Genomic DNA, 42,505 nt, shown 5'->3' on the forward strand with positions numbered 1-42,505 from the left:
TTAAATCGAAAAGTTTCTATCGAAAGACTGGTATTAGAAGATACTGAAGCGGGTAAAGGTAATGCTAAGATTTCTGGTTATCACATTGAGTTACAAGGTTACTACCCTTATTCAATAAACGATGATTTATTACTGACACCCTTTGCTGGGCTTACTTTTAATCAAATCTCACGTTCAGCTTATAGTGAAACTCAAAATGCACAATTTGCCGTACACTATGATGCGCTTAACGCACACTCATTGTTAGCCAAAATGGGATTAGGCATGGATCATTTATTGGGTTCATCTTTCATACTAAACACTAAAGCGGGTTTATTATGGAACCTATCACATCATCAAGGTGATTTTCGTAGCCATATTGATTATTTAGGTCAACAGGATATTGATTATTCAGAAAATAAAAAGCAGTTAAAACAACGCCCATTTGCTCATATTGGATTAACGTATCAAGTGGATAAACACTCATCTATTGGTACTAAAGCAAATTGGGAAATGACCACGTATCGCAATCACGATATGCAATTTGGTATTAACTACACCTATCGTTTCTAATTCCATATTGTTACGTTTAGCAGTAATATTTGGCTTCCTATAAAAATATAGGAAGCCATTTTTTTCACTAACGGATTAAGATAGTCCGTTATTTTTAATAGTAGAAATACTTTTTTCCGTATCAACCCACCACACTTTAGTCGAGACTTTTTCAAGTAACGCCTTATTGTGACTAAAGATAATCAAGCTTAAAGGTCTTTTTTGGCTTTCATCAATTAAAACTTTCCAAATTTCAGCTTGAATTTGGGCATCCAATTGTGCCGTTACTTCATCCGCAATCAATATTTGAGTGCGAGGATCTAACGCTCTTAATAAAGCAATACGCGCCAGCTCTCCACCCGATAATTCATTAGGCCTACGCGTTAACCACTCTTGCTTTATCCGTAATTTCTCAAACCAACTTTCATCAGGCGTCCAAGCATCTCGGAGGCTATCCCCTGTTGTTCGAAAAGGATTAAAACACTTATCAGGATGTTGAGGAACTAATTGAATGGGGCAATAACCCTTTTTAGGCAATGGGTTGCCATTAACAAGAATTGAACCTTGAGTGGGTGCTTGCCACTGTGCTAAAACACGACCTAAGGTTGTTTTTCCTGTGCCACTTGGCGCTGAAATACCAAGTCGGTCTCCCGCATTTAACGAAAAGGAGAGATCTTGCCATAACACCTTACCTGCTTGTTCCACAGATAATTGTTTTAACTCTAAAAGTGGCATAAAGATAACTCCAGAAATAACAGATGAAATGTATAAAAATAAGACTTAAGAACACAATATTATAATGGGTTAAGTGATGTTTCTTTTGTATTTATAAATTGTTGTTCAGGTAATGCACTCCAGAGTGTCTTCAACCACTCACTACCTTCATGACGATTAAGCACATTAGCGGGAATAATTTCGTTAACCTCTCCCTGATTAAGCACCGCTATCGTATCCGCAAACCGTGCAGCTAAAGCTAAATCATGTGTAACCCAAAGCACTGATTTACCTTGATTGCATAACGCTCTTAAATGCCCTAATAACAAACACGCATGTTCATCATCAAGCCACGAGGTGATTTCATCAGCCAAAATATATTGTGCATTAGAGAGTGTTGCATTACAGGCTAATACTCGTTTTGCCATTCCACCAGACAGTTTTGCTGGATAGGTTTTTACTAATGAGCTAGAAAGATGATAAAGACCGAGTTGCTCGACAATATCTTCGGTTGTGATATCAGCACCACTTAAACGCGCAGAACGGCTAAGCTGCTCACCGATACAGATCAATGGATTGAGAGCACTGACGCCTTGTGGAATATAACAAAAAGTATTGCCACGATAAGCAATAAGCTCTCGTTCACTTAATGTATGCCCATTCAGTTTAATCGCGCCACGAACTCGCATATTGGCAGGCAAAAGTCCTAGCGCACTTTGTAATAACAGACTTTTACCTTCACCACTGCCGCCCACTAATGCCAGCATCTTTCCGGGTTTAATATCCAATGAGATTGATTTTAGCAACGGCTGCCAATTTCGTTTTCCTAACCAACGAAACTGTGCGATATCAATGGAAAGCTGTTCAAAACTTAACATCCTGCCCCTCTTAGCCATAATTGCTGCATTGCTTTAGCAAATTGATCGAAAATCAATACTAAGCACATCAAAATTAACCCCGGAAACACCACCATCCACCAAGAGCCAGTACTTAAATAGCGTAGTGCATCTGCCAGTAATAAGCCGAGTGAAGGTTCATGCGCAGCCTGACCAAAACCGAGGAAACTTAACGCTGCGCTATGCAATACTGCATGAGGGAACATTAACAAGGTTCCCACGATCCACTGAGGTAATAGCATTGGAATATAGTGTTTTTTTACGCACTCAAAAGGTGAATTGCCAATACGACGCGATAACATCACATAATCCGCTTCACGGATACGCTGTATTTCACCTCGTAAAATCAATGCAAGTTTAGGCCAGTGAGTTAATGCCACTGCCCAAATCACCCCTTGTTGCCCACCACCTAACGTAAAACAGATCAAAATCAGCAGTAATAAATGAGGTAGAGCTAAGAGCGCATCAACAACACCTCTTACAAAAAAATCGCAATAGCGATTAATGGAAGAAATTCCCGCAAAAATCAACGCAATCGTGCCACTCACAACCGCACTTGTTACACCAATATTTAAGCTACTTAACATGCCTTGAAAACAACGTAGCCATAATGAACGACCTAAGTTATCCGTCCCAAACCAATATTGACCTGATGGGGCTTGATTCCTAGCCAGAAAATCCATTGCGATATCAGTATGAGAAACAGAAAAGCCATACGCCACTAACCCAATTAACGCGAGGGTAACTAACAAAAGTCGCAACAATGGCTTGTTCGGATCGTAAATCATGAGTCTCGCAAAATTCCTTTATTAATACGCCGTAATAGACCGTTAGAAATGCTATTACCGAAGAAAATCAAAATAGTGCTGAAAACCACAATACCCATTAATAGAGGAATATCACCTCGTAACCCCGCATCAACGGTTGCCTGTCCTAATCCCGGATAAGCAAATACTTTCTCTGCTAAGAGAGAGCCACCGAGCAGTTCACCAATGGATGCAAACTGTAAGCAAAGTGCAGGCGTAATGGCATGACGTAGAACATGAAATATCATCATAGCCCAACCTTTATCACCTTGCGCTTTAGCAAAATGGATAAACTCACTTCCCATTACTTCCGCAACTTTAGCCCGAGTATGCAGTGCGATATTCCCTGTTCCTAATAAACCAAGCGCAATCATAGGTAAGATAAGATGAGAAAAACGCTGGCTTAACGTTGCGGTCTCGGCACTACTTCCCATTGGCCACGCACAACAAATTGGCGCCCAATGTAAAGTGACAGAAAACAGAGATAACAACAGTAATCCTACCCAGAATGTCGGTAACGCGGCTAATAAATAAGATAAAGTAGAGATAATTCTATCTGGCCAGCGATTAAGGTATCGACCCGCGACTAATCCCATCGCAACACCAATAACACCGGAAAATACCCACGCTGAAAAAAGCAAAATAAACGAAGGCCCTGCACGTTCACGAATAACATCAATAACAGGCATGTTATACAACATAGAATAGCCAAAATCCCCTTGAAAGATTTGGCTAAACCAAAGCCAAAATCGCATCCATAAAGGTTGGTCAATTCCCCAACGCGCTGCAATTAAAGGATATTGTTCAGGAGGAACATTCAGTAGATCACTACCGATATAAGCCTTAATGGGATCGATTGGTGAAAAACTTAATAAAATAAAAACACCTGCTGTTGTCACCAACAGCAGGCAGAGTAATCGCAGGAAAAAACCTGCACTTTGACGTATTACTGACAAGTCCACTTCCAAGTATCTACGCTATTTAATAATGACCATGAACCATGGATTTCAGGTGTTCCTGTACCCAGATCAACACAAGGATTAGTTAAGTAAGTGTGTTGCACATTCATCAGCCAAGCCCAAGCAGCATCACCTTTTACACCCACACCGTTTTTACCATCCCACTCCACCGCTTTCCAATGAGGAACGGCTTCTTGCCATGTATGAGCATCAAGTGCGGCTTGTAGATGTTTTTCGACTTCAGGGTTTTTGTAATAACCTGGGTTATAATAACCAACACCCGCGGCATTAGCACTGTAGTGATGATATAACTCCATCGGATCAAGGCTACCCCAACCAAATAAAGTTGGATTTGAGTGCATATAGCGCTCTACGGTATCCCAACTTCCTGATTTAAGATCCATTTGAATACCAAGAGGTTGCACTAACGCACGAATTGACTCAGCTAAATCACGACGTGTTGCATCACCGCTGGTATACCATAAAGTGAGTTTTGCTTCTAAACCGTCTTTTTCACGAATACCGTTTTTATTCAGCTTCCAGCCTGCATCTTCAAGAATTTGTTTTGCTTTTACAATATCGCCATCTTTGAAGGCAGCTTCGGTTTGATCCCAAGGTAAGCCTTTTACGCCGGTATATGCAGGAACGGCATAACCATCAAGGACTTGTTCTGAAAGCAACTTACGATCTAGCGCGTAGTTAATGGCTTTACGAATAGCGATATCAGCGGTGATATCATTACCAATATCATAGCCTTGGGCGTTTTTCTCACCTGATTTTACCATTGGGAAAACAATACCGCGATTTTCAACACTTGGTCTTTCCCACAATTTAGTATTTGGTAAATTCTTAGCAATTGCAGCCGTTGCGGGTGGAATACGCACAATACCTAATTGCCCACTTTGCGCAGCAGCAAAAGCGGCATCTTCATCAAGAAAAACGAAAATCAATTTTTCAAAATCATTTTTCTGTCCCGCATAGTAAGGGTTTGCTTCAACAATTAATTGCTGACCTGGTTGGAAACTGACCATGCGATAAGGACCTGCACCAATTGGCTTTTGTGCGTAGGTTTTTTCATCATACTTATCGGCAGAAACAATACCTAAAGAGCCGAGCACGTTTACGAAAGTACTTTGTGGTGCTTTTAGCGTGATAGTGACATGCAAATCATCATCTGCTTTTGCAGAGAGGAAGTTACCCATATCAACTTTACCGCCACTGGCAGCCGCATTGTTATAAGTAAATACGATATCTTTTGCTGTAAGCGGTAAGCCATCAGAGAATTTTAAATCTCGCTTTAACGTTAATTTCCATGTTTTACCATCTTCACTTGGTTGATAGTCACTTAACATATTGCTATACCAAGAGAGATCCGCATTTTGCTTTAACAATGGACTATGGAGAAGTAAATAACTGCCATGACTCCAGCCCAGCATTGGGTCGAAGCCTTCTGTTGGCTCTTCACCAATAGCTAATTTTAACGTTTGAGCAGATGCAGCAAAAGGGACGCTTAACGCGGCTAAGCAAGTTAAGGTTGCTAATGATTGACGCCAACCAAACCGAATAGACATAAAACATTCTCCGATTTTTTAGATACGACTTATCATCAATCTCTATCTAAATAAGATGAAGAGGCTGAAGCAAGATAAATAACAATGGTAATTGTGATGCTCTGCAACTTGATGCAGATAAAGGCTAAACCTGTGGCATCATAATAAGTTTTTTTATTCAACTACTCGAATAATATTCGCCAGTTTATTGATTTTACATAAACTTTTATTAAGGAGTAATACTCATTATGGCAAAATTCTAGCAAGTGCACAGTATTTTTCTAATAAATAAGTTATATATTTATCATTGAATTTATTAGTGAGCGCAAAACGAAATAAAATGAATTTTTAACGAAATTAGATTATTTCCTTTTATTTAATATACATTGAAAATAAAAAAGGCACATTATTGTGCCCTCTTGTGATCATGAATTTAATATTCTTTTTAATTTAAAATAGCGTCGACCTAAACGCCAACGTAATCTTAGATCTTTCGCATTTTTCCAGATCAGCGCCCATATCCCTCTATCAAAAAATTCTTTAATGATTTGTTTTTTAATTTCAATAGATTGAATAGCAACAATTGAGTGAATAATTCCCAAACCCTCTTTTGCGATTTGCCAATAACACGCATTAATATTTTGAGCCACTTTCTTATGTTTTTGATTAATAGCATCAAGCATTTCTAATATTTTCATGTAATTATGAATTGTTCTAACATGAATACTGTCATTAGGTGTTGCATGAGAAACCGATCCGGAATGAATCAAGTAATCGTAATAGCGTTCATCGATATATTTAACCCGTCGCGCTGTTAATAACACTTCAGTTGTCCACGGAATATCTTGATGATGTAAACCTGGTTCAAAATAATAACCATGATCAAGTAAAAATTCACGACGATAAATATTTAGCCAAGTCGCATGTAAGAATTTTTTAGAGTTTAATGCAATTTCTAGCCATTGCGGCCCCGTTAAAACGCCCGTTGTCTGCAAGCGATTAGATGGAAATATAGGTCGTGAAGGACGCCCATCTGTATAAACATAATTACCATTACAGGTTAAAATATCCAAATTATCATCTTTAGCTACATTAAGCATTCTGTCATACATATTAGGATGAATTACATCATCAATATCAGGAAAAACAATATATTGACCTTTTGAAATATTAAATCCAACATTACGAGCAACAGATACACCTTGGTTTTCCTGATCAATAATAGTGACTTGAGGAAATCTTTCTTTCCATTCTTGCAATATTTTAAGTGAATTATCTCTAGAGCCATCATTAACTAAAATGAGTTCCCAATCATTTAATTTAATAGATTGTAATCCATTGAAAAATTGAGATAAAAATCTCTCACCATTATAAATGGCGACGACGATACTCAGTTGAGGTATAGAAGAAGACATAACCCACCTTTTATATTCTTAGCTAAGAAAAGAATTTCTCCTTAAATAGTTAGTATTGAAAACAAGCAAACAGAGTAATTCACAGAGTTAATTACCCTTAATTCATTCTTAATGAAAACTTAATTTTAACTAACTAAAGGTGAAAATGATATTTAATGAAGATAAGTATAATTAACTTCTTTTTATCTCTTATGAAGAAAGGGTTAAGGTGGTTTGTTTTTTAAAAGAGATAACTAAAGGGAAAATTAAGGTTAGCGTGGAGAATAAATGTTATTAGCAGGCATTCAATTTAACAATGCGTAATATAAGTTACAAAAAACTCATTTTTATGTTTTAATGAGTGAAATATCACTCATTGTATTTATAAGGCAATCAATATGGAAAAAGTAACATTACAAGCATTCCTTGATCAAGAATGGAGAGATATTGCTATTATTAACTTTCCTGATCATGATCGCACATTATATGCAAGCAAGTATGATATTACCTATCCAATCACTGAATTAGAGTATGAAACAAATTATTCAGTGGATTACCTGTATCAAGACGACAACCACTCTGTTTCTATTAATCATCCTGTTGCCCTTTATTTTGATGATAATGGCTCTCCAAGTTGGCTTAAATTTTTAGATGATATTGTACCTAGTGGAGCAAGTCGGAGATATTGGGTTCAATATCTTGATATTTCGAATTTGACTGTAGAACAACAAAACTATGAATTACTTTATCATGGTACTATTTCACCTATTGGTAACTTACGTGTAAAAGAATCACTGCCAGCCCCTTCTAACTTAAATGAACACCTTGTTTTTACTATTGATGATGTCAAAAATAGAGCCAGCGATTTTCTAGATTACGCACAACGTAAAGGCGCAGCCGCTGGTGGTGCAACAGGTGCCGGAGGCGAAGCTCCGAAATTGTTATTAAGATGCAGTGATAATGAAGAAGTTTGGATTGATACTTATCAAGATGATATATCTAACCATGATAAATATTACTTAGTTAAATTTCCGAGAGGAAAACGTTCAAGTATAGATTGTGATATTTTAAGAACAGAATATCATTTTTATCATGAACTTACTGCAATGGGTTTCAATACTATTTCTATTGAAGGTATGCGTCTAGAAGAAGGAAATAATTACCCTTCTTTATGGCTTCCTCGTTTTGATATCAAAAGAGAAAATCATAAAGTTATTCGTTTAGCTATAGAATCTGTCTATTCCATATTGAATAAAGCACCAGGCACAACTCTATATCATGAAACAGTGATCAGAGAATTAATTGATAAAATTAATCAAAGTAATATGGTCACCCAATTTGATTTTCAATTTGATACAAACGATTTTATTATTGAATGGGTAAGGCGAGATTTATTGAATATCATTTTTGGTAATAGTGATAACCATGGTCGAAATACTTCTTTTATAAGAAACAATAACTCAATCTATCTTGCCCCTATCTATGACTTTGCACCGATGAAGGCTGATCCTGAAGGTATTGCTAGAACAACAAAATGGCATTCACAAAGTGAAATGGGAGGAGAGTATAATTTTATTAATATCGCAAATTCTTTATCTGATTTAATACCACAAGAACAGTTAATTAACGCGCTAAAAGAAACCGCCTTACAACTCATTACGTTAAAAGAAAGATTAGAGGTAAGAGGTGTGCCAATACAAATCCTCACAATGCCTTCATTTGGTTTTGATTTTATACCTAATAAACTAGAACGCTGGGGATTACTATCATGAGTAATGTCAAAAATAAAATCCAAATAAGCAAATCTCCGGCTAGAGTATCTAAAACACGTCAATCTGTTGCAACCGTGGACAGAAAAGAAGTGATTAATCAGATCATGTCTCAGTTGTTATTTGGAGAAATAAGCCAAGGAGAGGCATTAAAAATATTAAGAATAAAAATATTAAGTTTAAACCAAGAACGCTATGCAAAACTTATTAATATTTCACGCAAGACACTATCAGAAATAGAAAATGACAAAGGTAATTATTCTGCTGACATTATTAATAAAGCATTTAAACCATTTGGATTAAAGATTGGACTGATCCCTTTTTCTCCTCATGTCTTATTTTCATTACTAAAAGAGCACAGCAATAACAATGCGTAATATAAGTTACAAAAAACACTTTTTTTATAACTAATGACACTTATATCACTCATTAATGAAAAACATCCGCAAAGCGGATGTTTTTCTTTTTTATTTATATCAAAAATCGGTGGATACTTGTTGTACTTTTATTCTTCAATATCTTCTTCATCGCAGACTTCAAGCGCTGGAAAGTAATCAACTCTCCAAGACTTGATCCCTTGATACACTTCATCAACGGCATTTTTTACCGCTTCGGTCATTGGATAATAAAAACCAACGAGATCGGGTTGTATCCCTAAGAAAGTAATATCTGGAATATCATCTTTTAATTGATCGATAAGAAAATTCAGCGGCATATTATGAGTGCTCATAATAAACATTTCCGCTATGTAGTCAGGATCTATCACCCTAATCTCACCAGGGTTTAAACCAATATCTGCGGCATCAACAATGACAACACATTGAGGTTGTAACTCTCTTACTTGATAAGAGACATTTTCAGGCGCACTTCCTCCGTTGATAACAATCCATCCATCAATAGGGTTTGCTTCCATTAACTCAGCAAGCAGAGGGCCTGCACCATCATCGCCCATCATACTGTTGCCGACTGTTAATACCACTTTAGGTGCTGTCATTGCTTTACTCATGGCTTTCTCTTCACAATCAAATAAATAGCAGGCTCTGCGTGGATCTCACCCAGTAATTTAATCAGCGTTTGACTCCACTCACTAAAAATGGGATCTTCATTTTTGATAATAGGATCAAATGCTAACGCTAATAAGTGAGTATGCTCAGAGTTAATATTGATTTCGCCAAATGTTAGCAATCCTTGCATTTTGCGTTTGGCTTCACCTTCAGGTAATAAGTCAATCCATGCTTTATATTTTTCTAAAGGGCAGACTAGCTCTGTTTTTAAGCAATCAATCATACCCACATGGTGACCAATCGCGAGTGAGTAATACATGACCTGTTGCGCTTCCGCAGGAATATCATCATCGCTATCAACAAACTTTTGTCTTAATGACCAAAAGTAAACGTTAGCATCATCAGGCATAAATCCCCCCTTGGCTTAATGAATAAACAAGGCGTTTTACAATCTCAGATAAACGAGGATCATTCGCTTGTCGTAGCCATTCATCTACACGTCCGCTGACTTCCTGAATAGTAGCGCCTTCTAATAAGGTGAGGAAATGATCACTGATTTGTCTTCCCTGATAATAGCCAGCAAGACGGCGCGCTTCACGCTCAATCATCACGCGAGCATCTAAAGGAATCGAAGGCAGAATTAGAGAGGCTTTTTCATTCTCTACTTCAATGTGCGATTCGCCTTTTAATTTTTGGTCTAACAAGCCCAGTGCAACAGCAAATCCATAAATCGTCGCCGCAGGTGTTGGAGGACAACCTGGGATCCACACATCAATAGGCACGATAGATTCACTACCACCCCATACACAATAAAGATCGTGGAAAATCCCACCACCACAGCCACAAGCGCCATAAGAGATACAGATTTTTGGATCAGGCGCTGATTCATAAGCACGTAATGCAGGAACACGCATCTGGCGCGTTACTGCGCCAGTGAATAATAAAATATCAGCGTGACGAGGCGAGGCTACCACTTTGATACCAAAACGTTCAGCATCAAAAACCGGTGTAATTGCGGAGAAAATTTCAATCTCACAACCATTACAACCACCACAGTCAACACGATAAACATAAGCTGAACGCTGAATATCTTTCAACAATGTCTGCTTTAGCTTTTTAACCTGATCATCAAGGGTGATAGGCTGGCTAACATGATGATTAATGGGAATTTCTGGTAGACTCATTTTATTGTACTCCCAATTTCGCCCACACTAATATTTTCACGACCATCAGATAACAAGTTATGTTTACGCTTACATTCAGGGCAAGTTTCAAATTGTGGGCGCATCGCTTCTACGGTTTGCTCATCCCAGCCTGATTGCACTAATAGTTCCATCGCATATTCAACTGATTTTCTAGGCGTAAATGGTTGATGGCATTCACGGCAATTCAATAATTTAAAAGTGCCTTTAATATAAAGATCTGACTTTTTAGTCACTGCCGTTTCAAACATATCGGATAAAACAATCGCTCTTGTTGGGCAAACTTCTTCACAACGACCGCAATAAATACAGCGGCCAATGAATAATTGCCAATGACGCTCGCCTGTTTCCAAATTCGTTTCCATCGTTAACGCATTAGCAGGACATGCTGAGGTGCAGGCACCACAGACAATGCATTGCTGTGCATCATATTCAGGCTTTCCTCTGAAACCATCAGGTAAATCCAGAGGCTTAAACGGATATTTGGTCGTTGCTTCGCCTGTTTTGATTATGGTTTTAAACAATTTTAACATCGTTCATTCCCTCACTTGAGCGGCGAATTTTTACGTTCGATGCTGTAACGTTCAATTTCTTTATAAGAAACTGTTTTAGATTTACGTTTTTTCACATCGACGAGCGTTACCCTGTCAGTACAGGAATAACAAGGGTCAAGACTACCGATAATTAACGGCGCATCAGAGACGGTATTTCCTTGCAACATATAACGTAATACTGGCCAGTTAGCATAAGTTGCAGCACGGCAACGCCAGCGGAATAATTTTTGGTTATCACCCAACATACTCCAGTGAACATCTTCACCGCGTGGTGCTTCAGTAAAGCCCAGAGCAAATTTATATGGCTGATAAGTAAAGCCTTCGGTTAATAATGGACCTTCTGGCAAGTTATCTAAGGCATATTCAATCATTGCCATTGAATCCAAGACTTCTTTAATACGTACCATCACACGGGAAAATACGTCGCCATCTTCATAACTAAAGAGCGTCAGTGGAAGATTGCCATAATCTGCAAATGGGTGGTCAAAACGCACGTCACGTTTAAAACCACTCGCTCTTATCATTGGACCTACTGGGCTAAAATCACGAGCCACTTTCTTATCTAAGATACCAACACCAACAGTACGTTGTTCCATATTCGGCGCTGATAGCAATATATCCACTAATTCAGTGACTTCTTTGCGCATTTCTCTAACAAGTTGGATAGTCTTCAGACGCTGATCTTTTAAGATATCGCGACGAATCCCCCCAATTAAGTTCAGGCCATAAGTTTTACGCGCACCGGTGAGCATCTCTGCAATCTGCATTGATTTTTCACGAATACGGAAAAATTGCATAAAGCCAGTATCAAAGCCTGTAAAGTGACTAGCTAAACCAATGTTTAATAAATGGCTATGAAGACGTTCAACTTCTAATAAGATAGAACGAATAGTATGCGCACGACGTGGTACTTCAATGCCTAACGCATTTTCAACAGAAGTCACATACGCCACACTGTGAGTAAAACCACAGATACCACACACGCGGTCTGATAAGAATGTCACTTCGTTATAACCCATACGGGTTTCTGCCAGTTTTTCCATACCACGATGAACATAGAACATGCGGTAATCGGCATCGACAATGTTTTCACCGTCTACAAATAAGCGGAAGTGTCCTGGTTCATCCGAAGTAATGTGCATTGGACCAATTGGCACAACGCGTGCATCTTGCTTACCTTCGTTCAAGAAGGGATAAGTTTCAACTTCAGTTGAGGGTGCTGGACGTTGGCGATAATCCATCGCATCTTTACGCAGTGGATACATCTCTTCAGGCCAGTCATCTGGAAGCACTAAACGACGTTCATCAGGTAAACCAACAGGGATAAGACCATACATATCACGGATTTCACGTTCACCCCACACTGCGGCTGGTACACGCGGTGTCACTGACGGAAACTCTAAAGTGATTGGGCTAACATGGGCTTTTACAACAACCCAGCATTTTTCACCCTCTTCCATTGATAATGCGTAATAAACAGCATAGTCCCCGTTTAAACTACGTTCGTCATTACCGAATAAAACAGGTAACCAACCGCCTAAGCCGTAATACAGATATTCCACCACTTCAGGGAGTGATTCCGTTTTTACTGTTATCGTCAATTGATCAGCGGTTTGTCGCTCTTCATCAAGAACGGCTGATGGGAATTTCTCACGAACCTTGGCAACGTAATCTCCGCCTAGTTCTTTTCCCTCTTTTCTACTGACATAATTTTGGTAGCTCACGTTACATCTCCTGAACCGATGTGGATGGATTGCTGATTAAAGCCGTTGGCCATGCATAAGTAGGTGACTCACTTTTATCAATATTCATCACGATATTAGCGGCATTTTCTAACAGCTCGCTGACAGGCTTAGGAATGTGAGTTCCCATTAACAGCATAAGTGCAATCAGAATGACCATTGGTAGTGTGGTTAAAATTCCCAGTTCACCTTTAGCAACAACATCAGGTTTTGGACCAAAGACAGTTTTAGCCACCATACGAACTAGACCACCTAATACTACGGTCAATAACAATAATAGTAGGATAGTTAAGCCAATGTGCTGAGAAGCTAAACCTGCCACAACAATCATAAATTCACTAATAAAGACGTTGAAAGGCGGCATACCACCTAGCGCTAAAGCGCCACCAGCAAAAAGAGCGGCACTTAATGGCATCACTTTAAACATGCCTTTCACGACATTTAAATCACGAGTACCGTATTTCAATAACACGTTACCTGAACCACAGAATAACAGTGCTTTCGCTAAGCTGTGGTTTAAGGTGTGGAATAAAGCAGCCAAAATACCAATTGGTCCGCCAATCCCTAATGCGACGGCAATTAATCCCATGTTTTCCACACTGGAATACGCTAAAAGACGTTTCATATCACGCTGAATAAGAATAAAGAACGCCGCGATAGCAACAGAGAGGAAACCAAAGATTAACAATAAGTTACGTGTAAACTCAGTACCAATTGCCGCATCAATAATGATGTAGTAACGAATGATGATTAACAGCGCACAATTCAGTAAAACCGCTGATAACAACGCACTGACAGGACTTGGTGCTTCACTGTGTGCATCTGGTAACCATGCGTGCATTGGGAATAAACCCGTTTTGGTACCGAAACCGATTAAAATAAAGACAAAAGCTAAATGCATCAATGTTGGATCTAACTGGTCTGTATATTTCAACACTTCAGTCCAGAAGATAGCCTGATCTGGATCAGGCATAAAGCTTGCGGCATTGGCATAAACCAAAATAGTCCCGAAAAGACCAAACGCCACACCCACACTACAAATGATGATGTACTTCCACGCAGCTTCCAAAGAAGAACGTTGACCATAAATTCCGACTAAGAATGCAGAGCTTAAGGTTGTTGCTTCAATTGCCGCCCACATTAAGATCAAGTTATTACTGGTGATTGCCAATAACATGGTGAACAAAAAGAGGTGGAAGAAACCATAGTAATTACACAAAGTGCGTACTGAGATTTCGCCCTCATCCACTTCATGATTCATATAGCCAATAGAATAAAGCCCCGTTAAAAAGCCGATAATACCTAAGATAGCGAGAAATAATGCGCCGAGGCTATCCACATGAACCCAATTAGCAGCAGCCAATATTTCGCCATGAGACATGACATCTGCCACAGTCCCTAATGCAGCGATTAACAATACGGTGATACCAATAGCATGAATACCCGTCACAATAGGGCGCGCACCGGCTTTTAATAACGGACTTAGAAACGCCAGTATTGAAAATACCAACGGTGAAAACATTAAAATCGTTAACATGGTTGTTTGGTTCATCTCCTCACCCCTTCAGCGCGGTCAGTTGATCCACGTTCAGTGTGTTGAGCGTGCGGTAAATCTTACGAGCCAACACTGCCATCACAATCACAGCGAAGATGGCGTCAGTGGCGATCCCGATTTCGACCAGTTCTGGTGCTCTCCACGCCAATAATGCCAGTGTTAAGTGAGAGCCGTTTTCCATTAAACAATAACCAAAAGCTTGTTTTAGGATATTTCGCTGAGTCACGATACACAGCAGACCCAACATAAAATGTCCCAGAGAAACTGCGAGTGCAGGTTTCAAATCAACGACCATTGGTATTTGAATTGGCTCAACGACGAACCAGCTTAAGACCACAATCACTGCGGCTAGCAGCATTAATATTGCTGGGCTGATAACGCCAGCATTCGCACTAGGATCGGATAACTTACGGAATGCAAATCCTAGAATAAGTGGCACAAGCAGAACTTTAGTGAAGAAAGCGGTAATGGCCCAAAGTGTGAGTTGGTGTGCATCTAATGTATTGGCTAAAGTGACGAAAATCATCACTAAAACGAAAGATTGCAATGCATAGAACCAACAGGATGCAATTGGCTTTTTCGCGCCAATTACCAGTAGCGAGGTGATCATCATTAACCCCGCCAGATTGTTTACGATAAGTGCTCCAGTCATGATTTATCTCCCTTATCCTAGCCAAGTGACTGCGATAACACTGGATGCAAAGGACATAATAATCAGTATTCCAATTACAATTTGCATTGCCATAGGAACAGGCTGTCCTTCCTCAACTTCTGTACTTGGTTTGCTAGGAACGACACGACCAAACCAGTAGATAAACCAAGTGAAGCTAGCAACAGATTCAATCAGTACTAGCACCATAATTGGTGTCATCACCCAGAAAACACTCGACAGTTCAAAACCTGCGGCAAAAATTGGGAATTTACTAAAGAAGCCATTCATTGGTGGAACACCTGCGATTGCCAGCGCAGCAACACAGAAACCCACACCCAATAATGGATATTTATTAATTAACCCTTTTAAGCGCGGCAACATACGAGTACCACAGCTATAACTCAATGCACCAGCAACTAAGAAGAACAAACTTTTAGCGAAGGCATGGTTAAAGATATAAGCAATACCACCTTCAAACGCTTCGCGCGGTCCAAAGATTGAAATAGATAATGCAAGGAAGATATAAGAGAGCTGAGTGATAGTTGACCATGCTAACAAGCGTTTCATATCTTTTTGTGGCAGATACATCATAAAGCCATAAATCAACGTGATAACCGCCATGGTAATACCCACCCAACCAATAAGGTGAGGAACATCACCATCTGCTGACATAATCGCACGAGCAAAGATGTAAACACCGACTTTTACCATTGACGCGGCGTGTAAGTAAGCACTCACAGGAGTTGGTGCTTCCATCGCATCAGGTAACCAAGCTTGCAGTGGTAATTGCGCTGATTTACCCCAAGCAGCAAAGAGAATTCCACCAAACACAATCAGTTTGGTTGGCTCATCTAAGGTTGCAATTGCGGTTAATTCAAATGTCCCCGTACTCACAAACAGAGTTGCAGCTGCGAGATAAAGACCGATTGAAGCAACGTGAGTGATCAACAACGCTTTCATTGCTGAACGGAGCGATTTTTCAGATTGGTAGTAACCGATTAATCCCCAAGAACATCCCCCGGTGATTTCGAAAAACAGGAGTTGCCCCAGAATAGTCGATGAAAGGACTAACCCCGCCATTGCACCAATAAAAATCAACAAGAAGGCATAATAGCGACGAGTACCATCATGTGGATGCTCGCGGTTGCCATTGGTTAGATAGCCAGTGGAGTAAAAACTCACCAACAATCCTAAGAACACAACAGCGAAAGCAATCAATGTACTGACACGATCAATGGTAAAACCAAAGAGCGCAACATCGCCATATTGTACTAGCGTAATTGTGGTATCGACTTTACCTTCAGCGAGGAACTGCCAACCTAAAACAACCGTTCCTAATGTGGCTAATAAAGCGAACAGTGTACATAACCACTTCGCCATCCGATTTGGCATTAAGGACGTAATCAACGCCCCCGCAAATGGGATGAGTAAGGTCGCAAGAGCTATATTTTCCATTGTAATCATCGCTCCTTATAGACCGGTTAAATAGAAAACAAGAGCCAGTGCCGCAACACCGAATCCTAACCATGTCACATGGTGAGTCAGTAAGAAGCGACCACGCGCTAAACTGTTTTCAACCAATGACGCTAATACAAACACCACTAACAATTTTACTGCCATTAAAACTAACGCAATGATCAGTGCAATAAAGGTGAATTCTGTTGCTTTACCAAAAGGAATAAATATGGCTAAGAACAGTTCAGCCACTACCACTTGTTTTAACCCAAGACCCAGTTTCACCATGGCAAAACCAGAGCCTGAATATTCAGTTAATGGTCCTTCTTGTAACTCTTGCTCAGCTTCTGCAACGTCGAATGGCATTTTTCCCATTTCGATAAATGCAGCAAAAGCACAAGCTAATAAGGCTAACAGTGTGGCAGTTGGTGATACCCACCCTTGAGCAAGTGTTGCACTAATAGTGCCGACGTTGGTTGAACCCACAATTAAAGCCACCACAATCAGTGATAACACTAAGATAGGCTCTACTAACACACCCAGAGTTAATTCACGGCTAGCACCAATACCAGCAAATGGGCTTCCTGAATCCAGACCCGATAAAGAGAAGAAGAAACGATAAAGTGCAAACAGATAAATCAGTGCGATAAGATCGGCTGCACCCGCAAACAGTGACGTTGCGGTAAAGACAGGCAGTGCCATTGCAACCACCAGCATGCTGCCAAGTAATACATAAGGCATCACTTGGAAGATCACGCCAGATTGCTCAGGTGCTACTGATTGACGTTTAAATAACTTAAAGATATCTCGATAATCTTGCAAAATCCCAGGGCCTTGACGCGAATGCATCTTGGCGCGAATTGTGCGCGAAATACCTGTACATAATGGGGTTATCGCCAACAAAAAGAGTGCTTGTATTAGTGCGAATATACCCATCATTAACGTAGGTGCTTCTTGGAAAGTCATAAGTCCCTCTCCTTACGCTGCGATGACTAAAAGCAAGATGACCAGCGCTGCAACAACGTATAGACAATAGAGTCTGAAATCCCCGCCTTGTAGGCATTGGATACGTTTTGCAAAACGTTGGATACCACGAACCAGAGGATAAATAATGCGTTCATCCCAGAATGGTTCGACCTTTTCAGCACCGAGCTGTGTTTTATTAAAACCACGAGACAGCAATGGAGATGGATCAAGTTGTTTACGCATACGATAAAGTGGTGCAAACATGCTGCGTAATGCTTGAGTAAAGCCACCTGCTGACACTGCCATATCTTTTTCCCACACATAACCACACGCCCAAGGATTACCTTTACGACGAAACGCAGGTTGATTGCCTTTTAGGCCGAGGTAAATCAGGAATGGGATAAGCGGTAGAGCAATTAATAAAACAAATGTTAATGCTGGAGAGAACATTGCTTGTGATGCAGTATCAGGAACAAGCATTGAGCCTTGAGCCACAGTTAATGCGCTGGTTTCGCTAAGAGACATTGCAATATTGGCAATGATTGGTGCAACAAAAGCAGCTCCCACACCTAACACAACACAGAAAAGTGCTAATAAACCCATCGCAATCGTCATTGGTAGTGGTACTTCTTTTGCTTTTGTTGCTTGCTCACTACGAGGACCGCCACAGAAGCTAACACCATAGACTTTAACGAAACACATTGCCGCTAATGCCCCTGTAATTGCCAGCATAATAATGGCAATAGGACCACTTAAGCGCATCACAAAGTTACCTTCGTAACTCATCGTAAATAGAGACTGATAGGTATACCATTCACTAACAAAACCGTTTAATGGTGGTAACGCTGAAATCGCCATACAACCAATTAAGAATGCCGTTGCAGTGTAAGGCATCAGTTTGGCTAACCCACCCATTTTGTCCATATCACGAGTGTGAATTTGATTAATAATGGCGCCAGCTCCGAGGAATAATAATCCTTTAAACACCGCATGGTTTAATAAGTGATATAAAGCACCTAACAGGCCAAGTGCGGCAATAACAGGATGATCTGTTGCCATTCCTACCATACCGACACCAACACCCATTAAAATGATGCCGATATTTTCAACGGTATGCCATGCAAGTAAACGTTTTAAATCGTGCTCTGCTAATGCGTACATAACACCCAATACAGAAGAAACCGCACCGAATGCGAGGACGACAATTCCCCACCACATTTCAGTAGCACCCAACAAATCGATACCGACTTTAATTATCCCGAAGATACCAATTTTAACCATTACACCTGACATTAATGCCGATGCATGAGAAGGTGCTGCGGGGTGAGCTTTTGGTAACCAACTGTGTAATGGCAACATACCGGCTTTGGCACCAAAACCAAAGAAGCCCAGTAAGAACACCACAGAGGCCATCGCAGGAGAAAGAGAGAGTTGACGGAATGAATCAAAATCAAGGCTACCACTTTCACGCCACATCAAGAAGAAGGCAATCATGATTAACACGGAGCCTGCGTGAGCAATAAAGAAGTAGAGTAAACCTGCGTGAATAGATTCGTCATCTTGGTCAGCAATAACTAAGAACCAAGAAGCCAGTGACATCATTTCGAACAGGATAATAAAGTAGAACGCATTATCCATCACCACTAAGCCAACCATAGAAGCAATAAACAGATTCATAAAGAATCCCATGCTCCAAGCGCCGCGTCCTTTATATTCTTGCACATAAGCAAGAGAATAAAGCGCACACACGCTGACCAGTAATGAAATGACGAACACCATAAAGGCGCCTAACATATCCATGCGCACCACAAAGGCGGCAAAATCGAAAGGCCCTGCGGCGGTAAAAGTAGCGATTTCACCACCAAAAATAACCGGTAATGCACTTAAAATACCTAAGACACCACCAATGATTGCGCTGATCCCTGAAATAAGGATTGCCAACCCTTCCTGTTTTTTTAAAAACAGTGCAATAACGCCACCAACAACATACAGGATGACTGACCACAGCAGTAACTGAAGAGGTTCCATATTACTTCCGCTCCTGTGTCAAAGTAGATAAATCGTCAAGATTCGTAATGGGTTCCATCACAGAGCCTAAGCGACGCGTTTTCATCTGCTCTTCAAGTTTGTCTTCTTCAACTAAATGCAATGCATCGGTTGGACATACGTTGACACAAGCAGGGCCTTCATCAGAGAAAGCACATAAATCACATTTCACTGCGATTGCGCGGATACCTGCATTCCATGCAAGGAATGGGTTGGTTGTTGGAAGACTTGCTGGCACATCTGCCAACATTTCTTCAGGCACAAAGTGTTCAAAAACAGCCGGTAAGTTAACGGGTTTACTACCTGATGGTGTAATTGCACCAAAAGGACAAACTAGACCACACAACTTACAGCCAATACACAGGCTCTCATTAAGAAAGATCATATTATCTTCATGAGTGATGGCATTGACTGGGCACACGCGAGCACAAGGAGCATCCTCACAGTGCCGACAAAGCATCGGTGCTGTCTGATCCTCCACTTTTACCACTGTAAGACGCGGATGCGCCTGTAAACCCACAGCTTGGTGAACTTCTGAGCAAGCTGCCATACAGGTATTACACCCTATGCATCGTTGTGGCTCTGCAATTACAAAGCGATTCATTCGCCACATCCTCCGAGAAAAACGTTTAACAGCATTACTGTCGTCAATTTTTCTTTAGATAAAGCATATTTCATGCCAAGAGAGGATTTAATTTATTTATGATAAAAATCATTAAGATAGAAACACAAGAAGGAACTAAGAATGACGTATCGACAATAATGACGTTGACACTTAACTAGAGTGTAAGAAATGAAATGAGACAGATAAAAATCGATTTTTTCTGCTTAATTGGCGTTATTACTCAAATACCATAATATTTGATAGAGTTTTATTTAGTGTTAGCAATTATTTTATTTCAGAGTTAAAAGCATTAACCGAAAATGATTATTTTAAACTAAATAATAATCTAGTTAATGATTCAATTATCGTTATTTAGGGATAGAAAATTAATAATAAAAGAGAGATGAAAAGAAATGAGATTTTATTTAAAAAACCTAATTTAGTTAATATTAATCACAGAATAAAAGAAAAGAAGAAAAAAATAAAAGAGATATATCAAAGTAAATGTCTATATTGAAAGGGTTTCCCTAGTACAACTAAAATATAAAATAAAGATCAATAATATTACAGGATTAATGTTTTTATCTATACTCTTCAATATCTCTTAAAGGAAAGTCAAAATAACTTAAATAAATATTGCTGTGGATTGTCTTTACCAAAACAACCTACACGCTTATTTTAAAAAAATGGTTATTTTTTACCAATTCCAATATTGAATATCACATTCTATTTTGGCATCAGGAATAATGAAGGGGTAAATAAGTTAGAAACAAAATAATAACACATAAAATTAAATAATGCAGTAATACAAATCACTCAAATTTTTAGAAAGAAAATACTACCTATTAATCAATATTTATAAATTAAAATAAAAAAATACCGCAGATATTTAACATTATCTGCGGTAATTATTTATTGTGCTTATCGTTTCGCTCAGTAAAATAACCTATGCGATTATTTTACGCGCGATACGTATTCACCTGAACGAGTATCAACTTTGATAACTTCACCGATTTGTACAAACAGTGGAACTTTAACAACCGCACCAGTGCTTAATGTTGCTGGTTTACCACCTGTACCTGCGGTGTCACCTTTCAGGCCTGGATCAGTATCAACGATTTCTAATTCAACAAAGTTTGGTGGAACAACAGCGATAGGACGACCATCCCACAGTGTTACGATACACTCAGCTTGGTCAATCAGCCATTTAGCATTTTCGCCAACAGCTTTCTCGTCTGCTGCTAATTGTTCGAAGGTTTCGTTGTTCATGAAATGCCAGAACTCACCGTCGTTGTACAGGTAAGTTAAGTTGATATCCATGACATCAGCACCATCTGCTGAATCAGTAGATTTAAATGTTTTTTCCAGTAATTTGTTAGAAATCAGTTTACGCAGACGCACACGAGCAAATGCCTGACCTTTACCTGGTTTAACAAATTCACATTCAGTAATGACGGCTGGCTCGCCATCTAACATGATTTTAAGACCTGAACGAAAATCGTTGGTATTATAAGAAGCCATGAATATCCTCTAACTTTTTTAATTTAAAATGGCATAGCCAAAAAATGGCACACATTGTAACTCATAATCACCCCACCAGAGAAGTCTGGTTAACACAACTCGCGCAGGCAATCAGTGATCCTGTTGAATTACTCCAACTTTTAGCGTTGGAACATCACGCTGATCTCCAAAAAGGGGCTCAGGCGCGACGGCTTTTTCCGCTACGGGTTCCCCGTGAATTCGTTGCACGCATGAAAAAAGGCGATCCTAACGATCCATTACTTTTACAAGTATTAACTGCAAATGCTGAATTTACCATAACACCAGGATTTTCTACGGATCCGTTAGATGAGCAACAAAATGCGGTGCCAGGTTTATTACATAAATATCAGAATCGTGCATTGCTTCTGGTCAAAGGTGGTTGCGCTGTCAATTGCCGCTACTGTTTTCGTCGTCATTTTCCTTACGAAGATAACAAAGGAAACAAAGCGAATTGGCAAAAAGCAATTGAGTATATCAAAAATAACTCAAAACTCGATGAAATCATCTTCTCAGGGGGAGATCCCCTTATGGCGAAAGATGATGAGCTTGATTGGTTGATAACACAATTAGAGGCTATTCCTCATCTTAGGCGCTTACGTATCCACTCTCGCTTACCTGTGGTTATCCCTGCACGTATTACGGATACGCTATGCAAACGCCTGCAACAATCACGCTTGCAAAATATCATGGTATTGCACATCAATCACGCCAATGAGATTGATGACGCATTGAGAGAAGCTTGTTCAAAGCTAAAAAATGCCAACGTCACTTTATTGAATCAAGGTGTGTTATTACGAGGTATCAATGACAGTGCTGAAGTCCTTGCGGATTTAAGTCGCACACTATTTGATGCCGGCGTTATGCCGTATTACTTACATGTTCTAGATAAAGTGCAAGGTGCTGCTCACTTTATGGTGCCAGACAGTGAAGCAAGAGAGATCATGAAAGCACTAATGAGCTTAGTTTCAGGTTATATGGTACCTAAACTCACGCGTGAAATTGGTGGTGAACCTAGTAAAACGTTGTTAGATCTTGGATTACGCCAGCAATAATCCATATCACAAAAACAAAAAAGCTGTAGCTCAATTCAAATAGATGAAGTGACTACAGCTTTTTATCTATTAGCAGACTAATAAATAGTGAATAAATAAAATGCCCTTATTGGCATTTGTAAACTTGTCCACTCATTTTGCTATCTAATGGTGCAAAGCTATCAACAAAGCTACCTGCGCCAGTACCAACGTTAAAAATAACGTTACCACCCATTGCGGCTGCTTTATTACGTAGATCGTTAGCAGCACCTCGCAGTGATTGGCTTTCAGTACGGGAACCTGATAACCAGTTATTTTGAACACCAGTCACTGTTCCTAATAATTGGCATTCACTGCCTGGTTGCGTATCAGTGATTTGTACCTGTGAGCCCGCAGTGCTTAATGTGTTTGTTGCAGAACAGCCTGCTAGTAACAACGCAGCAGCAGCTCCCAATAACAATTTAATTCGCATGATCCCCTCATTTATTTGAGTGTCCGTTTAGTAATGACAACAATATACCTTGTCATCTCTCTTATGCGCAAAAATAAATCATCATCACTATCTCACATTAGCCAATAGCCTTAAGATATTATTTTCGCTTCAAACTTATTTTAACGTACAAATTCAGCTTTGAGATAGACAAAGCAATAATGCCCCTATTCTACACCGCTTTTATGCTTTTAAAACGATCTGACCTATTTTCAGCCTACACAGTGCGAGAATGAACACACAATTAGTTCATTTTTTTAAAAATCTTCAGACAGCAAACCGCTATCTGAAGATAATATTGAACAAATTAGCTCAAATGATGATTCAACGCTTCTTCTTTTAAATCTAATTCATGGCGTAAACGATGAAAAATATGTTCGCTAATATGACGTGATTTACGTAACTGCTGTAATGTATCGCGCTCTATTTTTAATGCACTGCGAGACAACTGACGCTCCATGCTAAACAAGCGTTTCAGATCAAGCGCCCCTTCTTGCACACTGTCTTCACTATCAAGACGACGGCTATAAATTTCTAATAAATGTGAACCTGCCTCATTGCGTAGTGACATCTCATCAAGATCTTCACAAGGTTGGTTCATTAGCTCATTAATATGCGCAATCGCCGCTTCGTTTAACGCCAAACGCGTACGAATTTCATCATTTTCATAAGGTAAATCTTCTGATAGCCCTTTAGTTAAAATCGGCAATGCAATTGTGGCTATCAATAATGAACAGAGAATAACGCCCATGGAAATAAAGATGGCGAGATCTCGTGTTGGGAAAGGTGAACCATCTGTCATTAATAAAGGAAGGGTTAAGATACCTGCTAGTGTAATCGCACCTCTAACACCCGCTGTTGCCATAATCGCCATTAAGCGCAGATCATGACGAGATAAACGTTTATTAGGAGAACGGAATACCGTCAGCGACATCGATACCCATACCCACGAAAAACGCAGTACAGCAAGTCCGATTGTAATAACGATAATATAACCTACAACTGCCCAAGGATTAGTTGCACCCGCCGATTGCGTCACTTCAGGTAAAATTTTCCACATTGCAGGAAGTTGTTCGCCTAATAGAATAAAAATCATGCCATTAAGTGCAACCTGAACCGTATCCCAAACCGCTTTACTTTGCATACGTGTCGCTGCTTGCATACGACCCACGATTTTTTCGTAGTGCATTGCAATACCAGCAACAACCGCTGCTAAGATCCCAGATACATGGAAATGCTCCGCTAATAAATAAGCAATAAACGGCATCAATAAGCTGATCAAGATTTGGATAGCTGGATCTTCACCAGTACGTTTAACCAAAAACTGATTTAATCGCCCAATCACGCCAGCCACAATCAAACCAATCGCAGCACCACCTAAAGCAACTAATAAAAATTGCCCCGTTGCTGAAGCAATAGAAAAAGAACCTGTTAATGCTGCTCCGACCGCAAAGCTAAAACAGACTAAGCCTGTAGCGTCATTAAGCAACGACTCGCCTTCTAAAATATGTGTCATACGTGAAGGAAGTGGCGAATTGACTGTCATTGCAGACACAGAAACAGGATCGGTTGGCGATAAAATCGCGGCTAATGCAAAAGCAATCGCAAGCGAAATAGAAGGAATAAGCCAATGAATAAAAAAGCCCATCCCAATTACGGTAACAACAACTAAACCGATCGCTAACGACATAATCGGTTTAATCTCTTGGAACAACGCCTCTTTGGGAATACGCCAACCATCTAAAAACAGCAATGGAGGAATAAAGAGGAACAAGAAAAGATGTGGATCAAACGCCACTTCAAAGCCAAAGATCGACAAACATGCGCCAACCGCAATTTGGATTAATGGCAAAGGAATTTTTTCTGACAGTAATCGTGAGATAAACACACTCACAATCACGGCAAAAAGAAAGATAAGTACAATTGCGACGACAGACATGGTGAGCCCCCCAATTTATTTAATATTTTTTAAGCGGTGCAGTAAAAACGATCTGTTGCCTAATTGTAAAGAAATAAGTTGTTTCTAATTATATATAAAATGAATTATCTGATAATTCTGAAATAAAACGGCATAAAAAGACCCGAGTCTACGAAGTGACCTTAGTCATTAGGGTCACTTCATTATCTAGATCTGGGCTTAAATTGTTATCTACATTTCAAATTTTTTCTCTGATTTCGGATCTTTGCTACCATAGATATCTGTTTGGATAGTAATCAGCAATTCGTGAAGGGTTGATTGTAGAAATATCAGAAAATCCGGCTGATTGATGGTTCTCTCTACTACGGATACGGGTAAAAAGCGTTTCATTTCACCTTCAAATCTGGCACTTTTCACCAGTATGGGTAAAGAGCCAATCCTTTCCTGTAACACCCCTTCAAATTCATCATTCAGTTTATAATCAGCAATCTTTTTCATGACCAATTCAGCGTCAGGTTTTGCACCTTGCTGATGTAACCATACCAAATCCCACATATCTCGATATCGAATATGACTTGTCGTTGCTGGGAAAGATACCAATTTATCAGCCATAATTTCTGTGAGTTCTTCCACGCGAATAATGAGATCAGAGTATCCACTTGGGAGCTGCTCATAGTTTGAAACAAGTGTTTTTATACTTTGTGTGTACGCTGGGATATTGGCTATTTCTATTTTGATTTTCTGTTTCGGCAAATCATTTTTATCCTGATTGGTCGTCACTGAAATTTGCCATTTATCAACTTTAACATCAGCGTATTCCGGCTCCTTTCTCAATTCTTTAGGTTCTTTAACAACGACCTCTAATCCATAACGTTCACCAACATACTTTTCAATGCAGCCTTTAATTTCAAGCATCTGCTCTGAACAAAAGTCACGACCACCAGCAAAATCCAGATCTTCACTAAACCTGTTTGAGTTATAGCAAAGCCTGAGTGATGTACCACCTTGAAATGTAAGACTCTTTAAAAGACCTGCCGAAGATAAAGCAAAAATAATGTCATAGTAAAACAATTCCTTTTCTACGACAGGTCTATTGGAGACATAGCCTTTTTGCATGACAATATCATCAACCAATTTGTTAAAATCAACGAGGTCAGTCATTATAAAGTTCCTCTGGTTGAATGAGGTGTGTGTTTCTACCAACCCGTATCAAGTCTTTAACAGCCGTTTCCTTCGTCGCGATCCTCATCGGCCCTCTTCCTTTTATGGTTGTATTGATGATTTCAAACGGTTTCTTTTTCGTATGAGTAATTTCAATAACTCCCCAAGGGGTTTTAAACTCACCTGAACGCCCCGTTGACATAATGGTTAATCTATCGATGGGAATCTGTGAAATAACACCATACTGAGACAAAGCTGATTCAAGGCTGACATAGTTGTAATGGCCTCGTCTAATATTTTCGGCTAAGCGCTCCAAAGGATAAGGTCCTAACGAGCCATGCGAATAGATGTATACACCTTTTGACGCTCGCTTCAACACATTAGCAGAGACCAATCGATCGACTGATTTTTGCAGTGTTTTTTGGGACTCATCAGGAAAGAGTATTTCTAAATCTCTGGTGAGAAAAATATTTCTGCCTTGATTAGCGAATTTTTCAAAAGTATTAACAGCGGTTATTAAATCCATAGTGTTACCTCAAACGAAACCACCCTTTATAAGGGGTGATTTTGTGTACTAAAGGTGTGATATGCGAATTATGTTAACAAATACCCCCCCAAAAAGGGGATATTATGTATACTAATAATAAGATATACAGGATCTGATCCAAACTCCAGAAGTGACAATTCGTGCCCAATATCGGATTTGACGAGAAAATATCAAATATTTTTTTGAAAGTTTTCGAAATTCTTTGCCCACTAAGTATTAATTTACAATAGTGATTTTCAAATCTCGATCGTATTTAGACATAAAAAAACCCGAGCCTAAGCTCGGGTTTTCTCTGTAAAACGGTAAGCTGATGAATTACATCATGCCGCCCATTCCACCCATGCCGCCCATACCGCCAGCGCCACCTAAATCCATTTTGTCATCTTTAGGTGAATCTGTGATCATTGCTTCTGTTGTGATCATCAGACCTGCGATAGATGCTGCAAATTGCAGTGCAGAACGAGTAACTTTAGTTGGATCTAAGATACCCATATCAATCATATCGCCGTAAACATCAGTTGCCGCGTTATAACCGTAGTTACCTTCACCCGCTTTCACGTTGTTTACAACAACAGATGGCTCTTCACCTGCGTTAGCAACGATTTGACGCATTGGAGATTCCATTGCACGTAATGCAACGCGGATACCCACTGTTTGTTCTTCGTTATCACCAACCATATCACGCAGAGCGTTAGCAACACGAACCAGCGCAGTACCACCACCCGCAACAACGCCTTCTTCAACCGCTGCACGAGTTGCATGCAGAGCATCGTCAACACGAGCACGTTTTTCTTTCATTTCAACTTCAGTTGCTGCACCTACTTTAATTACTGCAACACCGCCAGCTAATTTAGCAACGCGTTCTTGTAATTTTTCACGGTCATAATCTGAAGTTGCATCTTCGATTTGTTGACGGATTTGAGATACACGACCGCTGATAGCGTCTTGATCACCTAAACCATCAATAATAGTGGTTGTATCTTTGTTGATAACAACACGTTTTGCTTGACCTAAGTCTTCTAATGTTGCTTTTTCTAACTCCATGCCGATTTCTTCAGAAATCACAGCACCGTTAGTTAATGTTGCGATATCTTGCAACATTGCTTTACGACGATCACCAAAGCCAGGTGCTTTAACAGCAGCAACTTTAACGATACCACGCATGTTGTTCACAACTAATGTTGCCAGTGCTTCACCTTCAACGTCTTCTGCAATGATAAGCAGAGGTTTGTTAGCTTTAGCAACACCTTCTAAGACAGGCAGTAATTCACGGATGTTAGAAACTTTTTTATCAACTAACAGAATGAATGGGTTTTCTAATTCTGCTGTACCCGTTTCAGGTTTGTTGATGAAGTAAGGAGACAGATAACCACGGTCAAACTGCATACCTTCAACAACGTCTAGCTCGTCTTCTAAGCCAGTACCTTCTTCAACGGTGATAACACCTTCTTTACCCACTTTATCCATCGCTTGCGCGATCAGAGTACCAACGGTTTCATCAGAGTTAGCAGAAATTGTACCAACTTGAGCAATCGCCTTAGTATCTGAACATGGAACAGACAGTTTTTTCAGTTCTTCGACTGCTGCAAGAACAGCTTTGTCGATACCGCGTTTCAGATCCATAGGGTTCATGCCAGCGGCAACTGCTTTTAAGCCTTCGGCAATGATTGATTGTGCTAATACTGTTGCAGTTGTAGTACCATCACCTGCCGCATCATTGGCTTTAGAAGCAACTTCTTTCACCATCTGTGCGCCCATGTTCTCGAATTTATCTTCGAGTTCAATTTCGCGAGCAACAGATACACCATCTTTAGTAATAACAGGTGCGCCGAAAGATTTATCTAAAACAACGTTACGACCTTTAGGACCTAAAGTTACTTTAACTGCATCTGCAAGAACATTAACACCACGTAACATTTTATTACGAGCATCTACACCGAATTTGACGTCTTTAGCTGCCATCGTATATTTCCTTTGAATTCGTTCAGTTTAAGAAGATCTTAAAAGAGAAAAATTATTCTTCTACAATTGCTAAAATGTCGCTTTCAGACATGATAAGCACGTCTTCGTTATCAATTTTTTCTGTTTTAACGCCATAACCGTCGTTAAAAATTACGATATCGCCAACTTTAACATCCAGCGGTTTAACGTCGCCGTTTTCCATAATACGGCCTTGACCTACGGCTAAAATTTCGCCACGAGTTGATTTACCCGCCGCAGTGCCAGTCAGTACGATACCGCCTGCTGATTTAGCTTCGACTTCTTTACGTTTAACAATAACACGGTCATGTAATGGACGAATCTTCATTAATAGTGCTCCTATAAAAAAGTCCATATCAGGATTAAGGTTGATACCAGTGCCCAAGATGAACCAGTACCATGACGATACAGGTGGGGGCATCCAGTAAAACTTCAAGGGGAGAAGTGTGATTTTTTTTCAAATTTTCCCCATTTCAGTTGATTATGCTTTGGGCTAATTATTTTTTGTCAGAAAAATGGTCGTTATCCTGATCTTCCGTCTTATTATTCAGTTGGTTACTCGGAGAATCCTCTTTACGCTGAAACTCGCCTTCAAAGGTTGATCCATTCTGATTAGAAGAAAATCCACTTTGACCATGACCTGCTGAATAAATTTGAATTCGAGAGATCAGTTTCGTCACTAATAGTGCTTGCAATGGTGGTAATAACAACAGCAAGCCCAAGAAATCTGTAAAAAAGCCTGGGATCAACAGTAAAATACCTGCCAGTATTAATGAAACGCTTTTCACCATTTCTGCTGCTGGCACTTCACCCACTGCAAGTTTTTGTTGCATTGAAGCAATATTTTTTACGCCCTGATTTTTTACCAGTGAGACACCAACACAAGAAGTCAGCACCACAAGGAATAGTGTTGTAAGAACGCCAATAGAAGATGCCACATTGACGAAAATAACGGCTTCTATATAGATAAGAAGGCAGATAACAATTAATGGGAGCCAACGCACTTGGTTCTCCTTTTTATAAAAAAAGATTCATATTATTAATAGAAAGGAGTGTGAACTACATCTAAGGTGATGGTTTACAAACTCGCTTTTTCTTAGTTTATCTACATAATAATGGGAAGCCTAACACTCCTTTTCAAGGGGCGTTAAAAAGAGAAGTAGAACTGCAAAATCCATGAGATAGATCACAAAAAGAAAATATTTAGAGGTTATTTACGTATAAAGTGATCCAGCTTAAAGGTATTTGTTCACAACCCGAATATGATCGTGTCAGTACCAAGCAAAACGGTAAGTTATATTACATTATTAACCGTTAACGATATATTTTATTAACAAGCGCATAACTAGACAGTTAAAATTTTAATAAGAAGGTTCTCATGTCAAATAAAACTCGTATCGAAGAAGACCTGTTAGGTAAAAGAGAAGTTCCTGCTGATGCTTACTACGGCGTCCACACTTTACGTGCAATTGAAAACTTCTACATCAGTGATCGTACCATCAATGATGTTCCAGAATTCATCCGCGGTATGGTAATGGTGAAAAAAGCTGCTGCATTAGCAAACAAAGAGCTTCACACTATTCCTCGTGAAATCGCTGATACGATTATCAAAGCCTGTGACGTAGTATTAGAAACAGGTAAACACATGGATCAATTCCCAGTTGATGTATTCCAAGGCGGTGCAGGTACTTCATTAAATATGAATACCAATGAAGTTATCGCAAACATCGGTCTGGAATTAATGGGCCATCAAAAAGGTGAATACCAATACCTGAACCCAAATGACCACGTCAATAAGAGCCAATCAACAAACGACGCTTATCCTTGTGGTTTCCGTGTAGCGGTTTATAACTCTATTATCAAATTAACAGAATCTATCGAACTGCTGAAAGCAGGTTTTGATAGAAAAGCAGTTGAGTTCAAAGACATCCTGAAAATGGGTCGTACTCAATTACAAGATGCTGTACCAATGACTTTAGGTCAAGAATTCCACGCTTTCTCTGTACTGATGAAAGAAGAAATCAAAAACCTGAAACGCACTGCTGAGTTACTGTTAGAAATGAACTTAGGTGCAACAGCTATCGGTACTGGTCTGAATACAGCGCCTGGTTACCAAGAACTGTCTGTTAAAAAATTAGCAGAAGTAACTGGTTTAGCTTGTGTTCCAGCAGAAGACTTAATTGAAGCAACTTCTGACTGTGGTGCTTATGTCATGGTTCACGGTGCATTAAAACGCTTAGCTGTGAAAATGTCTAAAATCTGTAATGACTTACGTTTACTGTCCTCTGGTCCTCGTGCAGGTCTGAAAGAAATCAATCTTCCAGAACTACAAGCAGGTTCTTCAATCATGCCAGCTAAAGTAAACCCAGTTATTCCAGAAGTTGTTAACCAAGCTTGCTTTAAAGTTATCGGTAATGACACTTGTGTCACTATGGCAGCTGAAGCTGGTCAATTACAATTAAACGTAATGGAACCTGCAATTGGTCAAGCAATGTTCGAATCAATTTCTCTGTTAAGCAACGCTTGCCGTAACTTAGTAGAAAAATGTGTTGATGGTATCACTGCGAACAAAGAAATCTGTGAACACTTCGTATTTAACTCAATCGGTATCGTTACTTATCTGAACCCATTCATTGGTCACCATAACGGCGACATCGTTGGTAAGATTTGTGCAGAAACAGGTAAGAGTGTACGTGAAGTTGTTCTAGAACGTGGTTTATTAACCGAAGAACAACTGGATGATATCTTCTCTGTTGAGAACTTAAAAAACCCGGCTTACAAAGCAAAACGCTTTGATGATTAATAATTATGTTTCATAACATAACCATGTTAAACATAAGAATGAGCTCTTAAAAATACAAGGCACGGACTCTTTAAGGGACGTGCCTTTTTACTTGATTGTAAAAACAAAAATTTAACTTATCTTTCTCATTTTTTTAATTATCTCAAGGAGTAAACGCTATGTTAGCCGTAGAATTGATTATCGTTCTGCTGGCCATTTTCCTCGGTGCGAGACTTGGGGGAATTGGTATCGGGTTTGCCGGTGGTTTAGGGGTTTTAGTTTTAGCTGCTATCGGTGTTAAACCTGGTTCAATCCCTTTTGATGTTATCTCCATCATTATGGCTGTTATTGCCGCAATCTCTGCGATGCAGGTTGCTGGTGGTTTGGATTATCTTGTTGGCCAAACTGAAAAACTGTTAAGACGCAATCCAAAATACATCACAATTCTTGCGCCTATTGTGACTTATTTCTTAACTCTATTTGCAGGTACAGGGAACATCTCTTTAGCAACACTGCCAGTTATCGCTGAAGTTGCAAAAGAACAAGGCATCAAACCTTGCCGTCCTTTATCAACCGGTGTTGTTGCAGCTCAAATCGGTATTACTGCATCTCCTATCTCTGCGGCTGTTGTTTACATGGCTTCTGTCATGGAAAACCCTGCAATGGTGGGTGAAGGTAACACTGTAAGTTATATCACTCTGCTGTCTATCTTATTACCAGCAACTTTCCTTGCTATCATTCTGATGTCATTTATCGTGTCTTGGGTATTTAACTCAAAACTGTCTGATGATGCTGTCTATCGTGAGCGTTTAGAACAAGGTCTGGTTGAATTACGTGGTAGCCAAGAACGTAGAGAAACATTATCAGGTGCTAAATCATCTGTAATGCTGTTCTTACTGGGTGTTGTCTGTGTTGTAACTTATGCAATTATCAACAGCCCAAGCTTAGGTATCGTGAAAGAACCGTTAATGAACACCACTAACGCCATTCTTATCATCATGCTGAGTGTTGCAACCTTAATCACTGTTTTCTGTAAAGTGAAAACTGACAACATCCTAAACTCAAGCACCTTTAAAGCTGGTATGAGTGCATGTATCTGTATTCTGGGTGTTGCATGGTTAGGTGATACTTTCGTTTCAAGTAACATCGATTGGATCAAACTGACTGCGGGTGACTTAATCACTGGCCATCCTTGGTTATTAGCAGTTATCTTCTTCTTCTGTTCTGCTCTGTTATATTCTCAAGCAGCAACAGCGAAAGCGTTAATGCCAATGGCTTTAGCATTAGGTGTAACTCCATTAACTGCAATTGCTTCTTTCTCTGCGGTTTCTGGTCTGTTCATTCTGCCAACTTACCCAACATTGGTTGCAGCAGTTCAAATGGATGACACAGGTACAACTCGTATCGGTAAATTAGTCTTCAACCACCCATTCTTTATCCCAGGTACTATTGGTGTGGTATTAGCTGTCGGATTTGGTTTCCTCTTCGGCGGTATGATTTTGTAGTTTGAAGTAAAAAATTAAAACATTGCAAAAAAGTGCTTAGCACTTAAAAGAAATAAAAAATAAGAAAATACCCTGTCACAAGATGGGGTATTTTCATTTTAGCTTATCGCTCCTCGCTTTCATTTTTAGCTAAAGTCTGCTAATTATGATGTTCTCGCGACAACGTGATTTAAGGAGATTTCCGTGCAACGTGAAGCGTTATTAGACCACGTACTTATCCAATTAGAGCAATACGGCTTAGCTGCAACCTTACCTGAGCTTCTTCAAGATTCGGGTATCAACGAATCTGATCTTCACCCTTTCTGGCCTGATAGAGATGCATTGATTTTTGATTGTCTTCGCCACCACGGACAGCAAATTGATATTTGGCAACGCCAAGTAATGTTAGATGAAGAACTCTCTATCGAACAAAAACTACTGGCACGTTACGATCAACTCGCTATGCGTTTAGAAAAAAACCGATTCCCAGGTTGTTTATTTGTTGCTGCTTGTAGCGCATATCCTGATGAGCACTCTCAAATCCACCAATTAAGCCAACGTCAAAAACAAAGCTCATTTGATTACTCTAGAACGCTACTACGCGAGCTTGATATCGAAGATAGCGAGTTAGTTGCCAAACAGATGGAGCTCATCTTAGAAGGCTGTTTAAGCCGTTTAATGGTGAATCATCATGCTGATGATATTATTACAGCAAAATTATTGGCAGAAGATATTCTTAAGATTGCTCAATGCCGAAAAAATGGTGCATTAAGTTAGTTGTAAGCGTTAGAAAACGAGACAAATGATCTGTTTTTTTGTTTGTACTCAATTTCTATCTGTAGAGTAGCAAAAAACAAATTTAATCATCAAAAAAAGAGAAGGTTTTCTCTTTGATATGCAAAAAAGTGAATATCTTTACTGATTGTTATTTAAGCATTTTTTACTAAAAAATAGCTTATGATGAAAATTTAAACTCGAATAGAGTAAAAAGAAAGCAAACAAACTTATTTTTGCATTTTTTATTAAAAAGACGTTGACGCATCACGCTGAATACGGTTTAATGCGCCTCGTTAGCCCGAATAGCTCAGTCGGTAGAGCAGGGGATTGAAAATCCCCGTGTCCTTGGTTCGATTCCGAGTTCGGGCACCATCTTTAGAAAAACCAGCCTTAGGGCTGGTTTTTTGCTTTCTACTCTTCATAATTTTCAATATCTCTTTTCAAACGAGACAATCCCTTTATTGCATTATGACTTTTCTTGTTCTCTTAAAATATTATTTCTAATGCAGCCTTATTATATGAACAAGACTGCATAATATTAAAAATAGAATTATCTTTCTTGTAATGCTTGTTTCATCCTAGTTATTGGCTTAATCAAATATTGAAATACTGTTTTTTCACCCGTCTTAATATCCACACCAGCAATCATCCCTGGAATGACAGGTAATTCCTTTCCGTTTTTGTCAGTAAGATGACTACTCTGTGTAGTGACTAACACACGATAAAAAGCTTCATCTTGATTGAGTTTTAAATCACTAGGTCTCTTTTGATCATGCAATGTATCTGGGCTAACTAAAGTAACAATACCTTCCAATCCACCATAAATAGCGTAATCATAAGCAGTTAGTTTGACTAATGCAGGCATTCCTGTACGGACATAAGCAACATCTCTCGGGCTGATATAAGCCTCAACTAATAGTTGGTCTTCCAATGGGACAATTTCCATAATATCCTGCCCTGCTGAAATTACTCCGCCAACAGTATTAATACGTATATTTTTGACTATACCTCTTAATGGAGCCCGTATTAATGCTCGTTCGACCGGATCAGCACGCCCTGCCATATTTTCCCTTGCCTGAGCTAATTCTGCTTCCGTTTTAACTAATTCAGCACTTGCTTCCGTTAGATATTTATTTTTCTTTTCATTTATCTGAGATTGAATATCGGCTGACTGTCGCTCCATTCGCAACAATTCCACAGCAGACATCGCACCTTGTGCAACAATAGGTCTTGTTATTGCGATCTCTCTGTCTAATAAAGCTTTGCTTTTTTGTAAATTATTTACCCCTGATCCCAGCGCCTCTTTACGTATATTGTATACCGTTGTTTCACGCGCCACTAAATCAGCGGCTAATCCCTCAGGGAATTTTAGTTCAGTAGAATATGCCTCCGCTTTAAGTCTTGCTCGAATGGCTTCAAGATTATCAACTTTCGCTTCACTCTCTCTCAAAATAGCCGAGGAACGGGTATCATCCAGAGTCAGCAATACCTGTCCTTTTTCAACAATATCCCCTTCCTTGACTTCCATGCTTTTTAATATTCCAGCATCCAGTGTCTGAATGATCTGTTCCCGGCTGCTGGGAATAATACTACCCTGCCCACGAGTAACTTCTTCAAGACTACTGTTCCATGCCCAAATAACAAAAATAATCAAAAAAATCAGCAACATTGTGATCATCATAAAGCTCTTATGATGTTTTTCGTGCTGAAGTGCTGCATGTAAGTCATTTAGAAGTGCTAAGTCCTTATTAGAAAAAGCTTCTTTAGAATGACTTGGAGGCGTCACTTGTTTTTTATTTAATTCATTCATTTCAACGTTCTCAATCTTACTTATCTATTTTGGCTTTTGAGTGAACAGTCATTTGTTTTTCTTTTTCATTTTTAGCTAACTGCTGTAAAACCGCATCTCTATGGCCATCCATCACAACTTTACCGTTATCAACAACAATTATTCGGTTGACGATACTCAGAACCTGAGGTCGATGAGTAACAACTAATAATGTTCTTGTGCGACACCATGCTGAAATGGCATTTAATGCCTGAATTTCTGAATATTGATCAAGTCCCGTTGTTGGTTCATCAAGTAAGACAACTTTTGGATTTCTCATCGTCATTCTAGCCAAAGCAACAATTTGTTTTTGCCCACCAGAAAGACCTAACCCATTCTCCCCCAAGGACATATCTAAGCCTCTTGGATGCTTTTTAATGACTTTATCTAAACCAAATCGCTTTAGAGCTACAATCAAATCTTGATCACTAGAAAAACCATCCATACGAGCTAAATCAAGATTCTCTCTTAAGCTACCTAAAAATAGCCTTGGTTCCTGCTCTAATAACAACACCTGATTACGCAAATAATGAGGATCTATTTGGCGAATATCGACATCATCTAGTGTGATGTTCCCTTGTTCCGTCGGATATAACCCAGCTGCTAATTTTAAAGTCGTTGATTTACCACTGCCAATACGCCCAAGTATTCCAACTTTTTCACCCGGCTTTATTTCAAATGATAAATTTTTCACTACACTGCTACTATCTTGATTATAAGCAAATGAAACATTTTGGAATTTTATATTTCCATTCATTTGTTTTAACGTAATATATTTCCTATCAGGTTCACGTTCTGAAGGTCTTTCAACGATGCCGTTTACACCTTTTAATGCGACCCAAGCCTGTTGAAAACGTATAGCTAAACCCGCAATTTGCCCTAATGGTGATAATGCTCTACCGGATAAAATAACTGTTGCAATTAAAGCCCCCATCGTAATTTTATTTGCAGGATCATCACTATGAATTAAATAAGTACCGATAATAACTAAAAATATCGTATTTAACTGTTGCATCATAACAGCAAAATAAATAACAAAATTACTGATATTTTTAACTTTCATTGATGAAGAAGCTGTTTTTGCCGTGTAATAATCCCAACGCTTTTGTGCCCAACTCATTGCATTATTCGTTTTTAACGTTTCTATACCTTCAATAGCTTCTACTGCTAATCCTTGTCTTTGAGATGATTCCTTCATCGATTCATTAATATATTTTGATAAAGGTATTTGAGCTAAAAGCCCAACAATAATAACCAGTGGAATTATCGTAAGTGGTACAAAAGCTAAATTGCCCCCAACAAGCGCAATTACAGATACAAATAAAATTAAAAAAGGCATATCTACTAATGTTAATAAACTCGCACTCGTCATAAAATCACGGACAGATTCGAAATCTCGTAAATTATTAACATAGGAACCAGATGATATAGGTCTTTCCTGTAATTTAAGATTGGTAACCTTTCTAAATAAAGCCGAGCTGATAATTAGGTCAGCTTTTTTACCAGCAATATCAGTTAACCGTCCTCGGATCATCTTTGCTGTAAATTCAAATAATATTGCAAGAATTACACCAATACTTAAAACCCAGAGAGTTTGATATGACTTATTTGGTATCACTCTGTCATAAACATTCATGACATATAATGAACTAACAAGTGCTAGAAAATTAATCACAAAAGTGGCGAGAATAATTTGATAATAATATTTTTTAAAGCGCCAAATAACTTTAAAAAACCATGCCTTAGGCATCGTATATTCGGGCAATTCTGAACGTACATCTGTTGCGATACGAGGCTTAATAAACCAACAATAACCTAAATACTTTTCATTTAATTCTGATTGAGTTAACCAAACAGATAAACCATCGACTTGCTGAATTTTATATTTACGTTGCCCAGTTTCATCAAATGAAATTTCTGTTAAAACGGCACTCTCTTCATTTTTTAATAATAATAATACTGGCATAGCCAGAGAGGGAATATCATCTAATAAACGTTGTGATAATGTATTTTCAAATCCTTCACTCTTCAGATATTCAATCAGTGATGAAAAATCAATTCCCATCTTTGCGGTACGGATTGTATGCGCAGTTAGTGTAGCCACGGATAAATGTGTGCCTAATAACTGAGTTGTAAGAGAAAGACCTTCTATGATCAATTTCATAACTACAATATTTACCTTAATTTATTAGTGTGTGAGTGAATTAAGTGCCCAGCGAGAAAGTGTTCCTTGTGCATACAAATAATCAAGCATCCCGTGTCTGAGATCGCCCAATGTTGTGGCGTAAGATAATTCAACATCAGATAACTCTTTTTCTGCATTCAAAACATCTAACAAAGAACGGCGTGCAACATTAAATTGTAATTGATAAAAATCGACTACTTTTGTCGATGATAAAATTTGTGCATCTAATATCTTTAATTTTTGAGTACTTTTTTGGATATTAATTACCGATAAACGTCTTGCTTCTTCAATGTCTCGAATAACCCTATCCATTCTCTGTTGAGCCGCATTTAACTGACTTACTTTTTCATCAACAGAATATAATGATGAAAAATTAATAATATCCCATGTCACATCAATACCTATCTGACGATCATCTTTAGTCATATTTCCAGTTAAATTAATTCTTGGTAATTGTTTTTTATTTTCAACTTTAACGCCCATTTTTTTAGCGTCTATATCGGCTTGGCTCACAAGATAGGCCGGATTTTGATTATTATTTTCCGCAGTGAATTCTCTATACATATCACTGACTGTCATTCCATCAAAAGGATTGACAAGATCACTCTCTCCAACCGGAAACCCTGTATATTTTGATAACGTACTCAGCGTTGTCATTAATTCTTTTTCATAATAGTTAATATCTTGCTCTACTAATATTTTTCTTGCTTCTGCCTGAACATATTCAGAAATACGCCCTTCATCATTACGGGCTATCACATTTAATTCAGAGATAATTCTATTATGCCTATCTAAGCTTTTTTTCTTTACCGCAATAGATTCTTTGGCTAACAATGCTTTTAAATAGAGATCTGATATGGTGTAAGCGACATTTTCTTTCGTTTCGCTATATTTAAATTGATAATAGAGCTGTTCTTTTTCATTACGTTCAACATCATTTTCTATTCCACCAAAAGAATAGAGATTTAATTCTCCTCTTAGTCCTGGAGTAAAACTATTATTATCATAATCACTTTCATCACGATGATATTGTCCTAATAATTTATTTCCAGTGACGCTTATTACGGGAAAATGTTGAGCCCTAGCCTGATTAACTCTTGCAACCGCTATATCTATATCGGCTTTAGCTTCTAATAACTCGGGCGCATTATTTAATGAGTTATTTAATATATATTTTAAAGAATTCGCATGTGAATTAAATAATACGCCTCCAAAAATAACAAACGTTATTATTTTGAGTTTATTTATAGAAAACACAGATATTACCTCTAATAAAAAATACAATCTAAATATAGAAATTTATGATTGGATAATAAGGCTGCTCGAACGAGCAGCCTTAGATTTAATTAAAACAGATAATTAGAAAACACCTCCATTATCAATAATATTATTATCGATATAGACATTAGCACCACTTGCACTACTGTAAAGCGTATAAGTATGCTCAGTGCCATCTAATGCAGTTGCTTTAGTTGTTGTGGCTGTAGCGGTAAATGTCCCTAAGGTGTTAACTCCGTCAGCCCCTAAATCAACTTTATCATTAGCATCACCGGAAATATAAATCGTTGAATTTGCATTCATTCCCAATACATCCGATGCTGTTAATTTGACGGTTTGAGATGCATTATCTACTTTCAGATCACTGCCAACAGTCATATCAACTTTCTCGAAGCCAGCAATACCTTCATCTTTCCCTGTCGCCAGATTGACAGAAATAGTCCCTGTCAGAACCAGAGTATCACTACCTTCTCCACCATTAATATAACCCTGATTACCAATAGGTTTAGGATCATAGTCTTTTGTCAGAACAACGATATCATCACCAGCACCCGCATCAATGGTTATTTTACCATTTGAAATAGTGCCTATTTTGATTGTGTCATTCCCGTCACCACCATCAATGGTCGTCGCAGCTGAACCTAAAGTTGCACCAGTGGAATCAAATACATCATCTCCTGCCCCTAGTGAAATAGTTGTGTTATATGCCCCCTCAGTGACGGTAACAGTATCATTGCCGTCCCCCATAGAAACAGTAGCACCACCATAAATCCACCCAGCAGTTAAGGTATCAGTATTATCACCAACAGAAACATTACCAGTTAGGTTTTTAGTGATAGTGATATTATCACTACCGTATCCACCTAGAATTTCACCAGATACAGAACCATAAATAGTGACAGTATTAACATCCGTAACCGCGTCAATATTATTGTCATTACCCAGACTGAAATTGCCACCATCCTGATAAACAGAAAGATACTCTTTTGGCAGATTTGACTTAGCTTGAGTACCACTCCCCAGATCTAATAAACCAGATAATTCAGTATTATTTTGAGAATTAGCATCACCTTGGGTAAAAGTATCACTGCCTGAGCCAAGATAGATTTGGCCAGCATTTGTTACCCCTGTACGTTTAATCGTAACGGTGTCATCACCAGATTCCATAAAGAGATAACTGCCAGCATACATAACACGCAACGCCGTATTCATACCATCCATAGTAAAAGTATCATTACCTTCACCAGCATAGACTCGGGTATTGGCTAACATATTACCGCGAACCACCATCAGATCATCACCAGCCCCTAAATCAACAGTTGTAATACTTTGATTACCATCTGTTTTTGTACCATCAGGTCCATTATCTGAAGAGTTGGCCACATTGCTGTATGATGAAGTTTCGCTACCATCCTGATAATAACCAACATAAATTGTATCGTTATAATCAGTTGTTAACATAGGATCAGCATCACCGCTGTTAACACCGATGGTATATCCAAAATCGTTTGTTCCCGCTTTAGATGAGGATAACGAATATTTCAGCGTAAAATCACCATCCAGATTACGTAATGAAATCGGGTTACCATCATAAATAACACCCGTTGCTGAAGCACCCGCATTATTTACTATATCTGTTGCGGCTGTAGCGTTATCAGATGTTCCCGTAATGGTTGCAACCACTTTTTCCATACCCTCGGCATTAAATGCATTTTGGTTAGCTTCCATTGTTGGATCAACCATAAATGAAACACTCTTAGAGCCAGCAGGAATAACAACCGTTACTGTTGATGCACCATCATACGTTACTTTGCCTGTGTCACCATGCAGGACAATTTTTCCGTCGTGCTGAGAGCCTGCAAGCGTTGAATAATCTGGCGCACTGGCATGACCCACACCATTTGTTAAGGTTATTGTCACAGTCACATCTTGTGCTGCAACAGAATCCAAAGCAACGGTATACACTAATCCGGTAGTACCATCTGTGTCTTCAACGGTTGCAGGAACTTCAGTTACTTCACCGGAAACAGAGGCATCTGCACTAATCTTATCCCCTTTGCTATCCGTTGATGTTGTATCAACACTGATACTCACTGTCGGTAACACATCTGTTTTAGATGTTGCTGTTGCCGGATCACTTTCATTACCACTTGGATCTTTAGCAACTGCGGTCACTTCACTGTTATCTTTTACATTATCAGATGGAATAGTAGTGTTATTACCCTGACTGTCTGGGATCAAATTAGGATCACTAGATGTCCAGCCATTATCCCCTTTCTCCATTGTTACAGTCTGTTTATCACCATTTTCATCCTCAAAGGTAATTTCTACGGTATCACCTTTATTTGCATCCCCCGGCAGTTCAACGGAAACAGAACCATTATCTTCCGCATTTAATACTGGTGCTGATGGTGCAACTGTATCGACCATAAAGTCTGTTGCCTTACTCTCACCACTCGTGTTGCCCGCAGGATCGGTAATTTCTGCTTTCACAGAATAATTGCCATCCGGAGTTGCTTTATCTGCCGGAATAGTCACTTCGGCTTTACCCGCAGTCACTTCATCCGCCGTCAGTGTGTGTTCAACGGTGTCAGTGCTACCGTCAGGTTTGGTGATCGTCAGGGTGAGTTTATCCCCTTCCGCACTGCCTGCTGGCACGGTCACTTCGGTTTGTACGCCGTCTTTTAACTCGTCGGCATTTACACCATTAGTCGCTTCTGGGATCGTGACTACAGGGGTTGTATCTACCACGCCGTCACCGTCGGTGTCGCCTGGAATTTGAGTGTCGACCGTAAAGTCGGTTGGTTGACCTTTTCCACTGGTATTACCCGCAGGATCGGTAATTTCAGCCGTAACAGAGTAGTTACCGTCTGCCGTCACTTTATCTGCCGGAATAGTCACTTCGGCTTTACCCGCAGTCACTTCATCCGCCGTCAGTGTGTGTTCAACGGTGTCAGTGCTACCGTCAGGTTTGGTGATCGTCAGGGTGAGTTTGTCCCCTTCCGCACTGCCTGCTGGTACGGTCACTTCGGTTTGTACGCCGTCTTTTAGCTCGTCGGCATTTACACCATTAGTCGCTTCTGGGATCGTGACTACAGGGGTT

At 39.3% G+C, this 42,505-nt stretch carries 36 protein-coding genes and 1 tRNA gene (1 of these 37 cut by a window edge); 8 read left to right on the forward strand and 29 right to left on the reverse strand.

The window, feature by feature from the left end:
• Window positions 1-552, forward strand: the final stretch of a protein-coding gene (locus ACNART_RS11905) for an autotransporter domain-containing protein (protein WP_416303605.1). 2,373 nt of this gene lie to the left of the window's left edge; the window shows 552 of its 2,925 coding nt (coding positions 2,374-2,925); the start codon falls outside the window, past its left edge; the stop codon is at window positions 550-552.
• Between the two features lie 75 nt (window positions 553-627).
• On the opposite strand, the gene ACNART_RS11910 is transcribed toward ACNART_RS11905, so the two are convergent.
• From ACNART_RS11910 to ACNART_RS11935, 6 genes are all read right to left on the reverse strand, one after another.
• Window positions 628-1,266 (reverse strand): ATP-binding cassette domain-containing protein, encoded by a 639-nt coding sequence (locus ACNART_RS11910; RefSeq protein WP_198626233.1) that lies wholly within the window; start codon window positions 1,264-1,266, stop codon window positions 628-630.
• A gap of 59 nt (window positions 1,267-1,325) precedes the next feature.
• Entirely contained in the window at window positions 1,326-2,123 is a 798-nt protein-coding gene (locus ACNART_RS11915) for an ATP-binding cassette domain-containing protein (RefSeq protein WP_198621045.1), read from the reverse strand.
• Window positions 2,117-2,929 carry an ABC transporter permease gene (locus ACNART_RS11920; protein WP_198626234.1) on the reverse strand — a complete coding sequence of 271 codons (813 nt, stop codon included), beginning with the start codon at window positions 2,927-2,929 and terminating at the stop codon, window positions 2,117-2,119. Before ACNART_RS11920 ends, ACNART_RS11915 begins: the two co-directional genes overlap by 7 nt.
• The gene (locus tag ACNART_RS11925) at window positions 2,926-3,909 is read right to left on the reverse strand and encodes an ABC transporter permease (protein ID WP_416303606.1); all 984 of its coding nucleotides are present in this window, start codon (window positions 3,907-3,909) and stop codon (window positions 2,926-2,928) included. The genes ACNART_RS11920 and ACNART_RS11925 overlap by 4 nt, the downstream gene beginning before the upstream one ends.
• A complete protein-coding gene (locus ACNART_RS11930) occupies window positions 3,894-5,477 on the reverse strand; it encodes an ABC transporter substrate-binding protein (protein ID WP_198626235.1) in 1,584 nt (527 codons plus the stop codon). Before ACNART_RS11930 ends, ACNART_RS11925 begins: the two co-directional genes overlap by 16 nt.
• Before the next feature lie 404 nt (window positions 5,478-5,881).
• Window positions 5,882-6,871 carry a glycosyltransferase gene (locus ACNART_RS11935; RefSeq protein WP_368927969.1) on the reverse strand — a complete coding sequence of 330 codons (990 nt, stop codon included), beginning with the start codon at window positions 6,869-6,871 and terminating at the stop codon, window positions 5,882-5,884.
• Between the two features lie 377 nt (window positions 6,872-7,248).
• On the opposite strand from ACNART_RS11935, the gene ACNART_RS11940 reads away from it, so the two are divergent.
• Together ACNART_RS11940 and ACNART_RS11945 are read left to right on the forward strand one after the other, a co-directional pair.
• Complete coding sequence (locus ACNART_RS11940; RefSeq protein WP_198626237.1) at window positions 7,249-8,622, forward strand: type II toxin-antitoxin system HipA family toxin; 1,374 nt, start codon at window positions 7,249-7,251, stop codon at window positions 8,620-8,622.
• Window positions 8,619-8,996 carry a helix-turn-helix transcriptional regulator gene (locus ACNART_RS11945; protein WP_196532870.1) on the forward strand — a complete coding sequence of 126 codons (378 nt, stop codon included), beginning with the start codon at window positions 8,619-8,621 and terminating at the stop codon, window positions 8,994-8,996. Before ACNART_RS11940 ends, ACNART_RS11945 begins: the two co-directional genes overlap by 4 nt.
• A 128-nt stretch (window positions 8,997-9,124) precedes the next feature.
• Here the strand turns inward: ACNART_RS11945 and hycI are convergent, their stop codons facing one another.
• From hycI to efp, 12 genes are all read right to left on the reverse strand, one after another.
• The gene (gene hycI / locus ACNART_RS11950) at window positions 9,125-9,625 is read right to left on the reverse strand and encodes a hydrogenase maturation peptidase HycI (protein ID WP_198621040.1); all 501 of its coding nucleotides are present in this window, start codon (window positions 9,623-9,625) and stop codon (window positions 9,125-9,127) included.
• Window positions 9,622-10,032, reverse strand: coding sequence for a formate hydrogenlyase maturation HycH family protein (locus tag ACNART_RS11955; protein ID WP_198621039.1), 411 nt, complete (start codon window positions 10,030-10,032; stop codon window positions 9,622-9,624). The genes hycI and ACNART_RS11955 overlap by 4 nt, the downstream gene beginning before the upstream one ends.
• Entirely contained in the window at window positions 10,025-10,807 is a 783-nt protein-coding gene (locus ACNART_RS11960) for an NADH-quinone oxidoreductase subunit B family protein (protein ID WP_072064386.1), read from the reverse strand. The genes ACNART_RS11955 and ACNART_RS11960 overlap by 8 nt, the downstream gene beginning before the upstream one ends.
• A complete protein-coding gene (gene hyfH, locus ACNART_RS11965; protein ID WP_151436131.1) occupies window positions 10,804-11,358 on the reverse strand; it encodes a hydrogenase 4 subunit H in 555 nt (184 codons plus the stop codon). The genes ACNART_RS11960 and hyfH overlap by 4 nt, the downstream gene beginning before the upstream one ends.
• 11 nt (window positions 11,359-11,369) lie before the next feature.
• A complete protein-coding gene (locus ACNART_RS11970; protein WP_368927968.1) occupies window positions 11,370-13,103 on the reverse strand; it encodes an NADH-quinone oxidoreductase subunit C in 1,734 nt (577 codons plus the stop codon).
• A gap of 1 nt (window position 13,104) precedes the next feature.
• A complete protein-coding gene (locus tag ACNART_RS11975) occupies window positions 13,105-14,673 on the reverse strand; it encodes a hydrogenase 4 subunit F (protein ID WP_198621038.1) in 1,569 nt (522 codons plus the stop codon).
• A 4-nt stretch (window positions 14,674-14,677) separates the two neighbouring features.
• Window positions 14,678-15,328 carry a hydrogenase 4 membrane subunit gene (gene hyfE / locus ACNART_RS11980; RefSeq protein ID WP_109374269.1) on the reverse strand — a complete coding sequence of 217 codons (651 nt, stop codon included), beginning with the start codon at window positions 15,326-15,328 and terminating at the stop codon, window positions 14,678-14,680.
• Window positions 15,329-15,340: 12 nt separating this feature from the next.
• Window positions 15,341-16,792: a hydrogenase 4 subunit D gene (locus ACNART_RS11985; RefSeq protein WP_368927967.1), complete on the reverse strand. Its 1,452-nt coding sequence runs from the start codon at window positions 16,790-16,792 to the stop codon at window positions 15,341-15,343.
• Window positions 16,793-16,798: 6 nt separating this feature from the next.
• Window positions 16,799-17,749 carry a respiratory chain complex I subunit 1 family protein gene (locus ACNART_RS11990; protein ID WP_006536164.1) on the reverse strand — a complete coding sequence of 317 codons (951 nt, stop codon included), beginning with the start codon at window positions 17,747-17,749 and terminating at the stop codon, window positions 16,799-16,801.
• A 12-nt stretch (window positions 17,750-17,761) separates the two neighbouring features.
• Complete coding sequence (gene hyfB, locus ACNART_RS11995; protein WP_198621037.1) at window positions 17,762-19,777, reverse strand: hydrogenase 4 subunit B; 2,016 nt, start codon at window positions 19,775-19,777, stop codon at window positions 17,762-17,764.
• Window position 19,778: 1 nt separating this feature from the next.
• Window positions 19,779-20,399, reverse strand: a complete 621-nt coding sequence (locus tag ACNART_RS12000) for a 4Fe-4S dicluster domain-containing protein (RefSeq protein ID WP_198621036.1) — start codon at window positions 20,397-20,399, stop codon at window positions 19,779-19,781.
• 954 nt (window positions 20,400-21,353) lie between these two features.
• Complete coding sequence (gene efp / locus ACNART_RS12005) at window positions 21,354-21,920, reverse strand: elongation factor P (RefSeq protein WP_088494539.1); 567 nt, start codon at window positions 21,918-21,920, stop codon at window positions 21,354-21,356.
• A gap of 44 nt (window positions 21,921-21,964) precedes the next feature.
• Here efp and epmB point away from each other — a divergent pair, with 44 nt between their 5' ends.
• Complete coding sequence (gene epmB, locus ACNART_RS12010; RefSeq protein ID WP_311747293.1) at window positions 21,965-22,993, forward strand: EF-P beta-lysylation protein EpmB; 1,029 nt, start codon at window positions 21,965-21,967, stop codon at window positions 22,991-22,993.
• A 106-nt stretch (window positions 22,994-23,099) separates the two neighbouring features.
• Here epmB and ACNART_RS12015 read toward each other — a convergent pair whose 3' ends face one another.
• The 7 genes from ACNART_RS12015 to ACNART_RS12045 all read right to left on the reverse strand — a co-directional run bounded on the left by ACNART_RS12015 (window position 23,100) and on the right by ACNART_RS12045 (window position 30,072).
• Window positions 23,100-23,444 (reverse strand): DUF4156 domain-containing protein, encoded by a 345-nt coding sequence (locus tag ACNART_RS12015; RefSeq protein ID WP_023582946.1) that lies wholly within the window; start codon window positions 23,442-23,444, stop codon window positions 23,100-23,102.
• Between the two features lie 325 nt (window positions 23,445-23,769).
• Entirely contained in the window at window positions 23,770-25,401 is a 1,632-nt protein-coding gene (locus ACNART_RS12020; RefSeq protein ID WP_368927965.1) for a Na+/H+ antiporter, read from the reverse strand.
• 210 nt (window positions 25,402-25,611) lie between these two features.
• Window positions 25,612-26,541, reverse strand: a complete 930-nt coding sequence (locus ACNART_RS12025; protein WP_368927964.1) for a nucleotidyl transferase AbiEii/AbiGii toxin family protein — start codon at window positions 26,539-26,541, stop codon at window positions 25,612-25,614.
• Entirely contained in the window at window positions 26,534-27,067 is a 534-nt protein-coding gene (gene abiEi, locus ACNART_RS12030; protein WP_198621033.1) for a type IV toxin-antitoxin system AbiEi family antitoxin, read from the reverse strand. The genes ACNART_RS12025 and abiEi overlap by 8 nt, the downstream gene beginning before the upstream one ends.
• Window positions 27,068-27,403: 336 nt before the next feature.
• Entirely contained in the window at window positions 27,404-29,050 is a 1,647-nt protein-coding gene (gene groL / locus ACNART_RS12035; protein WP_198621032.1) for a chaperonin GroEL, read from the reverse strand.
• A 52-nt stretch (window positions 29,051-29,102) separates the two neighbouring features.
• Window positions 29,103-29,396, reverse strand: coding sequence for a co-chaperone GroES (locus ACNART_RS12040; RefSeq protein ID WP_036914050.1), 294 nt, complete (start codon window positions 29,394-29,396; stop codon window positions 29,103-29,105).
• Between the two features lie 169 nt (window positions 29,397-29,565).
• Complete coding sequence (locus tag ACNART_RS12045) at window positions 29,566-30,072, reverse strand: FxsA family protein (protein WP_198621031.1); 507 nt, start codon at window positions 30,070-30,072, stop codon at window positions 29,566-29,568.
• 374 nt (window positions 30,073-30,446) lie between these two features.
• On the opposite strand from ACNART_RS12045, the gene aspA reads away from it, so the two are divergent.
• From aspA to ACNART_RS12065, 4 genes are all read left to right on the forward strand, one after another.
• A complete protein-coding gene (gene aspA / locus ACNART_RS12050) occupies window positions 30,447-31,871 on the forward strand; it encodes an aspartate ammonia-lyase (RefSeq protein WP_109374261.1) in 1,425 nt (474 codons plus the stop codon).
• A gap of 158 nt (window positions 31,872-32,029) precedes the next feature.
• Window positions 32,030-33,355, forward strand: a complete 1,326-nt coding sequence (locus ACNART_RS12055; protein WP_198621030.1) for an anaerobic C4-dicarboxylate transporter — start codon at window positions 32,030-32,032, stop codon at window positions 33,353-33,355.
• A gap of 183 nt (window positions 33,356-33,538) precedes the next feature.
• Window positions 33,539-34,111 (forward strand): division control transcriptional repressor DicD, encoded by a 573-nt coding sequence (gene dicD, locus ACNART_RS12060; RefSeq protein WP_109374260.1) that lies wholly within the window; start codon window positions 33,539-33,541, stop codon window positions 34,109-34,111.
• A gap of 296 nt (window positions 34,112-34,407) precedes the next feature.
• A tRNA-Phe gene (locus ACNART_RS12065) sits at window positions 34,408-34,483 on the forward strand.
• Window positions 34,484-34,661: 178 nt separating this feature from the next.
• On the opposite strand, the gene ACNART_RS12070 is transcribed toward ACNART_RS12065, so the two are convergent.
• From ACNART_RS12070 to ACNART_RS12085, 4 genes are all read right to left on the reverse strand, one after another.
• Window positions 34,662-35,921, reverse strand: coding sequence for an HlyD family type I secretion periplasmic adaptor subunit (locus tag ACNART_RS12070; RefSeq protein ID WP_198621029.1), 1,260 nt, complete (start codon window positions 35,919-35,921; stop codon window positions 34,662-34,664).
• Window positions 35,922-35,937: 16 nt separating this feature from the next.
• Window positions 35,938-38,103, reverse strand: a complete 2,166-nt coding sequence (locus ACNART_RS12075; protein WP_198621028.1) for a type I secretion system permease/ATPase — start codon at window positions 38,101-38,103, stop codon at window positions 35,938-35,940.
• Between the two features lie 24 nt (window positions 38,104-38,127).
• Window positions 38,128-39,381, reverse strand: a complete 1,254-nt coding sequence (locus ACNART_RS12080; RefSeq protein ID WP_198621027.1) for a TolC family protein — start codon at window positions 39,379-39,381, stop codon at window positions 38,128-38,130.
• Between the two features lie 102 nt (window positions 39,382-39,483).
• Window positions 39,484-42,505 (reverse strand): Ig-like domain-containing protein (locus tag ACNART_RS12085; RefSeq protein ID WP_416303607.1); only part of this gene is annotated, 3,022 nt, incomplete at its 5' end.

Origin of the sequence: Proteus sp. LHD240705, from assembly GCF_047921555.1 — a bacterium.
Taxonomy (GTDB): Bacteria; Pseudomonadota; Gammaproteobacteria; order Enterobacterales; family Enterobacteriaceae; genus Proteus.

Coding starts and splice junctions, on each gene's coding strand:
- ACNART_RS11910 (WP_198626233.1), bottom strand. CDS start 1,266: ATGCCACTTTTAGAGTTAAAACAATTATCTGTGGAACAAGCAGGTAAG.
- ACNART_RS11915 (WP_198621045.1), bottom strand. CDS start 2,123: ATGTTAAGTTTTGAACAGCTTTCCATTGATATCGCACAGTTTCGTTGG.
- ACNART_RS11920 (WP_198626234.1), bottom strand. CDS start 2,929: ATGATTTACGATCCGAACAAGCCATTGTTGCGACTTTTGTTAGTTACC.
- ACNART_RS11930 (WP_198626235.1), bottom strand. CDS start 5,477: ATGTCTATTCGGTTTGGTTGGCGTCAATCATTAGCAACCTTAACTTGC.
- ACNART_RS11935 (WP_368927969.1), bottom strand. CDS start 6,871: ATGTCTTCTTCTATACCTCAACTGAGTATCGTCGTCGCCATTTATAAT.
- ACNART_RS11940 (WP_198626237.1), top strand. CDS start 7,249: ATGGAAAAAGTAACATTACAAGCATTCCTTGATCAAGAATGGAGAGAT.
- ACNART_RS11945 (WP_196532870.1), top strand. CDS start 8,619: ATGAGTAATGTCAAAAATAAAATCCAAATAAGCAAATCTCCGGCTAGA.
- hycI (WP_198621040.1), bottom strand. CDS start 9,625: ATGAGTAAAGCAATGACAGCACCTAAAGTGGTATTAACAGTCGGCAAC.
- ACNART_RS11955 (WP_198621039.1), bottom strand. CDS start 10,032: ATGCCTGATGATGCTAACGTTTACTTTTGGTCATTAAGACAAAAGTTT.
- ACNART_RS11960 (WP_072064386.1), bottom strand. CDS start 10,807: ATGAGTCTACCAGAAATTCCCATTAATCATCATGTTAGCCAGCCTATC.
- hyfH (WP_151436131.1), bottom strand. CDS start 11,358: ATGTTAAAATTGTTTAAAACCATAATCAAAACAGGCGAAGCAACGACC.
- ACNART_RS11975 (WP_198621038.1), bottom strand. CDS start 14,673: ATGAACCAAACAACCATGTTAACGATTTTAATGTTTTCACCGTTGGTA.
- hyfE (WP_109374269.1), bottom strand. CDS start 15,328: ATGACTGGAGCACTTATCGTAAACAATCTGGCGGGGTTAATGATGATC.
- ACNART_RS11985 (WP_368927967.1), bottom strand. CDS start 16,792: ATGATTACAATGGAAAATATAGCTCTTGCGACCTTACTCATCCCATTT.
- ACNART_RS11990 (WP_006536164.1), bottom strand. CDS start 17,749: ATGACTTTCCAAGAAGCACCTACGTTAATGATGGGTATATTCGCACTA.
- hyfB (WP_198621037.1), bottom strand. CDS start 19,777: ATGGAACCTCTTCAGTTACTGCTGTGGTCAGTCATCCTGTATGTTGTT.
- ACNART_RS12000 (WP_198621036.1), bottom strand. CDS start 20,399: ATGAATCGCTTTGTAATTGCAGAGCCACAACGATGCATAGGGTGTAAT.
- efp (WP_088494539.1), bottom strand. CDS start 21,920: ATGGCTTCTTATAATACCAACGATTTTCGTTCAGGTCTTAAAATCATG.
- epmB (WP_311747293.1), top strand. CDS start 21,965: ATGGCACACATTGTAACTCATAATCACCCCACCAGAGAAGTCTGGTTA.
- ACNART_RS12015 (WP_023582946.1), bottom strand. CDS start 23,444: ATGCGAATTAAATTGTTATTGGGAGCTGCTGCTGCGTTGTTACTAGCA.
- ACNART_RS12020 (WP_368927965.1), bottom strand. CDS start 25,401: ATGTCTGTCGTCGCAATTGTACTTATCTTTCTTTTTGCCGTGATTGTG.
- ACNART_RS12025 (WP_368927964.1), bottom strand. CDS start 26,541: ATGACTGACCTCGTTGATTTTAACAAATTGGTTGATGATATTGTCATG.
- abiEi (WP_198621033.1), bottom strand. CDS start 27,067: ATGGATTTAATAACCGCTGTTAATACTTTTGAAAAATTCGCTAATCAA.
- groL (WP_198621032.1), bottom strand. CDS start 29,050: ATGGCAGCTAAAGACGTCAAATTCGGTGTAGATGCTCGTAATAAAATG.
- ACNART_RS12040 (WP_036914050.1), bottom strand. CDS start 29,396: ATGAAGATTCGTCCATTACATGACCGTGTTATTGTTAAACGTAAAGAA.
- aspA (WP_109374261.1), top strand. CDS start 30,447: ATGTCAAATAAAACTCGTATCGAAGAAGACCTGTTAGGTAAAAGAGAA.
- ACNART_RS12055 (WP_198621030.1), top strand. CDS start 32,030: ATGTTAGCCGTAGAATTGATTATCGTTCTGCTGGCCATTTTCCTCGGT.
- ACNART_RS12070 (WP_198621029.1), bottom strand. CDS start 35,921: ATGAATGAATTAAATAAAAAACAAGTGACGCCTCCAAGTCATTCTAAA.
- ACNART_RS12075 (WP_198621028.1), bottom strand. CDS start 38,103: ATGAAATTGATCATAGAAGGTCTTTCTCTTACAACTCAGTTATTAGGC.